Annotated in this window: 29 protein-coding genes and 2 pseudogenes (1 of these 31 running past the window's edge); 16 read left to right on the forward strand and 15 right to left on the reverse strand. The window is 36.7% G+C overall.

Features of this window, described 5'->3' with window-relative positions; genetic code table 11:
• The 9 genes from BUC21_RS13120 to BUC21_RS13160 form a co-directional block, all read left to right on the forward strand.
• A protein-coding gene (locus tag BUC21_RS13120) for a RagB/SusD family nutrient uptake outer membrane protein (protein WP_073403160.1) crosses the window boundary here: on the forward strand, positions 1-1,336 show its 3' portion. 269 nt of this gene lie to the left of the window's left edge; only the last 1,336 of its 1,605 coding nucleotides appear in the window; its start codon lies beyond the left edge, outside the window; it ends in the stop codon at positions 1,334-1,336.
• 4 nt (positions 1,337-1,340) lie between these two features.
• Positions 1,341-3,104 (forward strand): fasciclin domain-containing protein, encoded by a 1,764-nt coding sequence (locus BUC21_RS13125; RefSeq protein ID WP_175550524.1) that lies wholly within the window; start codon positions 1,341-1,343, stop codon positions 3,102-3,104.
• 28 nt (positions 3,105-3,132) lie between these two features.
• Complete coding sequence (locus BUC21_RS13130) at positions 3,133-4,824, forward strand: fasciclin domain-containing protein (RefSeq protein WP_175550525.1); 1,692 nt, start codon at positions 3,133-3,135, stop codon at positions 4,822-4,824.
• Between the two features lie 35 nt (positions 4,825-4,859).
• Positions 4,860-8,000 carry a SusC/RagA family TonB-linked outer membrane protein gene (locus BUC21_RS13135; RefSeq protein WP_175550526.1) on the forward strand — a complete coding sequence of 1,047 codons (3,141 nt, stop codon included), beginning with the start codon at positions 4,860-4,862 and terminating at the stop codon, positions 7,998-8,000.
• A gap of 37 nt (positions 8,001-8,037) precedes the next feature.
• A complete protein-coding gene (locus BUC21_RS13140) occupies positions 8,038-9,789 on the forward strand; it encodes a RagB/SusD family nutrient uptake outer membrane protein (RefSeq protein ID WP_073403166.1) in 1,752 nt (583 codons plus the stop codon).
• Positions 9,790-10,273: 484 nt separating this feature from the next.
• Entirely contained in the window at positions 10,274-12,712 is a 2,439-nt protein-coding gene (thrA, locus tag BUC21_RS13145) for a bifunctional aspartate kinase/homoserine dehydrogenase I (protein WP_073403168.1), read from the forward strand.
• 2 nt (positions 12,713-12,714) lie between these two features.
• Positions 12,715-13,929, forward strand: a complete 1,215-nt coding sequence (locus tag BUC21_RS13150) for a cofactor-independent phosphoglycerate mutase (protein ID WP_073403169.1) — start codon at positions 12,715-12,717, stop codon at positions 13,927-13,929.
• Between the two features lie 13 nt (positions 13,930-13,942).
• The gene (thrC, locus tag BUC21_RS13155) at positions 13,943-15,244 is read left to right on the forward strand and encodes a threonine synthase (protein WP_073403220.1); all 1,302 of its coding nucleotides are present in this window, start codon (positions 13,943-13,945) and stop codon (positions 15,242-15,244) included.
• A gap of 798 nt (positions 15,245-16,042) precedes the next feature.
• Positions 16,043-16,270, forward strand: coding sequence for a DUF1653 domain-containing protein (locus BUC21_RS13160; RefSeq protein WP_073403171.1), 228 nt, complete (start codon positions 16,043-16,045; stop codon positions 16,268-16,270).
• 136 nt (positions 16,271-16,406) lie between these two features.
• Here BUC21_RS13160 and BUC21_RS13165 read toward each other — a convergent pair whose 3' ends face one another.
• The 14 genes from BUC21_RS13165 to hemW all read right to left on the reverse strand — a co-directional run bounded on the left by BUC21_RS13165 (position 16,407) and on the right by hemW (position 37,232).
• Positions 16,407-19,517: a SusC/RagA family TonB-linked outer membrane protein gene (locus BUC21_RS13165; RefSeq protein WP_073403222.1), complete on the reverse strand. Its 3,111-nt coding sequence runs from the start codon at positions 19,515-19,517 to the stop codon at positions 16,407-16,409.
• A 341-nt stretch (positions 19,518-19,858) separates the two neighbouring features.
• Positions 19,859-20,632 (reverse strand): prephenate dehydrogenase, encoded by a 774-nt coding sequence (locus tag BUC21_RS13170; protein WP_073403173.1) that lies wholly within the window; start codon positions 20,630-20,632, stop codon positions 19,859-19,861.
• A 13-nt stretch (positions 20,633-20,645) separates the two neighbouring features.
• Complete coding sequence (locus BUC21_RS13175) at positions 20,646-21,707, reverse strand: bifunctional 3-deoxy-7-phosphoheptulonate synthase/chorismate mutase type II (protein ID WP_073403175.1); 1,062 nt, start codon at positions 21,705-21,707, stop codon at positions 20,646-20,648.
• A 21-nt stretch (positions 21,708-21,728) separates the two neighbouring features.
• Positions 21,729-22,913, reverse strand: coding sequence for a pyridoxal phosphate-dependent aminotransferase (locus tag BUC21_RS13180; protein ID WP_073403177.1), 1,185 nt, complete (start codon positions 22,911-22,913; stop codon positions 21,729-21,731).
• A complete protein-coding gene (locus BUC21_RS13185) occupies positions 22,888-23,730 on the reverse strand; it encodes a prephenate dehydratase (protein WP_073403178.1) in 843 nt (280 codons plus the stop codon). Before BUC21_RS13185 ends, BUC21_RS13180 begins: the two co-directional genes overlap by 26 nt.
• Positions 23,731-24,010: 280 nt before the next feature.
• On the reverse strand, positions 24,011-24,970 hold the full coding sequence (locus tag BUC21_RS13190; protein WP_073403179.1) for a tetratricopeptide repeat protein: 960 nt from the start codon (positions 24,968-24,970) through the stop codon (positions 24,011-24,013).
• 40 nt (positions 24,971-25,010) lie between these two features.
• A complete protein-coding gene (locus BUC21_RS13195; RefSeq protein ID WP_073403180.1) occupies positions 25,011-26,918 on the reverse strand; it encodes a RecQ family ATP-dependent DNA helicase in 1,908 nt (635 codons plus the stop codon).
• 2 nt (positions 26,919-26,920) lie between these two features.
• Positions 26,921-28,639, reverse strand: a complete 1,719-nt coding sequence (recJ, locus tag BUC21_RS13200) for a single-stranded-DNA-specific exonuclease RecJ (protein ID WP_073403182.1) — start codon at positions 28,637-28,639, stop codon at positions 26,921-26,923.
• 320 nt (positions 28,640-28,959) lie between these two features.
• Positions 28,960-30,861: a DUF3857 domain-containing protein gene (locus tag BUC21_RS13205; RefSeq protein WP_073403184.1), complete on the reverse strand. Its 1,902-nt coding sequence runs from the start codon at positions 30,859-30,861 to the stop codon at positions 28,960-28,962.
• A 16-nt stretch (positions 30,862-30,877) separates the two neighbouring features.
• Positions 30,878-32,911: a DUF3857 domain-containing protein gene (locus tag BUC21_RS13210; protein ID WP_073403186.1), complete on the reverse strand. Its 2,034-nt coding sequence runs from the start codon at positions 32,909-32,911 to the stop codon at positions 30,878-30,880.
• 74 nt (positions 32,912-32,985) lie between these two features.
• Positions 32,986-35,025 (reverse strand): DUF3857 domain-containing protein, encoded by a 2,040-nt coding sequence (locus BUC21_RS13215; RefSeq protein ID WP_073403189.1) that lies wholly within the window; start codon positions 35,023-35,025, stop codon positions 32,986-32,988.
• A 162-nt stretch (positions 35,026-35,187) separates the two neighbouring features.
• Positions 35,188-35,790: a LysO family transporter gene (locus BUC21_RS13220; protein WP_073403190.1), complete on the reverse strand. Its 603-nt coding sequence runs from the start codon at positions 35,788-35,790 to the stop codon at positions 35,188-35,190.
• Positions 35,787-36,080 carry a LysO family transporter gene (locus tag BUC21_RS13225; protein WP_073403192.1) on the reverse strand — a complete coding sequence of 98 codons (294 nt, stop codon included), beginning with the start codon at positions 36,078-36,080 and terminating at the stop codon, positions 35,787-35,789. Before BUC21_RS13225 ends, BUC21_RS13220 begins: the two co-directional genes overlap by 4 nt.
• A gap of 18 nt (positions 36,081-36,098) precedes the next feature.
• Positions 36,099-37,232: a radical SAM family heme chaperone HemW gene (hemW, locus tag BUC21_RS13230; protein WP_073403195.1), complete on the reverse strand. Its 1,134-nt coding sequence runs from the start codon at positions 37,230-37,232 to the stop codon at positions 36,099-36,101.
• 389 nt (positions 37,233-37,621) lie between these two features.
• On the opposite strand from hemW, the gene BUC21_RS13235 reads away from it, so the two are divergent.
• From BUC21_RS13235 to rprY, 4 genes and pseudogenes are all read left to right on the forward strand, one after another.
• A complete protein-coding gene (locus BUC21_RS13235) occupies positions 37,622-39,781 on the forward strand; it encodes an elongation factor G (RefSeq protein ID WP_073403197.1) in 2,160 nt (719 codons plus the stop codon).
• Between the two features lie 260 nt (positions 39,782-40,041).
• Positions 40,042-40,266: pseudogene (locus BUC21_RS16780) on the forward strand (two-component sensor histidine kinase); the annotation flags it as partial.
• 84 nt (positions 40,267-40,350) lie between these two features.
• Positions 40,351-41,592, forward strand: a pseudogene (locus BUC21_RS13240) (sensor histidine kinase); the annotation flags it as partial.
• Between the two features lie 4 nt (positions 41,593-41,596).
• Positions 41,597-42,298 (forward strand): response regulator transcription factor RprY, encoded by a 702-nt coding sequence (gene rprY / locus BUC21_RS13245; protein ID WP_073403202.1) that lies wholly within the window; start codon positions 41,597-41,599, stop codon positions 42,296-42,298.
• Positions 42,299-42,613: 315 nt separating this feature from the next.
• Here rprY and BUC21_RS13250 read toward each other — a convergent pair whose 3' ends face one another.
• Positions 42,614-43,060, reverse strand: coding sequence for a MarR family winged helix-turn-helix transcriptional regulator (locus BUC21_RS13250; RefSeq protein ID WP_073403204.1), 447 nt, complete (start codon positions 43,058-43,060; stop codon positions 42,614-42,616).
• 176 nt (positions 43,061-43,236) lie between these two features.
• Here BUC21_RS13250 and rpsF point away from each other — a divergent pair, with 176 nt between their 5' ends.
• From rpsF to rplI, 3 genes are read left to right on the forward strand one after another with little or no spacing between them, the layout of a single operon-like run.
• Positions 43,237-43,581, forward strand: a complete 345-nt coding sequence (gene rpsF, locus BUC21_RS13255; protein WP_073403206.1) for a 30S ribosomal protein S6 — start codon at positions 43,237-43,239, stop codon at positions 43,579-43,581.
• Between the two features lie 2 nt (positions 43,582-43,583).
• Positions 43,584-43,856, forward strand: a complete 273-nt coding sequence (rpsR, locus tag BUC21_RS13260; protein ID WP_008759740.1) for a 30S ribosomal protein S18 — start codon at positions 43,584-43,586, stop codon at positions 43,854-43,856.
• Between the two features lie 14 nt (positions 43,857-43,870).
• Positions 43,871-44,314: a 50S ribosomal protein L9 gene (gene rplI / locus BUC21_RS13265; protein ID WP_073403208.1), complete on the forward strand. Its 444-nt coding sequence runs from the start codon at positions 43,871-43,873 to the stop codon at positions 44,312-44,314.
• Positions 44,315-45,067 lie beyond the last annotated feature (753 nt).

A 45,067-nucleotide genomic window follows, 5' to 3' on the forward strand; every position in this document is an offset into this window, starting at 1 on the left:
TATAGAAGGAGAAATTTCTTCTGACAATAAGTATTGTTCCTGGACTCCATTTTATAAAACGATCAATCAGTGCAACACTCTTTTAAAATATGCACCAGATGCACAGGCAAATGACCCTTCATTTTCAGAAAAGGCATTGAAGGAGTATGAAGCACAGGCTGTTGCTATACGTACCTTGATGTATTTTTATCTTGTGAAAACTTTTGGAGATGTACCTTTTTCTTTAGAAGCTTATGTAGATAATTCACAAAAGATGAGTATGCCTAAAGTTAGCCAAACTGTTATTTTAGATTCTCTAGTAGCTCAATTAGGAAGAGTAGAAGCTAATATTCCTTATAACTATGGAACGGATGCTGCCCAGAACAAAGGACGGATTACCCGTTATGCAGCAGATGCCCTTTTAGCTGATATTTATTTATGGAAAGAGGATTATGAAAATTGTGTAAAGATGTGTGATAAAGTAATTCTTTCCGGACAATATGCATTAGTATCAGTTTCCCGATCTATGGAAGTAACCACAGGAGCTACAGTTGAGGAAAATGATACTGTTTATCATCCGTCAGCTTCCAGTGTTGCTTCATTATATAATAAAGTATATGCAGAAGGAAATAGTATTGAAAGTATTTTTGAACTTCAATTTGAGACTGACATTCTTAATCCGTTTTATAGCATGATGACACAAACAGTTGCTACTGTTATGGCCAAAACAGATGTGCTATCAGAAGAAATATATATTCCTACGTCAAAGGATGATAATTCTTATTATGACATTCGTTCAAATCTTGCTTCAAAAAATGGGTATATATGGAAATATGTTGGTAAGGAACTGGATGGCTCTACTTTCAGAGCTGAAACAGAGATGACTGCCAACTGGATTATATACCGATTATCAGATGTTTTGCTGATGAAAGCCGAAGCTTTAACTCAAATAGGTATTAAATCTGGAGAGCAATCATATTTAAAAGAAGCTCGTGCTTGTATAGAAAAAGTCAGAGTCAGAGCAAATGCTGTAGAATCTACCGATCTTACTTTTGGACAAACAGAGTTTGACGGTAAAACTTTGGAGAATTTTGTTCTGCAGGAACGTGCCCGTGAATTTGCTTTCGAAGGTAAACGTTGGTTTGATGTGTTACGTCAGGCAAAACGTGATAACTATGCAGGAACAAATCTGGATTATTTGACTCAGTTAGCTGTGTATAGTGCCCCTGCTGATAAAGTATTCAGCCTTCAGACAAAATATAAAAATCATAAGAGCCATTATCTTCCAATATCCAAATCAGAATTGGAAACAAATCCGGCTCTAGTACAAAATGAATTCTATGGTGAAAATAAATAAAGCTATGAAACGAAATAAATTAATAAACATTAGTTTGCCAATATGGCTGTTCTGTGTTTTGGCTTTGATAACGGGATTATCCTCTTGTGAAACAGAGCTTGAGAAAGGAGTGTACAAAACAGCTGATTTGCAAATGATAGATGAATATATGGAGAATAAGGATGCAAACCTTTCCGAGTTTCTTCAGATTATTGATAAGGCAGATTATCGTGGTATGTTGCATGCCTATGGAACATATACTTGTTTTGCCCCAACAAATGCGGCTATCGACAATTATTTAAAAGAAAAAGGTAAGACACTTGAAGGGCTGACTAAAGAAGAAGCTGAACAAATAGTGAAATTTCATGTAATAAACGACACTATCTCGACTTTAGATTTTGTAGATGGACGTCTTCCATCTACAAATATAAACAGAGATTATCTGACTACTAAAACAGAAGTGGATAATGCCGGAGACGTTTATATAAAAGTAAATCGACAGGCACGAATAACTGCTAAAAATATTTTATTAGGAAATGGCTACATCCATGTTGTTGATAATGTGCTGAAGCCGGCACAATTAACTTTAGCTCAAACATTTGCAGCTTTGCCCGATGCTGAGTATTCTTTAATGAAAGAAATTGCTGTTGCAGCTGATTTTAATTCAACTCTTCAGACTCAGGAAAGTGGAAAGTACTTTACCTTCTTTGTTCAGGATAATAAGACTTTTGAAGATTTAGGAATCAAGACTGTAGAAGACCTTCTGGTTCGTTTACGCAAGAATTCTCCTGCAATATCTGATGATAAAGTCTTGTTATATAATTTTCTCGCTTATCATACCGTTGGTGGCAGAGTATATGTTACAGACTTAATGGCGACTTCCAGTTTGCCAACATTAGTAAAAAATCAACCTCTTACATTTCAGTTGAATAATGAATTCCTTGTTATTAATGAATTTAAAGTGGGGCAGTTAAATGAAGAAGGAATTCAGGTTGACAGAAATAGTGAATATTCAGACCTTACATGTACAAATGGCGTTATGCATCGTATTTTAGGTCAGATTGAAATAAAGAAGCGTAAAGCATATCGTGTCTATTGGGATATGGCAGATATGCCAGAGATAAAAGCTTTAAAAGGTTATCGTAAGGCAGGTACTACTCAGGTATTCTTATCAGGAGAATTATCGGAAATGACTTGGGGTGGTAAAAGTAATCCAACTGTTACTTATATTGCTAATGGAACAAGCTGGAACGAAAAAGGACAATATGTTTATGGCGATATGATGAGATTCAGAATTTGTACCAATGTAATGCAGTGGGTAGAATTTAAAATGCCGCTTTTAGTAGAAGGTACATACAAAGTTTGGATCAGCTGGAGACGTGCCAATCCTGCAACTTTCCGTACTTCATTTAAACAAGATGGTCAGGAAGACCAGATTTTACCAACAGTTGTTGATATGTCTTCCTATATGCCTATTTACTGGCAAAACACAGAAAAAACAATTCTCGACGGTGATAAAATGGAATCTGAAGGCTGGAAACAATATAATGCAAAGAAAGTAAACAGTGTAATGTGCTGCAAACTGATGGGAACTATTAAAGTTTTGTCAACAGGCAGACACATACTTCGTTTGGATGCATTGAGTGGTAGTAAAGGTTATGGTAATGACTGGGATATGATTCAGTTTATTCCTGTTGATGAAGACCAGCAATGGCCTAAAATAGCGATGAATGGCGACTGGATAGAAAATGGAACTCTTGATAATCAGATTTTCCCTGATGGACAGTAAATAATATAAATAAATAAATATAATGTATATGAAATCAAAAAATATAATACCTCTGTTATTTGTTTTATTCTCGGTCACTACATTTTTTTCATCATGTAATGATCAGTGGGATAATCATATAGCAATTATTGATAAAACGCTTTCAGGCAATGTCCTGGAAGCGATACAGTCAAATCCGGATTTAAGTATCTTTTATGGAATGGTAAAAGCTGTAGGATATGACAGCTTGTTACAGTCTGCAAACAATTTTACAGTTCTGGCACCTTCTAATTCAGCTCTTTCAACTTATGCTAATTCCAGTGATGATGTTAAAAAGAGCATAGTAAAGAATCATATTGCTTATCTGACATATAATTCAACTCAATTAGCTGCTCTAAGCAAAATAAAGATGATAAATGGTAAAAACCTTGATTTAAGCAATGTTAATATATCATCTTCAAAAGATTTGCTTTGCAATAACGGAATTGTTCATGTTGTAAATAATGCAATTATTCCGAACCTGAATATATATGAATATTTGGAATCAATCCGTGGACAATATACACAGGTTGACGAGTTGCTGAGTATGACTAAGAAAGTTATGGACAAACAAAGAAGTGTTCAGACTGGTGTTGACGAAAACGGAAATGTTCTTTATGATACAGCCTGGGTATATAAGAATCATTACCTTGATAAAATGGCTTTATCCAATGAAGATTCCCTTTATACAATGGTATTGCTTGATAATGGAAACTTTTCCACACTTAAAACGAAGTATGCTAAATACATGGTACGTGGTAGCCAGCAGGTAACGGATTCTATTGCTACTGATGAATTGATTCAGGATCTTGTCTTTTTGCCAAAAAATGCCATTGGTACAGTTTACACATCTATTAATGGTGTGAAAGTGGATTTAGCTAATGCTACTCTGTCCAATCAATATATAGCTTCGAATGGTACTGTAAAAGTAATGACTGGAGCCAATATTGTGATGAAAGAAAATAAAATTAAAACAATTATTGTTGAAGGTGAAAGCCTTTACGGAGCTCTCAGGTCTGATTATGTTTTGAAACGTGTGCGTACATGGGCTAGCGGAGGAAATGATGTTATGTTTTCAGGATGGCTGCAACAATCAAGAGATTCACTAGCTGCAGATGGAACCAAGAAAACAATAACTTATAATTATAATTATGAGTCAAATCACTATTCGGATGCTGTTAATTTCTATCTTGCGTATTTAGTAAAGCTTTATTCTGTGGATTATGATATTTACTGGAAGACTTATGATGACATGTCCTCACATTATAAAGGAGATGCTTATGACCCATCATATTCTCCACTTGATCCGGAAGCATTTTGTTCTTCTGTAATGAAACTGACTCAAAAGCTCTTTATTTCTTTACCTGGTCAACCTAGATTGGCTCGTGATTCTGATGGTAAGATCCTGAATAACTATCTTGATACAAATACAGGTACCGCTTCATGGAAGAAGTATGCATTTGTTGGAGAGGTCAATGCCGGAGTAAATAAAGAAACTCAACTGACAAAGAGGAATCTGACAGGAGATTTCGGTTCAGTAGGAACAGTACTGACAGATGATCCTTATACATTCCAGTGTCCTATAATGGGGTATTCTACATTCTATGTTTGTAATACACCTGCTGCAACAAAGAATACAGAGAAATATTATGGTATGATATTCCTTGATTATATTCGTCTTGTGCCGAAAATTAGTGAATGATAAATACATTCTGTACAATTAAAAATAGAATCATTATGATAAAATTTAAAAATATATTGCTTTCGTCGATATTTATTCTTTGCTGTATAGTTTGCAATGCTCAGACTTCGGCAGGCGAATTAAATGTTTCCGGTAAAGTGCTGGATGCCGGAAGCCTTAAACCCTTGGCTGGTATGAGTATTTCTCTTCCGGGAGTAAGTGCAGCCATGACTAATGACAAGGGAGAGTTTAAGATAAAAGTTCCTTCTTATAATGTTGAGCTATCAGTTAGTGGACCGATGTATCAAAGCAAGAAGGTTGCATTAAAAGGCCATATAACAATTGAAATCCGCTTATATGAAAGTGGCTTTAATTCAGTGTATAAAGATGTATTGATGCCGCTAGCGGAAACAAACAATGCTTATCTTACCAACTCTGTTTCTTTTTTGAGTCATGGAAGTTTAAACAGCATAGCTTCAACTCCTGAAAAGCTACTTCAGGGATCTGTAGCCGGACTTAATACAATAATGCGTTCGGGCTTAGAAGGTAGTGGAGCTAACCTTTATCTTAGAGGTTTTAATTCTATATATACAAACAATCAGCCTTTACTAGTTATTGATGGAATGGTTGTTGAAAGTCAGTCATTTGGAACGTCATTGATACAAAACTATATTTCTACTCCATTTGGTTCTATTGATGTTAAAGATATAGAACGAATGACTGTGATAAAAGACGGAACTTCTCTGTATGGTGTAAAAGGTGCTAATGGTATTATTCTGATTGAGACACTTCGTTCAAAATCAATGCCAACCAAAATTAATTTTAATTTGCAGACAGGCATGAATATGCAGCCAAACAAGATACCAATGCTTGGGGCGAGTGCAGCGAAAAAATATCTTATAGATATGTATCAAAGCAGTGGTAAATACACTACAAACCAAATTCAGAACCTGGCTTTTGTTAATCAGGAAATACCGGTTCTTAGAAATTGGGGATATGAAGGGAATGTAGATTTTTATCGTTATAATAAAAATACAGACTGGCAGGATGAATTGTTTACTGAGAGCTTCAAGCAAAACTATTCTTTAAATGTTACCGGTGGTGATGAAGTTGCAGTATATGCTTTATCTGCCGGATATTTGCAAAATGAAGGCCTAATAGCGGGTACAGACTATTCTCGTTTTAATGCACGAGTAAATACTGAAATTAATTTTTCGCCTAAGATGAAGGTGCGTACCAATATGAGTCTTGTTTATGGAAAGAAGAATTTGCGTGATGAAGGAGGTATAATGGCTACTAATCCTGTTTATTCTTCTTTAGTTAAAGCCCCGTTTATGGCTGGAAATATTTACGATCAGAATAATTTGATGTCTCCAAACTATGAAGACGTAGATATGTTTGGTTTAGCTAACCCGCTAGCTATAGCAAACAATGTAACACAGGAAAACTCAAATTATCGTTTTATGGGAAGTGTTGATATCGCTTATAATCCAAGGAAAAATTTAAAAGTCAGCACTAATTTTGGTGTTCATTATAATAAAGATCGTGAAAGAATATTTCTTCCGGGAACAGGAATTCCTTATGATACATTGTCAAACTCATTGGTAACTAATAAACTTCAGCATCGTGTAGAACGTTTGTTTACCTTGTTTAATGAAACACGGGTTAATTATATCCATAATTTCTCTCATGATCATTCGTTGGATGCTACAGTTGGTTTACGTTATTTGAACACAAATGCAGAAGATGACTGGGGTAAGGGTTACAATTCTGTTAGTGACAATTTTACATCTTTGGATTATGGATTGAATACTTTACGTCAAACAGGGGGATCAATTGGTAAATGGAATTGGCTTGCATATTTTGCCAATGTGAATTACAATTTAAGGAATAAGTATTTCTTAACCGCTACAACCTCATTTGATGCCTCTTCTCGTTATGGCGAATCTATAAGTAAGTATCAGATGTATCCTTCAATATCCGGAGCATGGCTTATTTCGTCTGAAGATTTTATGAAAGACATTTCAGCATTTGATATGTTAAAGTTAAGAGCAGCTTATTCTATCTCTGGCAACGATGACATCGGCAATTATTCTGCTCGCCGTTATTATGTTCCACAAAATTTTCTGGGTAACTATGGTTTGATACGAGGAAATCTGGTAAATACAAATCTAAAACCCGAAAGAAGTGCTAAGTTAAACATCGGAGTTGATTTGTCTTTGCTTAATGAGCGCTTATCTTTTAGTGCTGATTTATATAAGACAAGAATTACTGATATGATTACTTACTCACCTGTATCACCAATTTCTGGTTTCTCAACTTATATCTCTAACGGTGGAGAAATGGATAACAATGGTCTTGACCTTGCATTAAATGTCCGATTGATTAATACTTCGGTAAAATGGGATCTGGGTATGAACGTCTCTTTCTATAAGAATGAAATAAAGAAACTAAATGGAAATGCTTATCAAACCAGTATTGCCGGTGGTAATATAATAACTCAGGTTGGAAGTCCTTTAGGCCTTTTCTATGGTTATAAGACCGATGGTATATACACAACTTCAACCGAAGCTAGTGCAAAACAGCTGTATCATCCGGTTGGTACACAAAAACTACCTTTCACAGCTGGTGATGTTAAATTTGTAAATACGGATAGCAGTAATGATTTGATTGATGAGAAAGATATGCAGGTTATTGGTGATCCTAATCCTGATTTCTTTGGTGGTATAACAACCAATCTGGAATGGAAACGATTTAAAGCTTCAGCGCTGTTTACTTACTCTGTAGGCAATGATATTTATAACTATACTCGCAGAGAGTTAGAGTCTATGTCTGGCTATGCTAATCAGACCGAAGCTGTACAAAATCGTTGGAAATATGAAGGACAGAATACAAATATACCTAAGGCTGTATTTGGTGATCCAATGGGGAATTCCCGTTTTTCTGACAGATGGATTGAAGATGGTTCTTATTTGAAACTCAAGAATGTTCAATTATCTTATGATTTGCCTGTTAAATCTGGTCTCTTCACAGGAATTACGATCTATGCTGCAGCAGAGAATCTGTTAACTATAACAAACTATAAAGGATATGATCCGGAGATTTGTGCCAGCACAAATCCTCTTGGAGCTGGGATTGATGCATTTACAACACCTCAGGTTAGAACATTTTATGTAGGCCTGAAAATCGGATTGTAATGTGTAATCTAATTAGTAATTATAAAAAGACGAAAAGATGAAATATAAAAAAAATATTTTGATGCTATTCTTTGCTTCTTCTCTGATTCTTACCTCTTGTGTTGATGCAAAAGTAGAAGAAGTGCTTGAATACGAGAATCACTACCAGACAACCGCTGATGCTGATAATGCAATATTAGGTGTATATGGAAGCTTTATGAGATTAGCTGAACAAATGGTTGTGTTGAATGAACTTCGTGGAGACTTGATGGATGTTACAACCAATGCGTCTCAGGACCTGCAGGAAATTAATCTGAAGCGCACGGGTTCTGACAATAAATATGCCGATCCAACCCAATTCTTTACAGTAATTCAAAACTGCAATGATATACTTGCAAACTTTGATATTATGTATAAGTCTAACAAACTGACAAAAGATCAATATAACGAACGTTATTCGGATGTTGCCGCTATGCGTTGTTATGTTTATTTGCAATTAGGAATTCAGTATGGTAATGTTCCGTATATCACAGATCCCATTGTTAGTATTGAGGATGTTAAGAAGTACTCTGAATCAGATAAAATAGGACTGGATGAATTAATTAAAAAGCTAATTACTTGCATGGAAGGTCTGCCTACGTTAGATGATTACGTGAATTCTCCTTTGGTGCAATATACACTTGATGGATATGAGCTGAATAAATTCTTTATTAATAAACATTTGGTGCTGGCCGATTTATATTTATGGGATGGTAGATATTTGGATGCTGCTACTCAATATCGTAAAATACTAGCAACAGACGAAGAAAAGGGTGCGGCAGAAAATAACGATGGCTATAAGTGCAGAGGATGGGTATGGAAAGACGGGGAAACTCCAAATACCTTCCAGGTTTATTATATCCGCTATATGTGGGATGACCTTAATTCTTATCGCAATAGCTGGTGTAGCATGTTCCAGCTTCCGGCAGAGAACGATGTAGCAAAATGTGAATGGATCTGGACTATGAGTTACGACAAATCATTTGCACCAACTTATCCGTTCATTAGTTTATTCGCCAATGAAGGAAAAGGCACATATCAATTAATGCCTTCTACTTATGCTGTTGATTCTTTATGGGAAAACCAGGTTCAGAAGAATGGATTTAAATTTGATGGACGTGGACGTAATTCATCGTTCAAGCAAGTTGCTCCCGGACAGTATGTTGTTCAAAAATACTTGTACAATTATGATAGTTCAAAACCTTTTGAACAACAAGGACGTTTGTTCCTTTATCGTGCAGGCTTATTACATCTTCGCTATGCAGAAGCTGCTAACCGTGCAGGATATCCAAAGTTAGCTTATGCTTTGGTAAATCAAGGTATCAATGGCACTTTTAAATGGGATAATGTAGGTAATGATTCTATTTACCAAAGTGGATATGGACCAGGCAAGCCTTATCCTGCACCATTCTATCTCGATGGAAGAAATTCTGATAATCCATATTATCGTTCTCCATGGAGAGACAATGCCGGAATTCGTGGCCGTGCTTCTTTGAAATCTGTAGAATTCCCATCGACTTGCACAACAACCAATGACTCTATTCAATTTATGGAAAAGGTTATTCTTCAGGAATGTGCACTTGAAACAGGTTTTGAAGGAAATCGTTGGGGAGATCTTGTTCGTATAGCTCATCGCATGAACAAAGAAGGACGTGATGGAAATACTTTCCTAAATGATAATTTGAAAAAGAAATATCAGATAGCTGGAGAAGCTCTTCCCGATTACTCTTCAGAGGATAAATGGTTTCTTCCATTCCGTTTTAATAACTAGATTAGCCTCATAAGAAGAATTCTTTTTATTATAAACAAAAGAAAAGTCTGTCTCGTACAGGCTTTTCTTGTTTTAGTTCCTGCTTATAAAAAGGGTTTTTGATATAAATAACCGCTTGTTTTCTACAGAAGATAAATAATATTTCTCTTTTTTTATAGGTGTAGATCACCGATGACCGAATTTTTATTCGGTTTTTTCTTGATTTAAATGCTTTTTATCACATTTTTTTCTTGAAAAGTGATAGATTGATAATAATAATTTGTATTTTTGCAGCACTTATCAATGATGATAGAAACAATATTATGACAAATTACTATCCACATACCACATCCATGTGCACCACAACCCTTTGGGGTTAGGGATAGTTTTTGTGTTTCTACGTGAATCACGCTTGCAGTAGGTAAGCAATCAATTTTAAATCTTATTCTTTAGTTCATCCATTTAACTTGTGTCTTGAGAGGCGTAAGTTCCTAAAATTATAAACATGAAAGTAATGAAATTCGGCGGAACATCCGTAGGTTCCGTGAACAGCATTTTAAATGTTAAAAAAATAGTCGAGTCATCAGAAGAGTCTGTTATTGTTGTTGTTTCCGCATTGGGAGGCGTAACAGATCAACTGATAAATACCTCTAAAATTGCCGCAGCCGGTGATGCATCTTACGAAAAAGATTTTCGTGAAATAGTGATGCGCCACATAAATATGGTTAAGGATGTAATTCCTGCAGGCGATAAACAAGTTACATTAATAAAGCAAGTACGTGCACTTCTTGATGAATTGAAAGATATATATCAGGGAATATGTCTGATAAAAGATCTTTCTGCAAAAACGGCCGATACAATTGTAAGTTATGGTGAAAGAATTTCATCTCTTATTGTTGCTGCACTGATTGATGGTGCACAATGGTTTGACTCTCGCAAATTTATCAAGACCGAATTTAAGCACAACAAACATACTCTGGACAAGGAGCTGACTAATGAACTGATCAAGGAAACATTCAAGGAGATTCCACGTGTATCTTTGATGGGAGGGTTTATCTCTTCCGATAAAGTTAGTGGTGATGTTACTAATCTTGGCAGAGGAGGTTCGGATTATACAGCTGCTATTCTTGCTGCTGCTCTTGATGCTTCGGTTCTAGAAATCTGGACTGACGTAGATGGATTTATGACAGCTGATCCAAGAGTGATTAGCGCCGCTTATCCTATTAGCGAACTAAGTTATGTGGAGGCTATGGAATTGTGCAACTTTGGCGCAAAAGTGGTTTATCCTCCTACTATCTATCCTGTATGTCATAAGAATATTCCGATTGTTATTAAAAATACATTCAACCCATCTGCTCCGGGTACATTTATTATTCAGGAGAAATCGGCTTCAGGAGGTAAGGCTATTAAAGGTATCTCTTCCATTAACGATACCAGTCTCATCACTGTAACTGGTTTGGGCATGGTAGGAGTTATCGGCGTTAATTACCGTATCTTTAAAGCTTTGGCAAAAGGTGGCATCAGTGTGTTTATGGTTTCTCAGGCATCTTCAGAGAACAATACATCTATCGGCGTTAGAAGTGCAGACTCAGAATTGGCATGTGAACTGCTGAATGAAGAGTTCGCCAAAGAGATAGAGATGGGTGAAATCAGCTGTGTAACGGCTGAAGATGGTTTGGCAACTGTGGCTATTGTAGGCGAAAACATGAAGCATACACCGGGTATTGCAGGTAAGCTTTTCGGTACATTGGGACGAAACGGCATTAATGTGATTGCTTGTGCACAGGGAGCTTCGGAAACTAATATCTCATTTGTGATTGATGCAAAGTTCCTTCGTAAGACTCTGAACGTAATTCACGACTCTTTTTTCCTGTCTGAATATCAGGTGCTGAACCTTTTTATTAGCGGTATCGGGACTGTAGGAGGAAGCCTTATAGAGCAAATCCGTTGTCAGCAGAAGAACCTTGTGCAGCAAAATGGTTTAAAACTGAATGTGGTTGGAATTGCTGACAGCAGACGGGCACTTTTCTGCCGTGAAGGAATTGATCTGGGTAACTACAAAGAAGAACTAAAAGAAAAAGGAATTGCAAATTCACCCGAAGTATTCAGAGATGAAGTCATTGGAATGAATATCTTCAATTCTGTATTTGTTGATTGTACAGCAAGCGCAGATGTTGCTTCAATATACAAAGAACTTCTTTCGCACAATATTTCGGTGGTAGCAGCCAATAAGATTGCTGCATCGTCAAAATACGAAGATTATTTCGAATTGAAGCAAATAGCCCGTCATCGTGGAGTGAAGTTCCTTTTCGAAACAAACGTAGGTGCCGGATTGCCAATTATAAATACAATAAACGATTTAATAAACAGTGGTGATAAGATTCTGAAAATAGAAGCTGTTCTTTCGGGAACATTGAACTATATTTTCAATAAGATTGGTGCCGATGTTCCTTTTAGCCAAACTATTAAAATGGCTCAGGAAGAACGCTATTCGGAACCCGATCCCCGAATCGACCTAAGTGGTAAGGATGTAATCCGCAAACTGGTGATTCTGGCACGTGAAGCTGGTTACAAGATTGAGCAGGCAGATGTAGAAAAGAACCTGTTTATTCCTGACGAATTTTTCAAAGGTAGTCTGGAAGATTTCTGGCAAAAGATTCCTTCATTAGATGCTGACTTCGAAGCCAGAAGAAAAGTTCTGGAAGGCGAAAAGAAGCGCTGGCGTTTTGTTGCCCGATTCGAAGAGGGAAAAGCATCAGTAGGACTGCAGGAAGTGGATTCAAGACATCCGTTCTATGGCCTTGAAGGAAGCAATAATATTATTCTGTTAACAACAGAACGTTACCGTGAATATCCAATGATGATTCAGGGATACGGCGCCGGTGCCGGAGTTACTGCCGCCGGAGTTTTTGCAGATATAATGAGCATTGCTAATATTCGATAGAGATGAAACACATTATAATTTTAGGTGATGGAATGGCCGATTGGCCAGTTAAATCATTACAAAACAAAACACTGTTGCAATATGCAAAGACACCATACATGGATTTGCTTGCAAAAATGGGAAAAACCGGTCAGCTGGTAACTGTAGCACCGGGCTTTCACCCGGGAAGTGAAGTGGCAAATATGTCGGTTCTCGGCTATAACCTGCCACAAGTGTACGAAGGTCGCGGTCCGCTCGAAGCTGCAAGCATCGGAGTGGAACTACAACCCGGAGAAATGGCTATGAGATGCAATCTTATTTGCGTTGAAGGAGAAATCTTAAAGAATCACTCTTCCGGCCATATATCTACTGAAGACGCAGATGTACTGATTAAATTTCTGCAAGAGAAATTAGGTAATGATCGCATAAGCTTTCACACCGGAGTGGCTTACCGTCATTTACTGGTTATTAAGGGAGGAAATAAGAATATTGATTGTACTCCTCCGCATGATGTACCTCTCAAGCCGTTCCGTCCGCTTCTTGTTAAGGCTACAGTGCCCGAAGCTCAGGAAACTGCCGATCTTATTAATGACTTAATCCTCAAATCTCAGGAATTGCTCAAGGATCATCCGCTCAACCTGAAACGAGTGGCTGAGGGAAAAGATCCTGCAAACAGTATCTGGCCATGGTCTCCAGGCTATCGTCCGCAGATGGAACCGATGTCGCAGACTTTCCCTTTCATAAAGAAAGGCTCTGTAATTTCGGCTGTCGATTTAATAAAGGGAATCGGTTACTATGCCGGACTTCGTCGTATTGAGGTGGAAGGTGCTACCGGACTTTTTGATACCAATTATGAGAATAAAGTAGCTGCAGCACTCGAAGCTCTCCGAACAGAAGACTTTGTTTACCTTCACATTGAAGCCAGTGATGAGGCCGGACACGAAGGAGATGTGGATTTAAAGCTGAAAACAATAGAATATCTGGATTCACGTGCTGTGGGGCCTATCTATGAAGCGGTGAAGAACTGGGACGAACCTGTGGCTATTGCCATACTTCCAGATCATCCTACACCATGTGAACTGCGTACACATACTGCCGATCCTGTGCCATTCCTTATCTACTATCCAGGCATAGAAGCTGATGCAGTACAAACTTTCGATGAATTCTCAGTAAAAGAGGGTGCATACGGTTTATTAAAGGAAAATGAGTTTATTAACGCGTTTCTGAACAATGAATAAAATCAATAACATAATGAAATATTACAGTACCAATAAGCAGGCTCCGGTAGCGGACTTGCAGGAAGCGGTTGTAAAAGGACTTGCATCCGATAAAGGACTCTTTATGCCCGAATCAATCAAGCCATTGCCAAAGGAGTTCTTTGACCAGATTGAGACAATGAGTTTTCAGGAAATCTCTTACCGTGTAGCAGATGCTTTCTTTGGGGAAGATATCCCGGCTGAGACCTTGAAAAAAATCGTATACGATACACTTAGCTTCGATGTACCATTGGTTAATGTAACAGAAGAGATCTATTCTCTGGAGCTTTTCCATGGTCCTACATTGGCATTTAAAGATGTAGGTGGTCGTTTCATGGCTCGTCTTTTGGGCTATTTCATCAAGAAGCAAGGACAGAAAGATGTAAACGTATTGGTTGCCACTTCAGGCGATACAGGAAGTGCGGTAGCTAATGGCTTCTTAGGCGTGGAAGGCATTCATGTATATGTGCTTTATCCAAAAGGAAAAGTGAGCGAGATACAGGAAAAACAGTTCACTACACTAGGACAAAATATCACCGCCATTGAAGTAGACGGAACGTTCGACGATTGCCAGGCATTAGTAAAATCGGCCTTTATGGATAAGGAGCTGAATGCACACCTCTCATTAACCTCAGCCAATTCAATCAATGTTGCACGATTCCTGCCTCAGTCGTTCTACTATTTCTATGCTTATGCACAGTTAAAGAAACTAGGCAAGGCAGATAACGTAGTGGTTTGTGTGCCAAGCGGAAACTTTGGAAATATCACAGCCGGATTGTTTGGAAAGCGCATGGGATTGCCTATTTCCCGTTTCATTGCCTCAAACAATAAAAACGATATTTTCTATCAATATCTCAAAACCGGTAAGTATACCCCTCAGCCTTCAGTAGCTACTATTGCCAACGCCATGGACGTAGGCGATCCAAGTAACTTTGCACGTGTTCTCGACCTTTACGGTGGAAGTCACGAAGCTATTGTAAAAGAGGTGAGCGGTGCTACATATACCGACGAACAGATTAGTGAAACAGTACAGTGGGTATACAATAAAACCCATTATCTGCTCGATCCTCACGGAGCATGTGGATACCGTGCCCTTTCAGAAAACTTGAAACCGGGAGAAACCGGAGTGTTCCTTGAAACAGCTCATCCGGCCAAATTCCTTGAAACAGTAGAAAAGATAATAGGAGAGAAGGTAGATATTCCAGCCAAGCTGCAAGCCTTTATGCATGGCGAGAAAAAAACTGTTCCAATGGAGAAAGACTTTGCATCTTTCAAGCAATACTTAATGAATGTATAACCGGAAACTAACCATTTTATAAGGTTAAGTTAATCCAAATATGTACAAGATTGGAAGTGAACATGTACATGATCGATAGGTGATCATGTACATGTTTTTTTTGTTCTCCCGCCATTAATTTCCTAATCTTATACTTCGCTTTAACTAACCCAATTACGGCTGCTATTTAATACTTCTAGCCCTGTTTTCAGTAGACTACTTTATACTTTACCACTGGTAGTGATTGACTTTTTGTGTTTGATTTGTTCGTCTTACTAATTTGTATAAAATATTGCAGCTGATAATCAGATTGTTATATTTTGCGTGGTGTAGATGGTGTACTAAAAAAGCTCTTTTTTCATTCTGGAAAATATAATTTCAAAAATTCTGCAATTTGCATAATTTTTGAAATTAATTCTGTGGAAAGCTAAAATAGTCTTTTTATCTACACCATCTACACCACTTTTGTAGATGAGTATTTTTCAATGTGTTGATTATTAATTAAATATGTTTTGGTGGGTGTCAGAGGTGTCAGTAAAATAATACTTTTTTCGTTCTGAGAAATAAAATTTCAATAATTCCGCAATTTGCAGAATTTTTGAAATTTATTTTCTGGAATGGAGAAATAGGCTTTTTTACTGACACCTCTGACACCTGGTTATTTTTATTTGGCTTATTTATAGTGGTTTATGGAAATGGATGAATGTGAATTTTGTGATTGGCTAATAATTTGTTTGCTTATTTTTAGCTATTTAATAAACAATAAAGTCTTTTGCTTTTTACATAATTACTACATTTACACCAATAAAAAGTAAAATCATGAATAAAGAAAGATATTTCCGCCATTTCAAAGGAGGCTTATATAAGATGATAACTGTTGCCAAAGATAGCGAGACCTTAGAACGTATGGTTGTTTATCAAGCTTTGTATGGTGAAAAGGGGTTCTGGGTTCGTCCTGAGAAAATGTTTTTTGAGACTGTAGTCAGAGATGGAATTGAGATTCCTCGTTTTAAAGAAATAATGGAGGAAGAAATCAGTATATTATAATTGTATTGTTTAACGCTGATTATATTTGCGGATAGATGAAAATAGTAATCCTGCAATAAACATAAGCTTAATAGCTTTTGTTTATCACAGGATTATTAATTGATAGTTAATTGTATTTGTTCAGAATCGACTTCTACTAGAATTTCAAGCTAAAGTTTAAACCGTAGTTAGCAACTGAAGGCAAAGCATCGCTTTCTATCCCCTGAATATTGCCAGAACTTGTAACTATTGCTTCCGGATCAAAGTGTTTAACATCTGGTCCCCAAATAGCTAAGTTACGTCCGTAGGCTGCTATGCGGAATGATTTGATAAAATAAGACTTACTTAAAGGAATTGTATATCCAATATTTATTTCACGCAATTTCAAATAATCAGATTTGAATACATTTTGTGCAGCCGGTCCTGTGGAATATTGATTACCATAGGTTCTTGCATCAATACGTTTAGTATTTACAGTTCCATCAGCTAATACACCTTTCAATAATACCCCACCGCCATTAGCAATTGATTCACGGATATTCACTCCCTTTTCATTTATAGCAGCTGTTTCCTCAAGCATACCACAATACATTCCCCGCATATAAGAAGTAGAAATATAATGTCCGCCTTTAGAAAAATCAAACAATACACTTAAATCAAAATTCTTGTAACGGAATGTATTACTCCACCCACCTGTGAAGTCTGGATAGACTTTTCCAAGATTTTGGTCATCGTAAGTAGAAGCATAAGTTCCTTCTGCATCGATTACTTTATTACCTTTATCATCATATACAAAATTGGTGCCTTCAATAGTTCCGTATTCTTTTCCTACGATAGCACCAATTAAAACATTATGAGGAGTTCTAGCTATGTAATAACCCATTATTCCTTCACCTAGTTTCTTAACTTTGTTTTTATTAGATGCCAAAACCAGTGATGATTCCCAAGAGAAGTTCGAAGTCTTCACCGGTGTTCCATGAAGTGACAATTCAACACCTTTATTACTCATTACCCCAGAGTTTGCAATATATTGTATATGTGTACCATTTATAGGGAAAATCAGATTTTTTGTTTCACTTGAATAGACTGTTGCTTCAAAGCCAAAACGGTTATTCAAAAAAGACATTTCAAGACCTGCTTCATAAGAAATTGTAGACTCTGGTTTTAGATCACTATTTATTGAGGTAGTTTCTGAATTAGCTGTATGAGCATAGCTCAACCCCAATTTACCAAAACTAAGCCATGGAGTTTTATCCTTCAATAATTCAGAGAACACAAAACTGCCAGTAACTGATGGTTGCATGTAAGAGTTGTTACCGCTTGGTAATATTGATGACCAGTCATTACGTAAAGACATATCCAAATAATAGGTGTTTTTATACCCTAGCGTAGCGTTTGCAAATGCAGAACGAATAGATTTCTTCTTTAAATAGTTGTCTGATTTTGGAGTGTTAACAGAGTTCTTTAAGTTATAGAACAAAGGAATTGCCAATCCACCATCTGTTTCACCCCACATATACTCATACCTACGATTCATAAAGTTTGAACCAACGTTGGCATCAAATGAGAAATCGCTCTTAAAACGAGAATTGTATGACAACATAAATTCATGGTTTGTTTCAACTTGTTGACGAGATATTTCAGAGTAACGAGATAGGTCGGGAGAATAAACAGCATTACGCTCATATTGTTTATCAACAAAGAAATCAACATTAGCTTTATACTGGAACTTTAGGTTATCCAGAATTTTGTAGCTCAATCCAATATTACCATAAATACGGTTACGTGAATCGTTTTCATAATTCATATAACGTGACCAATATGGATTATTGTTGTACATTGGCGTTGGGTCATCCCATCCTGAACGGTTCCAGGTTACCTGATGTCCGATTGAGTTTATATACATACTCTTCAATTCTTCCATATCAAGTTCACGGTGTCCCCATTGAATGAATTGCTTCATAACATTGTTATCACTGTTTCCGGTTTCTGGACGTCCTTTTGCTCTTGAATTGAAGTATGTAACGTTAGTGAATACTTCCAAACGTTTATCTGCACTAACTGTAGAGGCAGCAACATTAAAAATATTCTTTGTTAAAGAACTGTTTGGCATATAACCAGTAAGATCTGAATTTGTATATGATATACGTACATTTGCTCTATCTGTTGCCTGACTTACAGCAATGTTATTAGTAAACGATACACCTGTTTCGAAGAAGTCATCGATATCATGTTTAGGAGCATTCCATTTAGAAGTTGTTGGATTTCCTACTTTTCCACCATCTTCCCATTTTGCTAAGTCAAGCCATGAAACGAACTCCTGACCTTCGTATTTATCACCCCAGCTTTCGTCAGTAGCCATATCCGGATACAAATAATTCTTCCCGTTGATAGCTATGTTTTTGAGTCCATAATAACCACCACCATACAACTTTTGCATCTTCGGTAATTTATTCACAACCTCTAAGCCAATAGAAGAGTTGAATGTAACGCCATATCCATCACTCTTTTTAGCTTTCTTCGTAGTAATCATAATAACACCATTTGTTCCACGAGAACCATAAAGAGCTGAAGCATTAGGACCTTTCAATACGGAGATATTCTCAATATCATCTGGGTTAAGATCCTGAACCAGGTTGCCATAGTCATAACCACCATCACCTATTTGAGTGTCTGTACTATTATAGTCTGTACCTTCAATAGGCACACCATCAATAACGAATAGTGGTTGGTTATTTCCAGAGATTGATTTTGCACCACGAATGAGTATTTTAGAGGAACCACCCATAGTACCCGATCCACTTTGAATTTGTAATCCGGCAATTTTACCTTGCAATGAGTTAACCGGGTTGCTTACACCACCACGAGCCTTCAACATTTCATCTCCAGAGATCTCAGAAACAGCATATCCCAAAGTTCTCTTCTGTCGAGAAATACCTAGAGCTGTTACAACTACTTTATCAACTACTTGAGCATCGGATGCAAAAATAACTTTCACAGTTGGTTTAACAGCAACTTCTATTGATTTCATACCAATAAATGAAACAACTAAAGATTTTGCCGAACCTGGAACATTAAACAGCGTAAAATTACCGTTAATATCACTGATAGTTCCAACAGTTGTACCCTTCACTAAAATGGACGCTCCAACAACAGGTTGCCCATCATCTTCCCAAATAACAACTCCTGTTACTTTTTGATTTTGTGCGGTTGCCAGACTAATACCTACAAAAAAGCATGTCAATAACAACATCAATGTTTTTTTCATAAATTCACTAATAAAGATAAATCTCATAATAATGCTTACTTTACTCTAATATTTTGCAAAGGTACTAAGAGTGTGTTTAAATTTAAGAAATGATAATGAAAAAGTTTTTCTTTTTTTCGATAAAATGATTTTTTTAGTTTTACAATTTGAATAATTATGTGCTTAACTGGGGTGATAGCAATACGAAAGTTATAGAAATAAAAAATCATGTAACCAAGGAATTTTTCCACCAAGCTGGTGGAAATAGTATTATCATTTTAATAGTGTCACAGCCTGTGACACAAAAAAGGCTCAAATCGCATTGCAATGCGATTTGAGCCTTTTGGTTGATTGTTTTAAGTTTATTGAATGTTCTTACGAATTTTTGTAAGATACTTTTTTAATCTGTCGGCATCCTTATTGGTGATAATTTCCAAAACTTCTTTCAGCTCACGACGTATATTTTCTACTTGTGCAGGAGTACGTGGGTTGAAAAGTATTTCCTGAAGTAAATAATCATCCTCACTCATCAAACCTTTGGCTATAGCCATGTGCTTTTTGAATGTAGTGCCCGGTGCTTCCTGATGTTTCATTACCGCTGCAAATACAAAGGTAGAAACAAAAGGAATGGATAATGAATAAGCTACAGTCTCATCATGCTCATCGAATGTATATTCAAAGATATTCAGACTAAGCGAGTTGTAGAGGTCTTTAAAGAATACTTTTCCCAGGTGATCACTCTCTGAAATGATGATGGCACTTTCACTCGACAAGTTGTTGAGGCTGGCAAATGTTGGGCCAAACATAGGATGTGAGGATACGTAACGGAATCCGCTTTCCTGATAGAATTTCTTTAATCCTGTTTTTACACTTGCAATGTCACTCAGAATACAATCTTTTGTCAATACAGGAATAACCTGTTTGAAAGCTTCCAATGTATATTTTACGGTTACTGCATTGATTACAAGTTCCGGTTCAAAATCCTTTATCTCTTCCAGCGTGGTGAAACGATAGGTGTTGTATACAAAACGAAGTTGTTGTGGATTCACATCGTATACGGCTGTTTCGTGCTGGAAACTTAATACATCTGTAAAGAAGGAGCCCATTTTGCCGGCTCCAAGAATTAGTATTCTCATGTTGATTGTTGCTTTACTTGTTTATAACTTCCATTTGCTGACGAACTGATTCTTCATGGATTGCCTCGAATACAGATTTTACAAACTCTGCATCCATGCCAAATTCTTCACCTTGCGCTCCTCTTTTTGAAAGAATTTCATCATAACGTCCGGTTTGAAGGATAGCCATATTATGCTCTTTTTTGAAAGTACCAATTTCACGGCTTATTCTCATTCTTTTTGCCAGTGTTTCGAGCAATGAATTGTCGCAATCATCAATCTGTCTTCTTAACTCTGCAAGGCTTTCTGTTGTTTGAGTCTCGTTACGGATAACCAACAGATTAAGGATATAATCTAAGATGTCAGGAGTAACCTGTTGTGAAGCATCGCTGAGAGCTACATCCGGATTGCAGTGTGATTCAATAATCAATCCGTCGAAATTCAAGTCCATTGCTTGCTGGCAGAGTGGAGCGATAAGTTCGCGCTTTCCTCCAATATGACTAGGATCACAGAATATTGGCAAATTAGGTATACGGCGACGTAGCTCAATTGGAATGTGCCATTGAGGAAGATTTCTATATATCTTTTTGTCGTATGTACTGAATCCGCGGTGAATTGCTCCAAGACGCTTTATACCTGCATTGTGAAGGCGTTCCAGAGCACCAATCCATAATTCGAGGTCGGGATTTACAGGGTTTTTAATTAATACAGGAATGTCTACACCTCTAAGTGAATCAGCAATTTCCTGAACAGCGAAAGGGTTAGCAGATGTACGGGCACCGATCCACAACAAGTCGATATTGTGTTTAAGTGCTTCATCAACATGCTTGGATGTTGCTACTTCTGTAGATACATACATACCTGTTTCCTTTTTTATCTCTTGCAACCAGGAGAGACCTTCAACACCTACACCTTCGAATCCTCCCGGTTTAGTACGTGGCTTCCAGATTCCGGCGCGGAAAATCTTAATTCCTCTACTAGCTAACTGCTTAGCTGTTTCCATTACTTGTTCTTCTGTTTCTGCGCTACATGGACCAGCAATTACGATTGGTCGTTTTGCTTCCACTCCTGGTAATAAAATAGATTCTAATTCCATTTTGAGTATATATTTATGTTTTTATTTATTCATGTTTTTAATTCTTTCCAGTGCATTTGCCAGCATTTCTTCATTGCAGCACAAGGAAAGTCGAATGTATCTTGCTCCGTTACTTCCAAATATAAATCCCGGAGTAACAAAAACGTTTGCTTCGTAAAGTACCTTGTCGGTAAATGCTTCCACATTTTCACAAGATTCAGGAACTTTACCCCAAAGGAACATTCCAACCTGATTTTCATCGTAAGTGCACCCTAAAGCGTGCATAATGTCACCTGCTAGTTTACGGCGCTTACGGTAAACGCTATTCATTTCGGTGTACCAGGATGCTTCGCAACTTAAAGCTTTTGCTGCAGCGAGTTGCAATGGGCGGAACATGCCGGAATCGATATTGCTCTTTACTTTCAATATCCATTGGATGAACTGTGCATTGGTTGCAATTACTCCCACACGCCATCCTGGCATATTGTGACTTTTACTCATTGAATTGAATTCTATGCAGCACTCCTTAGCTCCTTCAACACTTAAAAGACTTAAAGGTTTATCGTTCAGGATAAAACTGTATGGATTGTCGTTTACAACAACAATATTGTGTTTACGGGCAAAGGCTACTAATTTCTCATATAAGTCCATAGAAGCATTGGCTCCTGTAGGCATATTAGGATAGTTGGTCCACATCAGTTTTACATTGCTCAGATCCATTTTTTCCAGTTCTTCAAAATCGGGCATCCATCCGTTTTCTTCTTTCAGATTGTATGCAACAACTTCGGCACCTAATAACTTGCTGAGTGAAGTGTATGTAGGATAACCTGGGTTTGGAACCAAAACTTGTTCTCCCGGATTTACAAAAGCAAGCGTTACATGAAGGATTCCTTCTTTGGAACCAATCAGAGGCTGTATTTCTGTGTTAGGGTTTAAATCAACATTATACCATCTTTTATACCAATCGGAGAATCCTTTACGAAGCTCTGGTATACCGGTGTAAGGTTGGTAACCGTGTACATCACTGCGCATTGTCTGTTCACACATGGTCTGCAGGGTGTCATTTGAAGGAGGAAGGTCGGGACTTCCAATTCCCAGACTAATGACCTGTTTCCCTTCTGCATTCATCTGCGCTACTTCTTTCAGCTTTCTGGAGAAGTAGTATTCGCTTACGCTGTTCAGTCTTGAAGCAGGTGCGATGTTAAATACTTGATTTTCCTTCTTCATATTCTCCTAGTATTCTTAGTTCTTTGATTAATGGTGTTATTGCGTCTATAGCCTGCTTGTATCTTAGATAATCTTTAAATGCGATGTCTACATAAAAAAGATATTCCCATTCCCGGCCAATGATTGGCAATGATTGTATTTTTGTAAGATTGATGTTGTAGAAAGATAGAATTGAAAGAACCTGGGAAAGACTCCCTTCTGTGTGTGGTAATGAGAAAACGATATTTGCTTTATTGATGCTTTTGTCTTTTCGGAAATCATCTGCCATCCATGGGTCTGCAATAACAAGGAAGCGGGTGAAGTTATGCTTGTTGGTCTCTATACCTTCCTGAAGGATTTTCATTCCGTAGATTTCGGCAGCGGCTTTGGAACAGATGGCGGCATGACCTCTTAGGTTCTTTTTCTTTATCATTTCCGCACTCTTTGCCGTGTCTTCTGCCTCTACAACCTTGAAACTGGGATGGCTATCAAGAAACTCCTGACATTGCATTAAGGCGATGGGGTGGGAGTTTACTTCCACAATATCTTTCCAGTCCTCATCGGGCAGGCAAACTAAGCAGTGGGAAATGCGTAGTTTGTATTCTCCAATGATTTGCAGTTGACTTTTACGCAGTAATTCGTGATTCTGCAGAAGGCTACCGGCAATGGTGTTTTCAATAGCAACCAAACCAATAATCTGACTGTCGGCTTTTACTGCATCAAAAACATCCTGAAAATGCGCACAGCAAATCAACAGAATTGCTTCATCAGGGAATAACTTATGAGCTGCTATATCATGAAATGAACCCTTTGTTCCTTGTATGGCTATCTTTTTCATATTGAGTAATTGTGTAAAACAAAAAATCCCGCTTCCTAAGGAGCGGGATTTTTATGTTTATTTCTTTTTATTATTTATGTTCTTAATTTACACATACAAATTCCCGCTCTACTTTCTGGCTAAAGTAAAAGTAAAAAAAGAATGAATATGTATAAGAGAATAATTTCATTTCTGTCTTCTGTAATAATTCGAGGACAAATGTACGACTTTTATTGGAAGAACAAATAAAATAGCTAGTTTTTTTTCAAAAAAAAGAGCTTTTTGTTTTAAATAGTAAGTTTTAGAATATTTTTGCCCCTGAATACATATCTGCAAAGTTGTTGAATTCACCGTTTACATTTTCTTCTGCTTTAGGGTCAAGTTCCATTGCTTTCTTCATATCTTCAAGTGAGCCTTCTTTGTCATTGTTAAGGAATTTGGCACGTCCACGTTCGTGATAAGCCTGACTGAAGTTTTCTTTCAACTCTATTGCTTCGTCAAAATGTTCAATAGCTTCGGTATATTTTTTTTCGGTGATAAGTAACTGTCCCAGATATAAATATGCCTGTTCGTTAAATGGATTAAGCTCTATTACGTTACTGTAATCGGCACTGGCTTCCTCAAATAACTCATTTTGCTCCTTAAGTTTTCCCCGAAGCAGATAAGCAGCTTCTTCTTCCGGCATTAGTTCCAGTACTTTTTCTACATCTTCCAATGCACTAGAATATTCGTTCATGTCTTTTAAAACCTCAGCTCTGAGAAGGTAAGCCTGAGCAAAATCGTCTTTAATAGAAATAGCCTTGGTTAAGTTTACAATAGCATTTATATTATCTTTCTGTCCACGATTACCTCTTGCCAGCAACAGATAGGCAGCAAGGTTGTTTTCTTCTAGTTCAATAGCTTTGATACAATAATCAATTGTATTTTGATAATCTTCCTGAATGTAGCAAAGGTTTGCCAAATTCAGATAAGTTGAGGCTACGCTAGGGTCAACCTCAATCATTTTATGCAAGGTTTTTATTGCTTCTTCCAGATTATTCTGATGTATATATGCTTTGGACAGGTAATCTAGAGTCTCGAAATCGTCTTGAATTGCCAAGGCTTCGTTATAACATTTGATGGCATAGTCAATTTGTCCGATACGTTCTGCACGCATTCCGTCATATTTGAATAACTCGAAGTTCTTTTTCTCTGCTCTAGCTTTATCGTCTTCTGATTCTCCTGAGTTTCCTGTGAAGAAGGTTTTAAAAAAGTTTGCCATAATATGATTTTTTATTCGTTTTTACTGAGGACAAAAATAATCAATTTGCTGAATTGTTTATAAATCCGTCTTTAATATTTAATTTTCCTTCATCCAGCAAGTATTGGATAACAATGCTTATTCTGTCCGGCTCAAGATTTAATTTCCGGACTATTTCGGCTGGAGTCATGCTTTTTTCTTCTAATACGGTAAATATCCGAGATGCAAGTTCTTCAAAATCAGCTTGTTTTAATCCGCTTTTATTTTTCTGCAAACAAACATCGCACTGCTTACAATTATGCTCATTCTTTTCTCCGAAATAGCGAAGCAGCATTCGGCTACGGCATGCATTATCTGTGGTAACGTATTCAAGCATTGCATTGATACGTTTTACATATCTCTCTTTCCTTTCTTCATAAACTTCTTTTGGAATATGAAGATGATGGAGCTCAACTCGCTCACGAGTATATATAATATAAGGTGTTTTCTTATGAGGTATATAGTCTATAATTCGGCGTTTGGATAAATAGATTAGTATCTCATAAATTCTTTCCCGGGTTATATTGAGACGAATAGCTAGCGATTCCTCACTAATATAAGCATAGTCAGTGAAAATTCCGGTATAGGAACGAAGTATAGCCTGAAGAAGTGCTTCTACTTCTGGTCCCATTTCACGAAACTTATAGAGTTCATTCCTCCCTACAGTAAATATAAGTCTTGAAGCATTATCTTGTTCATCAGTATATTCTATATATCCGGCCTGAGTCAGGATTTTTAGAGCACCATCTGCCGGAACGGGGAAATGCTTGAAATTTCGACAGAACTGTTCCAGGCTGAAATCGTACATTCTGCCTAGTCCGTCGCCCATGGCCATCTGATAATAGTAATTCAGGTGTTCGTAGATTTGTTTGATATACTCTTTTTCCGGAAAAGTATCAGACACACGTTTGTTGAGTGTTGCTTTATCCGATTTGGAATAGAGAATTACTGCATAAGCTTTCTTACCGTCTCTACCGGCACGACCGGCTTCCTGAAAGTATGCTTCTGGCGAATCGGGTAAATCAACATGAACAACCAATCTTACATCTGCTTTGTCAATACCCATACCAAAGGCATTGGTGGCAACCATTACCCGAAATTCTCCTGCTTGCCATTGCTTCTGGCGGAGATCTTTTGTTTCATTGTTTAATCCGGCATGGTAAAAATTGGATGATATGCCTGCTTTTCGTAAAAAATCAGCCGTATCCTTGGTTCTTTTACGACTGCGAGCATATACAATTGCTGTGCCAGGCACTTTGCTGAGGATATGTAGTAGTTCGTCTTGCTTATTATCTGTTTTGCGAACGATATAAGCCAGGTTTTTCCGTTCGAAACTCATGCGAAAGACGTTCTCCTTTGGAAAGTGCAGCCTTTCCTGAATGTCTTTAACTACTTCCGGGGTAGCTGTAGCTGTCAGTGCCAGCACTGGAACACCTGGAAGCAGACTTCTGATGTCGGCAATTTTTAAGTAAGCTGGACGAAAGTCATATCCCCATTGGGAGATGCAGTGAGATTCATCGACCGTAATCATACTCACTTTCATACTCCGCAATTTTAGCTGAAATATTTCTGTGTCGAGCCTTTCGGGAGAAATATAAAGAAACTTGTAATCACCAAAAATACAGTTTTCTAACGCTATAAGTATCTCTTTCCGTGTCATTCCGGAATAAACAGCTAAAGCTTTTATTCCCCGTTTCTTAAGATTATCTACCTGATCTTTCATCAAGGCAATAAGAGGAGTAATTACAATACAAATACCTTCTTTTGCAAGAGCTGGTACCTGAAAAGTAATTGACTTACCCCCACCGGTAGGCATTAGTCCAAGTGTATCATTCCCCTCACCGATACTGTTGATAATCTCTTCCTGCAAATCGCGGAAGTGAGAGTATCCCCAGTATTGTTTCAGTATGTCACGGTAGTTCGCCGCCATATTTATTCTGTAGGCTTTATATCTTCAATGATAAGTTGAATTTCTCCGCGTTTATGAGTGTTTTCTTCTATGGAATAGCAAATATCAAAGGATCGTTTTGTCTTGATATAACGAGCTTGTGAACTTTGTCCAAAGGCGATTCCATTCATTACATTGTTTGACTTGTTATCTACCAGTTCGAGCTTGATATGTTCCTGTTCTCTGCCTACTACTTTACTAGTACCATAATCGTAAACATTGTGTGTACAGAAAATAGGTCTATGGTTTTCCGGACCAAAAGGATTAAACTTCTTCAGATCGGAAAAGAAGCGGGGATTAATATCTTTAAAATCAATTTCTGCATCAATGTCAATTACTGCACTTTGCTGTTCGGGCAGAATATGATCAGAAACAAATTCTTCAAACCGTTGAGTGAACTTTTCTACATTTTCAACCTTCATTGAAAGTCCGGCAGCATAAGTATGCCCACCAAAATTTTCGAGTAAGTCACGGCAATGTTCAATAGCTTTATATACATCAAATCCTGAGACAGAACGAGCTGAACCGGTTGCCATGTTATCGGTTCTGGTCAGTACTACTGCCGGGCGATAATAAATCTCCGTCAGCCTTGAAGCTACAATCCCAATCACTCCTTTGTGCCACTCTTCGTTATAAAGTACTATTGAGCGACGGCTGGCTAAACCTTCCAGGCGGTCAACAATATTGTTGGCCTCTTCTGTCATGGTTTTGTCCAGGTCTTTGCGGGTTTCATTGTATTGGTTAATCTGATTGCTTTTTTCCAGAGCGAGAGAATAATCCTTCTCTGTAAGAAGATCAACAGCTTCCTTACCATTCTGTATTCTTCCGGAAGCATTGATACGAGGACCAATCTTGAAAACAATATCACTCATGGTAATCTCTTTTTCGCTTAGCCCGCAAATATCAATAATGGCTTTTAAACCTATACTTGGATTGGCGTTCAGTTGCTTTAATCCATAAAAAGCCAGAATGCGATTTTCTCCCATAATAGGAACAATGTCTGAAGCAATGCTTACTGCAACCAAATCGAGCAATGGGGTAAGCTGATGAAAATCAATTCCATTGTTCATGGCAAATGCCTGCATAAATTTAAAGCCTACTCCGCAACCTGAAAGGTGAGAGTAGGGATAAGTATTGTCTTCTCGCTTAGCATTCAGAATAGCAACTGCAGGTGGTAGCACATTATCTGGCACATGGTGATCGCAGATAATGAAATCAATACCCTTTTCTTTGGCATAAGTTATTTCATCAACAGCCTTTATGCCACAATCGAGTACAATGATAAGACTAACCCCGGTTTCGGAAGCAAAGTCTATTCCTTGAGTAGACACTCCATATCCTTCGCTATAACGGTCGGGAATGTAATAATCAATATTTGAATAGAATTGTTGAATAAACTTATAGACTAGCGCAACAGCAGTTGTACCGTCTACATCATAATCTCCATATATCAATATACGTTCTTTCCGTCCCATGGCCTGATTAAGCCGATCAACAGCCACATCCATGTCTTTCATTAGGAAAGGGTCATGAAGGTCCTGCAGCTGTGGGCGGAAGAATTTTCTGGCCTCTGCGGCGGTCTCAATTCCTCGCTGAACAAGAAGTTCTCCTAGAATAGGGCTAATCCCTAATTCGCCGGATAAACTCAGGCTTGCTTCTTTCTGTTCTTGTGTAGGAGGTTGATAATTCCATTTGTGACTCATTATATATTTTATTTTTTCTTTTCTAGTAGGAGTGTCTCATGTACGAGACCAAGGGCCTATAAAAATAGGCGTCATGAAACGAAACGTTTCATTTCGTAAAGATACAAAAAAACGTTAATCGTCGCCTTAATCAGTAGATGATTTTTTTAGAATGGTTATAAAAAACTTTTCCATAATAAAAAAGGCTCAGTACAAAAGGAAATATCCTTTGTACTGAGCCTTTTGTTTCTCTACACAAAATAATAAATTGTATGAGCAAAATAGATTCAATTTATAAAGCCATATCGCCAACTGATTTTTGATTGTAATAGGCTGAATTCTTATTCTGCTTTTTTCTTTAAAATAATCTTGCTGGCATATGCATTGGATACCTCTTTACAGAATGCTGTGAATTCAGGATATGCTTTAGTATCGTATTCACCCGAACGGAAGAATAGTTTATTAACAATAACTATTTTGTCTCCGTTAACATCAATACTTGCATTGAATTTTCCAAACTTTTTGTCTATTACCGGAAGTTTAGGTAAAGATTCTACTGTGTAGTTTTTCGGAATTTCAAGAGTTATAGTGTCACTGTCCAGATATCCATAGTTTATGTAAATAGGATGAATCCTTTTTTTATTAGCTAGTTTGGATGGCCCGCGTCGGAAAATATTAATAGGTACAAAAAGTCTGTTCCCTGTTTTGTTTCCGTACTTTTCACAATTCACATTGTAATTTACAACGATGGATGGTTTTGCCGATTTATCTTCCTTATAAGTAACATTATTCACTCTTGCTTGTGGCAGTTGAATGTCTTCTCGCAAATAGTCTATCTGTTTAACGGGAGGTAGCTTTGTTATTTCGGATATTTGTTCGTACTGAATAAGATTGCTTGTTCGTATAACTTTGGCCGTTGCCGATCCTTCTTCAGTGAGACTAATGGTGGCTGTATGACTCTCTGTATTTAATGAATCTTTGTAAGCTGGCAATCTGAGAACTTCCCCTCCGGTTTCTTTTATTAAAATTGCTTCGTGGCCGGCAATGTTACTATGAACATATCCAAGAGGATAATCCGGGTTGGTGCATTCCAACCAAAGTGTTTTTTCTTTTAATGGAACCTGAAGGATTACATGGTCTAACTGACTAAAGTTTGGGAAATCCTTAAATAATTTTGGATAGACAGTACTGATAACCGTATATGTAGACGGAATACCCAATTCCTTTAACATGGCTTTTGCATAGTTGGATAATGCTTTGCAATCTCCAAAGCCTGTCTTTGCAACTTCTTCAGCTGTCATAGGCTGATATCCTCCGATGCCTAACTGGATACTAACATATCTGGTTGTTTTTGCCAGATAATCATATACGGCTTTTACTTTATCATAATCGGTTTTACAATCTTTAGTGATTTCTGCAAGAGTTTGTTTAAAGGCATCAGGCAGAATATCTCTGTCTTTTAGTAAGCTGTATTCCCAGTCCCCAAAAGATTTCCAACTGCTTAAATTACCATGAGTCTTGTCGTATGTAAAGTTCTTCGGAGTAATATAAAGAATAGGTACCAATGTTGATAAAGATCTTGAGTAAGGCTCATCTTCAATAGCTTTAATATTTTTTAGCTTCCATTCCTGATAGGCTCCTTCTTTTCCGTTTTTCTTTTCGGATTGAACACTCATGTTGATTGCCTTATAAAGAAATTCAGCGTTTGCCGGTGCATAAAGACGATAGGTCGCTTCTTCTACCGATTGGTTATAACTGTCCTGAGGCCAGAATACTGGTAATCCCAGTAATCCTTTCTTGGTTTTAATGACCCATTCATATTTTATTGTAATAGGATAACTGACTAAAGTTGGGCTGAAAAAGTAATTTTTGTCATCTGATGCCAGATTCATTGAAAACTCGGTAGACTTTAATTCGGATTGTTTAATCTTACGAATCAAACGACCACTAGCATCGTAAATAGCTCCGCTAAAGTCTTTTAATTCGTGGAAAGGGTCTGTGTAGCATCCAAAACCAGCATCATCTTCTCCTTTAGAGTTGAGGATGGTAATGATTGTGGTTGTTTTTTCTTCGCCACTGACATCAGATTGATACTTGAATTCTTTCTCGTAGAACCTTACTACTGAGTATGCGTTTTCTTTCAGTGAATCTGCTATTTCTGGAAATGTTAGTTGTTCCTGAGCGTTTGCAGTGCTGAAAGTCAGAAGGATGAAAAATAGATATTTAATTTTATTATTCCACATAACTTAATATTTCTGTTTATAACTGTGACGTTTGTGTTTGATTTGCTGCATTCTGAGGATCTGCCTTTTTTAATACGATTTGCTCATTGTTCTTGTCAACAATGGTTCCCCAGAAATTACGTAAGGATGCATATTCTTCTTTTGAGTAAAGTATTCTTTTTAGTGAGAATATATACAGCAATTGTATTTTGTTATCAATTACTTTAATGTTGTAAGTGCAGCTGCATCCATCTTTATCAAGGTTTATTTTAACAGATTTAGGTAATTCTTCGACCTGATAACCTTGAGGAATATCTAATACACATGTGAGCTTGAATGTTTGCGGATAACTAAACTCTATAGGTAATTTACGAGTTTCGCTTGTAAACTGGTTTTTTGTTAAGTGGGGAAATATCATAGGATTCAGATATATGTGCTCATCGTTAAAGATTGCCTCTTTATTGAATGCCAGGTTTTCTTGCACAGAAGAAGAAAAATTATTTAGATTTTTAAATGAGAACCCTTTTGCGTCAAAGCCATCTTCTGTCTCTTTCTTCTCAATATAAGTGGTACTATCTTTGGCCGCCTTGAATGATGTGCGTATCAGTTCAGCGTATTCACCAAAATAATATGTGACTCTTTCACCTTCTACTTTACCTTCAGGAGTAATAGATCCTTTGATTAGTGTGTTGATACTATTCCTGCCTATATTAGTTAAATCAATCCAGTCTCCCTTTCCATTTACATTATAAATTCTGGCTCTGTCTACCATCAGCTTTGGAGGTAATATGTTTATATCTCCGTTCTTTACTGAACCATCAAGGAAAACAACTGTACTGTCTGTGTCGTTTATTCCCACAATAAAAGTATTTAGTTTATTGATACTAGGATAGGTTAAAGGTAGTCTTCCCTGATCTCTTGTACTCATCATAATGGGGAAAGCATTAATACCTGCATCCTTCAACATGCTTATAAGAATAAAGTTAATATCAGCATTACTTCCTGAGCCTTCTTTTATGGCTTTCTTTATATTATTTCCATAAAAGTGGTAATTCTCATTCCATGATATTTTTTTCTTAAGTAACTGATAAATGGAACGAATTTTATCTTGTGTACTTAAATCTTTCATATTAAGAGCACTCATTTCTTCCTTGAATGGATTTTTAAGTTTTAGTAATCCACCAAAATCGTTTTCATTTTTAAGTAATTCTTCAATTTTGTTCCAGTCTGTTGTGTACGATTGGTATATAGAATTGGGGAATTGTATTCCTTTTAGTTCGAAAGTAACCTTTGTACAAAAATCTTCGGCACACCATACATTAGGTTCATCTTTCAACGCAGAAAGATCATTTGCTGTAAATGTCAGTTGTCTGGAAGAGCAATTTACCGAAGAAGTTAGATGATCGTCACCCATAACTGTGAAATTCTGGTTACTAGTAACTTCTTCCATTTTTAAGGACTCGCCACCTCTTGTTTCAATGTTATAATTAAAATATTCGGGTATCAGAACCTCATATTTAGCATACTTCACCGGAATGTTTTGCTGAATAATCATATCGGCAAACTGCCAGTAAAGCTCGGAAGTTATATTATACTTATATTCTATTACTGTACCTGCCTTTACTGATGGTATAGAAAATTTAATCTGTTTAAGGTTGGTGTTTAGCTGTTCTTCAAAAATGTAGCTTTTCTCCATTTTTGTTTTGTTTATTTTGCCGTCTTCAAGGTTATAAGCATAAGCCTCAATTCTACTCACTGTTTCTTTAGCATCACCCGACTTTCCTGTGTTATAAAAAGGAATGTTTACGTCGGCATATTCCTTGCCTTCTGCCTTTAACACTTTAATTTTTGTTTCGTAATAGTATTCTATTACGAATTTCCCGTATATATATGCATACCTCGCCTCTACATTTTTATAGAGAGTTACCGCTGTGGCAGTCGTGTCTTTTGGATAAGATGTCATGGTGAGTTCGTCTTTGGTTACTTTACCATAACGAGTGCTGAATTCTTGTGCGGATGCTGCTATCACAGAGATGGTGAACAGCAGTAACATAAGCATTGTTTTTTTCATAAAGAATGATTTATTGATTTATTTTATAGTTTATATTTTTACGATTATGTTGAATATGTATTTTAGTTGAAATCCTATAATTGAGAAGTCTGCTTCTCTTCTGTTTTTGTTGGTTGTGACGTTGCTTTTCTTAACACCAGCAATTCTGTGTTTTTGTTAACTACAGTTCCCCAAAGCTGACGCAGAGCAGGATATTCATCATTATTATAGAAGATTCTATTTAAAGAAAATGTATATCCCACCTGGATGGTATTACCAAGAACCTGCACATTGTAAGTACAAATACATCCATCATTATCCAGATGAATCATAACCGGCTTAGGAATTTCTTCCACCTGATAGCCTTCGGGAATATTTAGTGTGGTAATTTGTTTAAATGTGTACGGATAATCAAATTCAACAGGAAGTTTGCGTTCTTCTTTTGTAAACTGATTCTCTGTTAAATGAGGAAATATCAGCGGATTAATATATATGTGATCGTCGTTGTGTGATAATTCTTTAGTGAAAGAGAATTGTTCTTTTACATTGGAAGTGAAACTATTAACCTCAGAAAAAGATGATTTCTTTATAGATATCCCGTATTCTAGTTCCTTTTTTTCAATAAAAGAGGTGCTGTCTTTGGCTTCGTTAAATAATTTGCGGAACTTGTAAGCCTGTTCTCCCGTATAGGAAACTTTTTGTTCTCCATTGACAATTCCTTCAGGAGTAATAGTACCAGATGTGAGGGCGGTAACTGAATTCTTTCCTATATTGGTTAGATCTACCCAGCTGCCTTTTCCGTTTTGATCAAAAATCCTTGCTTTCTCAACCATCAGTACAGGAGGTAGAATGTTTATATCTCCGTTAGTTACAGATCCATCCAGATAAACTGTTGAATTCTCGTCATCGTTTATGGCAACAATAAATGTATTAAGTTTATTAATGCTAGGAAAAAGATTGGGTAGTCTTCCAAGATCTCTTTTACTCATCATTACAGGAAATGATTCTATTCCTGCATCTTTAAGCATGCTCATTAATATGAAATTAATATCTGCATTGCTTCCTGTTCCACTTTTTAATGCTTTCTTTACATTACTTCCATAAAACCGATAAGTTCCATCCCATGATATTTTGCTCTTTAACAGTTGAAAAATAGCGCGTATTTTATCCCTCTTGTTTGGCATAGATAAAATATTTGCAGTGCGCATCTCTTCTTTGAATGGGTTTGACATATTAAGAATTGCTCCAAAATCTTCATCTTTTTTGAGAAGTTCATCTATATCTTCCCATGTACTGGTATAGGGCTTATAGTCAGAACCGGGAAAGCGTGTTCCTTTTAATTCGAATGTTACTTTGGTGCGAAAGTCATCAGGGCACCATATGTTAGGTTCGTCTTTTATCGCGGGAAGGTTTATAACGTTAAGAAATATCCTGCGACTGTTAAACCGTACTGAATATGTCTGATGGTATTCATCTTCTCCGTTAGCGCTCTGCTCAACAACAGACTCCGATACATTTATTTTTTCCTTCCCTTTCAGCCCTACATTGAAATCGAAATATTGAGGAATTGTAACATCATAGTTGCTGTATATCACCGGAATGTCTTGCTGAAAAACACATTCTTCAATCTGGTGTGGAAATTCAGAAGTCAGTAGATACTTATATTCTATTACGGTTCCTTCTTTTACTGCTGGTATGGAAAACTTTATTTGTTTATAATAAGGGGTTACACGTTCTTCGAAAATGTAACTTTTATCCATTTTGGTTTTATTTACCTTGCCATTTTCAAGGTTGTATGCATATGCTTCAATCTTTGATACAGATTCTTTGAATATATCACTTTTCCCTTTGTCGTAAACAGGAATTTTGATGTCTGCATATTTAACGCCTCCTGGTTTTAAAACTTTTATTTTTGTTTCGTAATTATATTCTATTATAAACCGTTCTCTTTTGTAGCTGTATTTGGCGATTACATTTTTGTATATTGTAACAGCAGATGTTGTACTATCTGGCTTGTAAACCTTCATAGAAAGCTCATTGTCTGTCACTTTTCCATAATTGTAGGTGTATTCCTGTGCAAAGGTCAAAACAGATGATAATGCAAGAAGTAGGAATAAGAATACGCTTTTTTTCATAGTACTGAGATGTGTTTGACTTAAATGTAAATTGAAATTTGTGTTTATATATTGTAAAGGTACATCTTTTTTGAGATTTTCAAAATTCAAGAATGATTATTTTTTTAATAATAAGGAATATACAGAGAAATGAATTAAAGAAAATGTGGTAATGAGAATAGTTTACAATGAACAGAAGAGAGTTACAAGAAAAGGAACTGAAAAATCGGTCAGGCAGCCATGAAAAATAGAAATAACCACGAAGTCTTTTCCACATGATTGGGTAATAATGGGTAGTGTAGTATCGGCTGTCGTTGCTCCTCCTACAGATATTGGAGCCAGTTTGCCGAAATATTTCACTAGAACCGGAGCAAATAGTAAGGCGATAATTTCCCTTATTATATTAGATAAAAGTGCGATGGTTCCTAATTCGGCACCACGGTATTCTGTTATTATGATACTGGATAGTGAATAGTAGCCCATTCCGGAACCTACAGCGCAGCAATCGCTTACAGACCTATTGGAAAGTAATAGTGAAGCAAGGATGCAGCCGGTAATTGTTCCAAGTATTGTCATTAATGGGAGTAAGGCGAAGCGAACGTTTAGTTGCCGAAAACTTTTCAATGTATTTGTATCACTGCCTATGCTTACGCCTACAAAGAACATTAATCCGCAGAGGGCATAAAAACTGATGTCGCAGTGAATAATGCTTTCCGGCAAGAGATGATAGTGGCTAACGATAATGCCAAGTATAAAGAAACCTACAATAATCAGACTTCCCTTCATTTCTTTCCTTCCTTTTTGAGGTTGTTCTTTGAGATGTAGTACCAAAGTCCCCAAGATGCTAGAACACTTCCAGTAACACCTGCTATCGTTAATATAAGAGCTTCGAGTCCGAAGACGTAGATTCCCTTAATCAACTTCTCGTTACTTCCAACTTCCATTCCAAGCAAGAAGAGTAGTAGCCAGATAAATCCGGTTACAATGCGGCTTACTATGCCGGTTTCCTTATTGCGTAGTCTGTATCCTGCAAATATTCCTGCAGCAATGAACAGTATAATGGTTATAACAAACATTCTTCTTTCCTCTATAAATTAATCCTCTACCCAAAGTAGATCGCTCATAATGCCGTCTGAAATAAAAATGCCCTCTTTCGATAAGAACAGAGTATTATCCCTGATCTCCAGTTTACCTGAATCGAGATAGGTTTGTGCGTTTTCAAGACAATATTGCTTGAACTCTGTACCAAATTCTTCCTCAAGACGATTTAAGGACAATCCCCACATGGTGCGAAGCGATGTAATTACAAAATCATTGTATCGGGTAGTAACGTTCAGTTCTTCTATTTCAAAATCAGGAATTCCCTTTTCTATTCCGGCTATATATTTGTCGAGTGATGAAACATTCCATTGACGGGTACTTCCATTAAAAGAGTGTGCGGAAGGTCCGCATCCCAGATATTTTTTGCCTGTCCAGTAGCTTGAGTTGTGTTGCGAATACATATCCGGTTTACAGAAGTTGGAAATTTCGTAATGCTGAAATCCGGCTTTAGTAAGTCGGTCTATCATCAATGCAAAGAAGTCAACACTAGATTCTTCATCCACTTCTTCAACTTTATGCTTTTGTAGCATTTCATAAAGAGGCGTTCCTTCTTCGTATATTAAATGATACGCTGAAATATGTTCCACGTTAAGGTTGACAGCTTGCTCCAGATCTGCTTCCCAACTCTCCGGAGTTTCTCCCGGCAAACCGTACATCAGGTCAATACTTATATTCTGAAATCCGGCCATTCGGCATTCCTTTACAGCACTTATAGCTTGTTCGGCAGTATGTCGCCGCTTTAGCAACCGCAAAGTCTGTTCATTAAATGTTTGTATGCCAATACTTATGCGGTTAAAAGGAAGAGATGACAGCATTTTTATATATTCCGGAGTCAGATCGTCTGGGTTGGCTTCAAGCGTAATCTCTTCGCAGTTCCCCAGATTGTATTCTCTCTCAATTGTTTCAAATATCTTTTCAAAATTTTCTTTAGATAATTGAGAAGGAGTGCCTCCTCCGAAATAGATTGTCTCAACCGGCTCGTTATCCAAATAAGATTTCCGAAGTTCTAATTCCCTGCAAAGTGCCGAAACATAACGGTCGGCCATTTCACTCCTTGTGGTGGAATAAAAATCGCAGTATATGCAGCGGGTTTTGCAAAAAGGAATATGTAAGTAGATGCCGGCCATATTTATTAATTTTTCTGAATGCAAAAATAAGGCTTATTTGCTAAAATAACGATATTGTAAGACCTTTTAAATTTCTAAAACTAAATACTTAAGGAATTATTAACCAGGGTTAGACTATTTATAAGACTTATATTATTAAAAAGGTCTACTGCTTATGCAAATAAACACTAGAGCTTAATCTTAAAAAGAGTAGACCTTATTGATAAATAGTCTAATTGTTGTTTTTAAGCACTAGTTATAAATATATTTAACCTTAAGGTTGTGTTGCACAACATTGTTCTCTAACACGGCTAAATAATTGTTTTAGAAAATTTTAATTTATAATTTGCGCACAAGTAAAAAGGTATGCGTTAAACATATCCGAGTTAATAATTTAAATCTTATATATTATGAAAGTATATCAGACTAATGAAATTAAGAACATAGCCTTGTTAGGTAGTTCTGGCTCTGGGAAAACCACTCTCGTTGAAGCGATGCTATTCGAGAGTGGTATTATAAAACGTAGAGGAAGCATCGCCGCAAAAAACACAGTTAGCGATTACTTTCCTGTAGAACAGGAATATGGCTATTCTGTGTTTTCTACTGTTTTCCATACCGAATGGAACGGGAAAAAATTGAATATGATTGATTGTCCCGGTTCAGACGATTTTGTTGGCGGAGCTGTTACAGCTTTGAATGTTACAGATACTGCAATTATTTTAATAAACGGTCAGTATGGCGTTGAAGTTGGTACCCAAAACCATTTCCGTTATACTGAAAAATTTGAAAAACCTGTAATCTTCCTCGTTAATCAGCTTGATAATGATAAGTGTGATTACGACAATGTTCTTGAACAATTAAAAGATGCCTACGGTCCTAAAGTAGTGCCAATTCAATATCCTTTATCCTGCGGTCCGGGTTTCAACTCTCTGATTGATGTGCTTTTGATGAAAAAATATACGTGGCCCCCTGAAGGTGGTGCGCCTACAATAGAAGAAATTCCGGCTGAGGAGATGGATAAGGCAATGGAAATGCATAAAGCATTGGTTGAAGCAGCTGCCGAAAATGATGAAAGCCTGATGGAGAAATTCTTCGAAAAGGAAACTTTGGAACCCGACGAAATGCGTTTAGGTATTCGTGAAGGATTAGTAACACGCGGTATTTTCCCTGTTTTCTGTGTTTGCGCCGGAAAAGATATGGGCGTTCGCCGATTGATGGAATTCCTTGGTAACGTAGTACCTTACGTTTCTGATATGCCTAAAGTAACCAATACGGAAGGAAAAGAAATTGCACCGGATGTTAACGGACCTACTTCTCTCTACTTCTTTAAAACAAGTGTGGAACCACATATTGGCGAAGTTTCTTACTTCAAAGTGATGAGTGGAAAAGTGAAAGAAGGGGATGACCTGACTAATGCCGACAGAGGTTCTAAGGAACGTATTGCTCAGATGTTTGTTGTTGCCGGTGCTAACCGTATAAAGGTTGAAGAACTTCAGGCTGGTGATATCGGTGCTACCGTGAAACTGAAAGATGTGAAGACTGGCAATACATTGAATGGAAGGGATTGCGATAATAAATTTAACTTCATAAAATACCCTAACTCAAGATATACCCGAGCTATAAAACCGTTGAATGAAGCCGATACCGAGAAAATGATGAGTATCCTAAACCGTATGCGTGAGGAAGATCCTACATGGGTTATCGAACAGTCAAAAGAGTTGAGGCAGACTCTGGTTCATGGTCAGGGGGAATTCCACCTTCGTACACTGAAATGGCGTTTGGAGAATAATGAAAAACTAATGATTAAATACGAGGAACCTCGGATTCCTTATCGTGAAACTATCACTAAAGCAGCACGTGCCGATTATCGACATAAGAAACAATCTGGTGGTGCCGGACAATTTGGTGAAGTGCATCTTATTATTGAGCCTTACAAAGAAGGAATGCCTGTGCCAGATACTTATAAGTTTAATGGACAGGAATTTAAAATCTCAGTAAAAGGAACTGAAGAAGTGGCATTGGAATGGGGTGGCAAATTAGTGTTCATTAACAGTATTGTGGGTGGATCTATCGATACTCGTTTTATGCCTGCTATCTTAAAAGGAATCATGTCCAGAATGGAGCAGGGACCGCTTACCGGATCTTATGCACGTGATGTTCGTGTTATTGTTTACGACGGTAAAATGCACCCGGTAGACTCTAATGAAATTTCCTTTATGCTTGCCGGTCGAAATGCTTTCAGTGAAGCGTTTAAAAATGCAGGACCAAAGATTCTTGAGCCTATTTACGATGTGGAAGTATTTGTTCCGAGTGACAAGATGGGTGATGTAATGGGCGATTTGCAAGGACGCCGTGCCATGATTATGGGTATGAGCAGTGAAAAGGGATTTGAAAAGCTGGTTGCGAAAGTTCCACTGAAAGAAATGTCCTCTTATTCAACTTCGCTTAGTTCTCTTACTGGCGGCCGGGCTTCATTTATTATGAAATTTGCTAGTTATGAGCTTGTTCCGAGCGATGTTCAGGATAAGTTAATCAAAGATCATGAAGCAAAACAAGTGAAAGAAGAATAAAACAGATTCAATATTAAAAGGATTAAAGTCGTCGTTTATACATATATTCGGCGACTTTTTTTTAACAATGATTGATAAATTCATCTTTTTTATAGTAAAATACTTAATTTTATATTATTTTTGCAACTAAACAAGCACTAATATTGTTGTAATATACAAAATATTAATTAAAATGTGCTGTTCGGTTAATTATAGACAACACTCCGTTAAAACAGGTTAATCCGCTTTGAGTGTTAATTTAGGGATGTTAAATTTGTTGTATGAAAAAATCAACAATCTGGATATTAGGTATTGTGATGGGGCTTTCTTTTCTTAGCTTACTTTACCTTCAGGTAAGCTATATCGAAGAGATGGTCAAAATGCGTAACGAACAATTTGATGAATCGGTAAAAAGAAGTTTGTATCAGGTTTCTAAGAATTTGGAATACGACGAAACTCTGAGATATCTCGAAAAAGATGTGGCTGAGACAGAGCGTGTTGCTCTAAGTTCTCAGGCTGTTCCACAGTCGGTTGCTGTTGAAAATGATAAAGAAGTAGAGGCACATCATTATGATATATCTTCTCCTTCTTCGGATTTTGAATTGAAAACAACGATGACAAAGCCTTCAGGGTTGCCTAAGGCAATGATCTCAAGAAAGCATGGAGAAAATAATATACTTCAAACGTCAAAGTCGCTGCAGGAAGCTATAAAAAACAGATACCTGCATCAAAGAGTTCTGCTGGATGAAGTAGTATTGAATATTCTCTATAAGTCAAGTGATAAAGCATTAAGTGAACGTGTTAATTTCAAAAACCTGGATGGGTATCTGAAATCCGAGTTTGTTAATAACGGAATTGATATTCCTTATCACTTTACGGTTACAGATAAAGATGGGCGAGAGGCATACAGATGTCCCGATTATGAAGATGTAGGAAGTGAGAATTCGTATACGCAAATTCTTTTTCCTAACGATCCACCGTCAAGAATTAGTTTTGTGAAGGTACATTTTCCTTCAAGGCAGGATTATATTTTTGATTCCATTAGCTTTATGCTTCCATCTTTAGCATTTACATTGGTATTGCTTATCACATTTATCTTTACCATTTATATTGCTTTCAGACAGAAGAAGCTGACAGAGATGAAGAATGATTTTATCAACAATATGACTCATGAGTTTAAAACGCCTATATCGACAATTTCTCTTGCTGCTCAAATGTTGAAAGATCCGGCAGTGGGTAAATCTCCGCAAATGTTCCAGCATATATCGGGCGTGATAAATGATGAAACAAAACGGTTGAGGTTCCAGGTTGAAAAGGTGCTTCAGATGTCAATGTTCGAACGTCAGAAGGCAACGCTGAAGATGAAAGAGGTTGATGCAAACGATTTGATTTCGGGAGTTATTAACACCTTTACCCTAAAGGTAGAGAAATATAACGGAAAGATCACCGCTGATTTAAAAGCTGAAGATCCTAATATATTTGTGGATGAGATGCATTTTACAAATGTGATCTTTAATTTGATGGATAATGCTGTGAAATATAAGAAGCCGGAAGATGATTTGTTGCTTACAGTAACCACCTGGAACGAACCGGGTAAGTTATGTGTTTCTATTGCAGATAATGGTATCGGGATAAGGAAAGAAGATCTGAAAAAGATATTTGATAAATTCTATCGTGTTCATACCGGTAACTTGCACGATGTAAAAGGATTTGGACTGGGATTAGCTTATGTAAAAAAAATAATTCAGGATCACAAGGGAACCATACGGATTGAAAGTGAACCTGGAGTGGGAAGTAAATTTATAATTGTATTACCTTTACTAAATAATTAATAATATGGACGAGAAAATGCGTATTTTATTATGCGAAGATGATGAGAATCTTGGCATGCTTTTGAGAGAATATTTGCAAGCTAAAGGATATTCTGCAGAGCTATATCCTGATGGGGAGGCTGGTTATAAGGCATTTTTGAAGAATAAGTATGATTTATGCGTATTTGATGTTATGATGCCTAAGAAAGATGGATTTACTTTGGCACAAGAAGTTCGTGCTGCCAACGCTGAAATTCCTATTATATTCTTAACAGCAAAAACACTCAAAGATGATATACTTGAAGGCTTCAAAATAGGAGCTGACGACTATTTGACCAAACCATTCAGTATGGAAGAACTTACTTTCAGAATTGAAGCAATCCTGAGAAGAGTAAGAGGTAAAAAGAATAAAGAAAGTAATGTTTATAAGATTGGTAAGTTTATTTTTGATACACAAAAACAAATCTTATCTATTGATGGCAAACAGACTAAGCTAACAACAAAGGAATCAGAATTACTTGGTCTTCTTTGCGCTCATGCTAACGAGATTTTGCAAAGAGATTTTGCCTTGAAAACAATCTGGATTGATGATAATTATTTCAATGCAAGAAGTATGGATGTATATATCACAAAACTTCGTAAGCATTTGAAGGAAGATGAATCAATTGAGATTATCAATATCCATGGAAAAGGATATAAACTGATTACTCCTGAAGCTGAAGTATAATTAAACAACACATATATTTAAGGAGTTGTCCAGCAAATGGGCAGCTCTTGTTGTTTATTACGGATTCTAAAGTAATTCCCATTAAAAGGATTGTAAGGTAAAAGTAGTGAAGAATAATATTTTTGGTGGGAAATGTTTCTCTGTTAGCACAAAGAAATACATCAATTATTATAATGACGATAGAATCTAACTGAGATTATAACGAAAGAGTCCGGTATTTTACCAGACTCTTTCGTTATAATTTTATTAATCCATATAACTTTTTGGGGTTAGATCATTTTGTATAGCTCCTTTTTATTTTTATATCATATAGAACTAGTCCTTAGTATTATGGAATATGGCACGAAGCACTTCTTGACTTATTTCTAAATCTTTTAGTTGTATACCGTATAACGCTTCTTTTAATGTCAATGCTGCAACCAGCCTTGTTTTTTCTTCTATTTCACGCCCGGTTTTTGTGAGGTGTATAAGGTTTGTCCTACGGTCTTTTTTATCAGATATACGTACCACAAGGTGTTGCTTTTCCATATTGTCGATTAAACGAGTCATGCTTGGCTTGTCCTTAAAGGTTGCATTACACAACTCTTGCTGGGTAACTCCATCTTTTTCCCATAAGAAGATTAGCACAGTCCACTGTTCTGGACTGATATCTAGATTGTTCTGTCTAAAATTACGGGACAATTTCCTGTTTATAGCTGCCGAAACTTTGCCATTTAGTATGGCGAAAATTAGCTGAATATCAAAATTGAATTGTTCTATCATGAAATTATTGTTTAAACAACTTTGCAAATATAATATTCTTATTTTAAAATATAAATGCTGCTAGGTGAAAAAACGATAAAATTAAAAAAGAATTAAAATGGTTTGTGGTTAAGAATTAAATGTTTACCTTTGCACACTCAATAAAAACAAGTATTTATTTTATTAATTAAACGAGTATGAATCAATACGAAACCGTTTTCATTTTAACTCCCGTTTTATCTGATGTTCAGATGAAGGAAGCGGTAGAAAAATTCAAAGCTGTTCTTCAAGCTGAAGGAGCTGAGATTATCAATGAAGAAAATTGGGGACTTAAGAAATTGGCTTACCCAATTCAGAAAAAGTCAACTGGTTTTTATCAGTTAGTAGAATTCAACGCTGAACCTACAGTAGTTGAAAAGTTGGAAATTGCTTTCCGTCGTGATGAAAAAGTTATCCGTTTCTTGACTTTCAGAATGGATAAATATGCTGCTGAATACGCTGCTAAGAGAAGACATGTAAAATTAACAAAAAAGGAGGATTAATCATGGCACAACAAACTCAATCGGAAATCAGATATTTGACTCCACCTTCAGTAGACGTTAAGAAGAAAAAATATTGTCGTTTCAAAAAAAGCGGTATCAGATATATCGACTACAAAGATCCTGAATTCTTGAAAAAATTCTTAAACGAACAAGGAAAGATTCTTCCTCGTCGTATTACTGGTACTTCTTTGAAGTTCCAACGTAGAATTGCACAAGCAGTTAAGAGAGCACGTCACTTGGCGTTATTACCATATGTAACTGACATGATGAAATAATAAGGAGGAATAGTATGGAAATTATATTGAAAGAAGATATCGTAAATTTGGGTTATAAGAACGACATCGTAACTGTTAAAGACGGTTATGGACGTAACTTCCTTATTCCTACAGGAAAAGCAGTTATTGCTACTCCATCGGCTAAGAAAATGTTAGCTGAAGATTTGAAGCAACGTGCACACAAACTAGAGAAAATTAAGAATGACGCAGTAGAACTTGCTGCTAAACTTGAAGGTGTATCTCTTACAATTGCAACTAAAGTTAGCTCTACAGGTACTATTTTCGGTTCTGTTTCTAACATTCAGATTGCAGATGCATTAGCTAAGCTTGGCTTCGAAATTGATAGAAAAACTATCGTTGTTAAGGACGCTGTAAAAGAAGTTGGTTCTTACAAGGCTGTAGTTAAATTACACAAAGAAGTTTCTGTTGAAATTCCTTTTGAAGTAGTTGCTGAATAATAGAATTTTATTCTAAGATATAAAAGAGATCATCTCGTCGAGGTGGTCTCTTTTTTTTGTGCAATGCTGAGTATGATTAGTAGTTAAGAGTACTATGGATTGCTGTGTTGGGTTTGGTGATTAATTATTAGCCAGAAATAAAGATGTTGGCGTGTGATAGGTTAGAAGAAGTTGAGTGATAAATTCTCGATCTGAAAGCTCTGTTTTGTTTTATTCTTATTCTGTTTGAGTGATATAACTTGTTTGTTAATGCAGGACTTCTATGTCCGAGTGATCTCTTTTCTGGTCTTATATTAAGTGTTATTTTGTATTATAGGATTTTATATACTCTTCTTAAGGGGAATTGTATGTGAAGGTTGTAGATGCCTGTCTTTTGAGTTTTTGTGATGTATAGCTGTTGTGAGTGCCATTTTATTTGCGTTCTGATGTTGTTTTATGTGAATTTAATATATCTACCAGGAAAGGATAGTGTTTGCAACTAATAGGCTGTTTAAAGTAAAAATACAGGTGTAATTATGAGGTTTGTTACCTCCTATTTCTCTTGAATAGGATAATAGGTAAATATACCATTTTTTATTTATAGGTTTGAAATGGTATTTGCATAAAACAAGTATTAATCGGATTTTAGAGTTGATCTATTTTCTGGGGGGCGAAATAGGGCTCAGTATAAAAAGTTGTGGGATAAGTGTTAATTCTTTATCTTTGAACAATGAATAAAATGAATTCTCCTAGCATCGCTGAAGTTCTATCATT

The organism is Bacteroides luti (assembly GCF_900128905.1).
GTDB classification, from domain to species: domain Bacteria; phylum Bacteroidota; class Bacteroidia; order Bacteroidales; family Bacteroidaceae; genus Bacteroides; species Bacteroides luti.

What these genes read in the sequence shown, in the direction of transcription:
- rpsR (WP_008759740.1), top strand. Translation starts at nt 43,584, where the DNA reads ATGGCACAACAAACTCAATCGGAAATCAGATATTTGACTCCACCTTCA.
- BUC21_RS13160 (WP_073403171.1), top strand. Translation starts at nt 16,043, where the DNA reads ATGAATAAAGAAAGATATTTCCGCCATTTCAAAGGAGGCTTATATAAG.
- rplI (WP_073403208.1), top strand. Translation starts at nt 43,871, where the DNA reads ATGGAAATTATATTGAAAGAAGATATCGTAAATTTGGGTTATAAGAAC.
- hemW (WP_073403195.1), bottom strand. Translation starts at nt 37,232, where the DNA reads ATGGCCGGCATCTACTTACATATTCCTTTTTGCAAAACCCGCTGCATA.
- BUC21_RS13190 (WP_073403179.1), bottom strand. Translation starts at nt 24,970, where the DNA reads ATGGCAAACTTTTTTAAAACCTTCTTCACAGGAAACTCAGGAGAATCA.
- rprY (WP_073403202.1), top strand. Translation starts at nt 41,597, where the DNA reads ATGGACGAGAAAATGCGTATTTTATTATGCGAAGATGATGAGAATCTT.
- thrA (WP_073403168.1), top strand. Translation starts at nt 10,274, where the DNA reads ATGAAAGTAATGAAATTCGGCGGAACATCCGTAGGTTCCGTGAACAGC.
- BUC21_RS13205 (WP_073403184.1), bottom strand. Translation starts at nt 30,861, where the DNA reads ATGTGGAATAATAAAATTAAATATCTATTTTTCATCCTTCTGACTTTC.
- BUC21_RS13180 (WP_073403177.1), bottom strand. Translation starts at nt 22,913, where the DNA reads ATGAAGAAGGAAAATCAAGTATTTAACATCGCACCTGCTTCAAGACTG.
- BUC21_RS13210 (WP_073403186.1), bottom strand. Translation starts at nt 32,911, where the DNA reads ATGAAAAAAACAATGCTTATGTTACTGCTGTTCACCATCTCTGTGATA.
- BUC21_RS13225 (WP_073403192.1), bottom strand. Translation starts at nt 36,080, where the DNA reads ATGTTTGTTATAACCATTATACTGTTCATTGCTGCAGGAATATTTGCA.
- BUC21_RS13165 (WP_073403222.1), bottom strand. Translation starts at nt 19,517, where the DNA reads ATGAAAAAAACATTGATGTTGTTATTGACATGCTTTTTTGTAGGTATT.
- BUC21_RS13175 (WP_073403175.1), bottom strand. Translation starts at nt 21,707, where the DNA reads ATGGAATTAGAATCTATTTTATTACCAGGAGTGGAAGCAAAACGACCA.
- BUC21_RS13135 (WP_175550526.1), top strand. Translation starts at nt 4,860, where the DNA reads ATGATAAAATTTAAAAATATATTGCTTTCGTCGATATTTATTCTTTGC.
- BUC21_RS13220 (WP_073403190.1), bottom strand. Translation starts at nt 35,790, where the DNA reads ATGAAGGGAAGTCTGATTATTGTAGGTTTCTTTATACTTGGCATTATC.
- thrC (WP_073403220.1), top strand. Translation starts at nt 13,943, where the DNA reads ATGAAATATTACAGTACCAATAAGCAGGCTCCGGTAGCGGACTTGCAG.
- BUC21_RS13130 (WP_175550525.1), top strand. Translation starts at nt 3,133, where the DNA reads ATGAAATCAAAAAATATAATACCTCTGTTATTTGTTTTATTCTCGGTC.
- recJ (WP_073403182.1), bottom strand. Translation starts at nt 28,639, where the DNA reads ATGAGTCACAAATGGAATTATCAACCTCCTACACAAGAACAGAAAGAA.
- BUC21_RS13215 (WP_073403189.1), bottom strand. Translation starts at nt 35,025, where the DNA reads ATGAAAAAAAGCGTATTCTTATTCCTACTTCTTGCATTATCATCTGTT.
- BUC21_RS13140 (WP_073403166.1), top strand. Translation starts at nt 8,038, where the DNA reads ATGAAATATAAAAAAAATATTTTGATGCTATTCTTTGCTTCTTCTCTG.
- BUC21_RS13170 (WP_073403173.1), bottom strand. Translation starts at nt 20,632, where the DNA reads ATGAGAATACTAATTCTTGGAGCCGGCAAAATGGGCTCCTTCTTTACA.
- rpsF (WP_073403206.1), top strand. Translation starts at nt 43,237, where the DNA reads ATGAATCAATACGAAACCGTTTTCATTTTAACTCCCGTTTTATCTGAT.
- BUC21_RS13250 (WP_073403204.1), bottom strand. Translation starts at nt 43,060, where the DNA reads ATGATAGAACAATTCAATTTTGATATTCAGCTAATTTTCGCCATACTA.
- BUC21_RS13150 (WP_073403169.1), top strand. Translation starts at nt 12,715, where the DNA reads ATGAAACACATTATAATTTTAGGTGATGGAATGGCCGATTGGCCAGTT.
- BUC21_RS13125 (WP_175550524.1), top strand. Translation starts at nt 1,341, where the DNA reads ATGAAACGAAATAAATTAATAAACATTAGTTTGCCAATATGGCTGTTC.
- BUC21_RS13185 (WP_073403178.1), bottom strand. Translation starts at nt 23,730, where the DNA reads ATGAAAAAGATAGCCATACAAGGAACAAAGGGTTCATTTCATGATATA.
- BUC21_RS13235 (WP_073403197.1), top strand. Translation starts at nt 37,622, where the DNA reads ATGAAAGTATATCAGACTAATGAAATTAAGAACATAGCCTTGTTAGGT.
- BUC21_RS13195 (WP_073403180.1), bottom strand. Translation starts at nt 26,918, where the DNA reads ATGGCGGCGAACTACCGTGACATACTGAAACAATACTGGGGATACTCT.